The sequence below is a fragment of the Pseudomonas sp. PA15(2017) genome (genome assembly GCF_001945395.1).
In the GTDB taxonomy this organism is placed as follows: domain Bacteria; phylum Pseudomonadota; class Gammaproteobacteria; order Pseudomonadales; family Pseudomonadaceae; genus Aquipseudomonas.
This window is the reverse complement of sequence record NZ_MSXV01000058.1, coordinates 305,239-362,414: the sequence shown is the minus strand read 5'-3', so window position 1 is coordinate 362,414 and position 57,176 is coordinate 305,239. Positions and strand designations below refer to the sequence as shown.

Genomic DNA, 57,176 nt, shown 5'->3' with positions numbered 1-57,176 from the left:
GCTGCCTGGCGCGCGCTGGCTAGACTGTGATGATCGGTAGTCGAGCCATAACGCAATGTGGGCAGGGAGGTCGATGTGGTGCCAGAGCGGCTGGAAATTCTCGTGGTCGATGATCGACAGGACAATCTGGACGATATGCAGGAATTACTCGAGGCCATCGAGCAACCGGTTCACTGCGTGGACTCGGGCGCCAAGGCCCTCGACTACCTGGATCAGGTCGAGGTCGCCCTGGTGCTGCTGGATGTGCAGATGCCGCGCATGGACGGCTTTGAGGTGGCGCGGCGCATGCGCAGCGACCCGCGCACCCGGCTGATACCGATCATCTTCATTTCTGGCATGGCGCAGACCGACGAGATTCTCAACCAGGGATACGGCGCCGGGGCGATGGATTTCATCGCCAAGCCGGTGCAGCCGGCGATGCTGCTGCACAAGGTGCGCGCGCTGCTCGAGCATGAGCGTTATCGCCGTGAGCTTCTTCGTGTGGCGCAGCAGCTGGAGCGCGAGCGGGCCTTCAATGCCTCGATTCTCGACAATACCGCCGAAGGCATTCTGGTAGTCGGTGAGGAGGGGCGTATTCGCTTCGCCAACCCGGCGATCATGCGGATGCTCGACTGCCAGGCGAGCGAGTTGACCGGCAGTGATCTGCTGGACTGGATCGATAGTGCCGGGGCCGTGCAGTGGCAGGCGTCGAACTTCTATCAGCACTGGCAACGCCGCGAGCATCTGCGCCTGCACGACGCCAATCTGCGTACCCGCGAAGGTCGCCTCGTGCCGGTAGCGCTTTCCAGCTCGCCGTTGCCGGATGAAGGACGCGGTATGGTCCTGCTGGCGCTGGACATGTCGGTGGTGCGCGACCTGCACCGGCAGCTCGAGTCATTGGTCATCACCGACGCCCTGACCGGCTTGCTCAACCGCCGTGGCTTCCTGCAGGAGCTGCAGGCGGCGATTTCGCGTCACCAGCGCACGGGCCAGAAGTCCGCCTTGCTGTACCTGGATCTTGATGGTTTCAAGCGCGTCAATGACACCCTGGGCCACGAGCGTGGCGATCAGGTGCTGCGCCAGGTCAGCGGCCAGCTGAAAAGCTGCCTGCGGCCCTACGACCGCCTGGCGCGCATCGGCGGTGACGAGTTCACGGTGATTCTCGACAGCCTGGGCAGCGCTGACGAAGCGGCCTCGGTGGCGCAGAAACTGGTGCAGCAGGTCGCCGAGCAGGCGGGCGAGGGTGAACTGTCTGGCTTGGGCGTCAGCATCGGCATTGCCTGCTTGCCCGCCGACGGCGGCACGGTCGAGGACCTGCTGCGGGCGGCCGATACGGCCATGTATGCGGCCAAGCACGCTGGGCGTGGCCAGTACCGCTTCTACAGGGCTGCAGGAACCTGGTCAAAGGCTTAAGCCGAGGTTCGTCGATTTTGGTCGCTAAGTGGCGGTAGCGGACGCTCGGCCACTTTGCTTTTTGGTGTTTCTCATGCCACAAAATTGGCAGGCGACACCAATCGCCCCTTCAGGAGGCCGAGTGGAATCGTTGTGGAGAGGGTAGAGCGGCATGGACGCCGCGAGAGCCGCGATGGGCCAGGGATGGCCCTTCGCGGCGGGCCCTCGGAACAACGATGAAGCGAGGGAACCCCAGCGAAGCTGGGGCCGGATGTCGGGGCTAGACCTTTTGGTTTCTTTTGGCGGGGCCGGCCATCCGGGCGATGCCAAAAGAAACCCGCTCGACAGAGCGGAACCGGACGTATGAACAAAGCGATAATGCTAGCAAACCACAGCTTACGCACGGCGTGTGAAACGTAAAAAGCTCGGGGCTAAAGCCCCTACGCGTTATGCGAACGGCAGCTTCTGCCTTGTAGCAGCCTCTTTCATGTCGCCTAAAAGATCCTGAGCAGGTGCTAAGGGTGTTGCTGGTGCAGGCGCTCCAGTAACTCATTCTTGGCATCCCACAGCGCGTTGATCCACTGCTGGAAATCCTTGCGATAGGCTTCGTCCTGATCGTAGGCGCGGCCGATGAAACGAGTGGGGATGTCCAGCTGTTCGACGACTACCACCACGTCGTGGAGCTGACCACTGAGCAAGGCCCAGAAACCCGGGCTGCCCTGGGGGTAGTGCAGAGTGACGTTGATCATGCCGTGCAGTTGTTCGCCCATGGCATCGAGCACGAAGGCCAGGCCACCGGCCTTGGGCTTGAGCAGGTAGCGGTGGGGCGATTGCTGCTCCTGATGCTTGGCCGAGGTGAAACGGGTGCCCTCGACGAAGTTGAAGATGCCCACCGGGTTATGGCGAAACCTGGCGCAGGTGCGGCGGGTGGTCTGCAGATCCTTGCCTTTCTTTTCCGGGTGCTTGGCCAAGTATTGCTTCGAATAGCGCTTCATGAACGGAAAGCCCAGCGCCCACCAGCAAAGGCCGATCACCGGCACCCAGATCAGCTCCTGCTTGAGGAAGAATTTCAGCGGACGGATACGTCGGTTGAGCAGGTACTGCAGCACCAGGATGTCCACCCAGCTCTGGTGGTTGCTGGTCACCAGATAGGAGTGTCCGTAGTCGAATTTCTGGTCACCCTCAATGTGCCAGCGAATTTTACCCAGCACCTGCATCCAGATTTTGTTGCAGCTGATCCAGCCTTCCTGAATGAACGTCATCACGCGATCACTGGCGCGCTGCACAACCGGCACTGGCAGCACGATACGCAGCAGCGTGACGGTGAACAGAGGTACGCACCAGAACAGGGTATTGAGCGCCAGTGAGACGCTGCCCAGAAGACCGAGCACCGGGGCAGGCAGAGAGTGCAGCATGGACGTGCAAACCTCAGGCAGGTTGGCGGTCGGCGATAGCGCTGGCCGCAATTGGCGCACAGATTAATGATTGGCGATGGAACTGCAAGTCGATCCGAATGCGGGGTGTATCACCCGCGCTCGGATCGGCCCATTTTCACTGACGCATGTTGGCGGCCTGAATGGCGGTCAGCGCGATGGTGAAGACGATATCGTCCACCAATGCGCCCCGCGACAGGTCGTTGACCGGCTTGCGCAGGCCCTGCAGCATGGGGCCGACGCTGATGCAATCGGCGCTGCGCTGCACCGCCTTGTAGGTGGTGTTACCGGTGTTCAGGTCGGGGAAGATGAATACCGTGGCGCGGCCAGCTACCGGGCTATTGGGGGCCTTTTGCCGGCCGACGCTCTCGATGGCCGCGGCGTCGTACTGCAGCGGGCCGTCGACCAGCAACTGCGGGTTGGCCTGGCGCGCCAGGCGTGTCGCTTCGCGGACCTTTTCCACTTCCTCGCCACTGCCCGAGTCGCCAGTGGAATAGCTGAGCATGGCCACACGCGGCGGAATGCCGAACGCCTGGGCGGAGCTGGCGCTCTGCAGGGCGATTTCCGCCAGTTGCTCGGCGTTGGGGTCTGGATTGACCGCACAGTCGCCATACACCAGCACCTGATCCGGCAGCAGCATGAAGAACACCGACGACACCAGGTTGTAGCCGGGCGCGGTCTTGATCAGCTGCAACGCCGGGCGAATGGTGTTGGCAGTAGTGTGCACGGCGCCGGATACCAGGCCGTCGACTTCGTCCAGGGCCAGCATCATGGTGCCCAGCACCACCGTGTCTTCGAGCTGAGCGCTGGCCATCGGCGCGTTGAGGCCCTTGCCCTTGCGCAGCTCGACCATCGGCTCGACGTAGCGCTCGCGAATCAGGTCCGGATCGAGAATCTCCAGCCCCGGCGGCAGCTCGATGCCCTGAGCCTGCGCGACGCTGCGCACTTCCTCTGGCTTGGCCAGCAGCACGCAGCGGGCGATGCCGCGGGCCTGGCAGATGGCGGCAGCCTGCACGGTGCGCGGCTCGGCGCCTTCGGGCAGAACGATGCGCTTGTTGGCGGCCTTGGCCTGCTGCACCAACTGATAACGGAAGGCCGGCGGTGACAGGCGCAGCTCTCGCGGGCTGCCGCAGCGTGCGGCGAGCCAGTCGTGGTCGAGGTGGCTGGCAACGAAGTCGGCGACCTTCTCGGCGCGCTCCTTGTCGTCGACCGGGATTTCCTTGTTCAGACGATTGAGGTTGGTGGCCGTGTCGTAGGAACCGGTGCTCACCGTCATCACCGGCAGGCCGCTCTGCAACGCGCCGCGGCACAATTCCATGATGCGCGGGTCGGGGGCGAAGTCGCTGCACAGCAGCAGGCCGGCCAACGGCATGCCGTTCATGGCGGCCAGGCTGGCAGCGAGGATGATGTCGTCGCGGTCACCCGGTGTGACCACCAGGGTGCCGGGCTTGAGCAACTGCACGGTGTTGGCCACGGCGCGGGCGCACAGCACGATCTTCAGCATGCGCCGCTGCTCGTAGTCGCCGGCATTGAGGATGCGGGCGCCGAGCAGTTCGGCGATGTCGCGAGTACGCGGCGCATTCAGCTCGTCGAGCCAGGGGATGCAGCCCAGCAGGCGGAATTCCGGGTGGCGCAGCAGCGAGGACTGTTCGCGCAGGCGTGCGGTGAAGGCGTCCAGGCCGTCGTCGCTGCGAATTTTGTTGAGGATCACGCCGAGCACTTTGGGGTCCCTCGGCCCGCCGAATTGTTGGGCCTGGATTTCCACGCGGTCGCACAGCTCGCTGAGGCTCTCCTGTTCGGGGGCGGAGACCAGGATCACGTCGGCATCCAGGCTCTTGGCCAGGTGGAAGTTGACCCGCGCGGCATAGCTGGCCTGGCGTGTCGGCACCATGCCTTCGACGATCACCACGTCCTTGTCTTTGGCGGCCTCCTGGTAAAGACTGATGATTTCTTCCAGTAACTCGTCAAGGTCACCGTCGCCGAGGCGCCGTTCGACATGGGCGAGGGCCAGCGGTTTGGGCGAGTGCAGGCCGTGGGTGCGCGCGACCAGTTCGCTGGAGCGCTCGGGGCCGGCGTCACCCAGGTGCGGCTGGGCGATGGGTTTGAAGAAACCGACCTTGAGGCCGGCACGTTCCAGCGCCCCGACCAGGCCCAGGCTGATGGAGGTGAGGCCGACGCCGAAACCGGTCGGCGAGATGAAAAAGGTATGCATGGGGTTCTCCGATTCAGTCGAGCAGCGCCAGGGTATCGAGGGCAATCTGGCGCTCCTCGTTGGTGGGCACCACCAGCACCCGCGTATGGTCCGCCGCATGGATCGGCCCGCTGACGCCGCGCAGGCAGCGGGCGTTGGCCGCTTCGTCGAGCTTGAGGCCGAGCAGGTTCAGGTGCGCCACCGTCTTGCTGCGGATCAGCGGTGAGTTCTCGCCGATGCCGCCAGTGAAGATCAGGCCGTCCAGGCGCGGTAGGGCGCAGCTCATGGCCGCCAAGGATTTGGCCAGGCGATAGCAGAATACTTCGATGGCCAGCGTGGCGCCGCCATGACCTTCCTCGCGGGCCTGCTCGAGGCTGCGCATGTCGTTGGACAGCCCTGACAAGCCCAGCAGGCCGCTGTCATGGTTGAGCATGCGATCGATCTGCTCCAGGCTCCAGCCCAGGTTGCGCGAGAGGTGGCTATGCAGGTTGGGGTCGACGTCGCCACTGCGCGTGCCCATCACCAGGCCCTCCAACGGCGTCAGGCCCATGCTGGTGTCGCGGCTTTGACCGTTGACCACCGCGCAGGTCGAGCAGCCATTGCCCAGGTGGGCGACCAGCCAGGCGCTGTCGCCCGCCGGCAAGCCGCTGAGTTCGGCCGCGCGCGCACTGACGAAGCGGTGGCTGGTGCCATGAAAGCCATAACGGCGCACGCCGTGGTCGCGATACAGCTGTTCCGGCACCGCGTAGCGAAAGGCGTGCTCAGGCAGGCTCTGGTGGAAGGCGGTGTCGAACACCGCCACCTGGGGCAGCTCGGGGTACAGCGCCAGCGCCGCCTCGATGCCCAGCAGGCCTGCGGGATTGTGCAGCGGTGCCAGGGGCGCGACGGCGCGAATCGCGGCGATTACCGCGTCGTTCAGGCGTTGCGCGCTGGTGAAGTGTTCACCGCCGTGTACCACCCGGTGGCCGATGCCGTGCAACTGGCCGCCAGTGGCCTCCTGCACCCGCTGCAGCAGATGGGCCAACGCGGCGCGATGGTCATCGCCGGGAATAGCCTGGCTGTGTTTGACGCCGCCCAGCTGCCAATGCAACACCGCGTCGGCGCTGCCGAGCCGCTCCGCCAGGCCGCTGATGGCGAACGCCTGCTGATCGGGGTCGACCAGGGCGAACTTGATGGAGGAGCTACCGCAGTTGATCACCAGAATATTACGTGCGGGCATTCAGAAATCCTTAGCTTCCAGAAGCGTTGGAGCTGATGTTGCGACACACCAGCCACAGGTGAAGTTCGTGCCGATTCGCGCCTGACGCTGCGCGGCGTCGAGCACCCAGGGGCGATTTTGCCAGGGTGGTTGATGGCGCAGGTGTTGAGTATGGCCACAAGATAAGACAGCCACCCAATGGCCGTCATGATCTTGCTCAAAACCGACCACGACCACCGCGGATGCGGCCCACCCGTCTGGGCTTGGGTCGCTTTCGCCACCGCCGTTGGTTACACTTACACGTTCATTTTCCTCGAGCAAAAGGTTCGCCCCATGCAGATCGCCGCCAACAAGGCCGTTTCCATCGACTATACCCTGACCAACGATGCCGGTGAGGTGATCGATAGTTCCGCTGGCGGCGCGCCGCTGGTTTACCTGCACGGTGCCGGCAACATCATCGTCGGTCTCGAGAAGGCGCTGGTCGGCAAGCAGGCCGGTGACGAAGTCAAGGTTGCCGTCGAGCCCGAAGAAGCTTATGGCGAATACAGCGCCGAGCTGGTCGCCACCCTGAATCGCTCGATGTTCGAAGGCGTCGACGAGCTGGAAGTCGGCATGCAGTTCCACGCCTCCGGCCCGGACGGCGGCATGCAGATCGTCACCATCCGCGAGCTGGAAGGCGATGACGTGATCGTCGACGGCAACCACCCGCTGGCTGGCCAGCGCCTGAACTTTGCGGTCAAGGTCGTCAACGTGCGTGATGCCAGCCAGGAAGAAATCGCCCATGGTCACATCCATGGCGAAGGTGGTCATCACCACTGATCCGTATGTCGGCAGCCGATTCTTCGCTGCTGGCAGATGGTCATACGTGGCTGCTAAGCTGCAGTCATGAAAAGGCGCCTTTTCAGGCGCTTTTTTGGTTTCTTCTTCGCTGCCTTTCGCGTTGCCCGGAGCACCATCATGAGCGCCTTTCACGACCTGACATTGCACGCACTGGACGGCCAGGAGCTGCCGCTGGCACCGCTCAAGGGCAAGGTGGTGCTGGTGGTCAACGTCGCCTCCAAGTGTGGGCTGACGCCGCAGTATGCAGGCCTCGAACGCCTGCAGCAGGCCTACGGTGATCAGGGTTTCAGCGTGCTGGGCGTGCCCTGCAACCAGTTCGCCGGGCAGGAGCCGGACGCCGAGGCGGCGATCGCCCAGTTCTGCAGCCTGAACTATGGCGTGACCTTTCCGCTGAGCAGCAAGCTCGACGTCAATGGCAGCAGCCGCCACCCGCTGTATCGTCTGCTGGCCGGCGAGGGCGCGGAGTTTCCCGGTGACATCACCTGGAATTTCGAGAAATTTCTGGTGGGTCAGGATGGCCGTGTGCTCGCGCGCTTCTCGCCGCGTACCGCGCCAGATGATCCGGCGCTGATCCAGGCCATCGAGAAGGCCCTGGCCTGATCACAGGGTCGCCGCCTGCGGCCCGTCATCGCTCTATCGCTTCAATTCACGCGTTTGGTTTCGATCACCAGGGCGGGCCCGCGGCCGCCGCTTGGTACGACGCTGTCCAGCCGCGCCGCGTGCAGGTGCTGCTCGAACTGTTCGACGATGCTCGACCAGCTCTGCCTGGCGGCATGTTGACGGGCGTTGAGGCGGACCCGGCGCAAGTTCTCGCTGTTCTCCATCAGCCATGCCGCCGCCACGATGAAGGTGCGCTGATCGTCGGCGCTGGCCAGCATGCCGTTGTGACCATCTTCGACATGCTGAGCCGCGGCGGCCTGGTCGAAGGCGACCACCCCGAGCCCCGATGCCATGGCTTCGAGCAGCACGTTGCCGAAGGTTTCCGAGAGGCTCGGAAACAGAAAGATATCGCCGCTGGCATAGTGCTGCGCGAGGGTTTCGCCGCGCTGGATCCCGCAGAACAGGGCGTCCGGCATTTGCTTGTGCAGGCTCTCGCGCAGCGGGCCGTCACCGACCACCACCAGCCTGAGGTTGAGTCCCGTGGATTGGCGCTGCAGCGCCTGATAAGTGCTGACCAGAAGATCCAGATTCTTCTCGGCGGCCAGCCGGCCAACGTGCAGCACGGCGATATCCCGCTCGGCCAGGCCCCAACTGCGGCGCAGCTCGTCGCTACGCCGAGCCGGGTTGAACAAGTGGGCATCCACGCCACGGGCGAGTAGCTCCAGGCGCTCGAAGCCGCGGCGTTGCAGCTCGCAACGTTGGCTGAGGCTGGGCACCAGGGTCATGCGCGAGGCATTGTGAAACCAGCGCAGGTAGTTGGTCAGCAGGCGGGTCAGCAGGATGATGCCGTAGTGACCGGTGTACTGCTGGAAATTGGTGTGGAAACCGCTGATCACCGGTATACGCAGGCGCCTTGCCACGCGCAGGGCCGACAGGCCCAGCGGGCCTTCGGTGGCGATGTACAGCACATCCGGGCGCTGCCGCCGCCACAGGCGCAGCAGCTTGTGGCGAGCCGACTGGCCCCACTGCAGGCCGCGATAGCCGGGCAACGGCCAGCCGCGAGTCAGCAGCAGGTCGTCGTCATTGGCGGCGGGCGTATCGTGGTGCTGCCGGGGGCGGATCAACTGCAAGCGATGGCCGCGCGCACGCAGCCCGCTGACCAGGTGGCCAAGGGTATTGGCCACCCCGTTGATTTCCGGGCTGTAGGTCTCGCTGACCAGGGCGATGAATAGCGGGGGAGTGCTCATGACAGCAGTCTGGGCCGCCGTCATGTAGTGTTTGTGACATCAGCGTGGCGTTTGTGTGACAGCCCCGGCGCCTGCGCTCACGCCGCCTTCACGTACCCAGAACAGCGTCGCGCCAGCCACCGCGGCGGGCATCATCACGATGTTCACGAAGGGCACCAGCAGCGCCGCGTAGGTGATGCCACCGAAACCCAGGGACTGCCAGCGCTTCTCGCGCAGCCAGGCAAGCATGTCCTGCCAGCTGACCTTGTTGTTGTCGGCGGGGTAGTCGATGTACTGGATGGCCATCATCCATACGCCGAACAGCAGCCACAGCGGCGCTGCGATCAGGTTGACCACCGGGATGAACGACAGGATCAGCAATCCCGCGGCCCGCGGCAGAAAGTACGCCAGCTTGCGGCCTTCGCGCCCCAGGGTACGCGGCACCATGGCAATCAGTTCGCCCCAGCTGAACGGCGGGAAGTTGTCCTGGCCGCGCACTACTACCTCGACCTTCTCGGCGAGAAAACCATTGAACGGGGCGGCGACGATATTGGCCAGCATGGTGAAAGTGAAGAACACCATCAGAACCACCAGCACCACGAACAGCGGCCAGAGAATGTATTGCAGAAAGTTCAGCCAACTGGGCAGCGAGGGCATGAAGGTGTTCACCCAGCCGCTGAACTGCTGCACGGCGAAGCCGATCATCAGGCTGAACAGGATCAGGTTGATCGCCAGCGGCAGCAACACGAACAGCCGCAAGCCGGGGCTCATGACCAGTTTTAGGCCTTCACCGAGGTACTGCGGGCCGGACAGCACGGGAGCGCGCATCGAGGTCTCTCCAACAAGTGAACGTGGCGCGACCTTACCCATTTTGCCGGCCACGTGAAAGCGGGGCAGGGTGATAGCGCACGGCTATGCGGGGGATTGGCAAAGCGCATTTCCATGGGCCGGGCCGCGCAGTCTAGTCTGCTGGCGTCCCTTGTTCAGCCGCCGATGTTCGACCGCTTGCGGCCGGTGGCGGCTTTTTTTGCAGCAATGCGCTGTGAGGAGTCTCTGATGTCGAGTAGCCGACACGCCCGCGTGATCATTCTCGGTTCCGGCCCTGCGGGCTACAGTGCGGCGGTCTACGCCGCCCGTGCCAACCTCAAACCCCTGCTGATCACCGGCCTGCAGGCCGGTGGGCAACTGACCACCACCACCGAAGTGGATAACTGGCCGGGCGATCCCCGCGGCCTGACCGGCCCCGAGCTCATGCAGCGCATGCAGGCCCATGCCGAGCGCTTCGAGACGGAGATCGTCTTCGACCACATTCAGGCCGTGGATCTCGCGGCGCGGCCCTTTACCCTGGTGGGCGACAGCATTTCCTACACCTGCGATGCGCTGATCATCGCCACAGGTGCCAGCGCGCGCTATCTCGGCCTGCCCAGCGAAACGGCGTTCATGGGCAAGGGCGTGTCGGCGTGCGCCACCTGTGACGGTTTCTTCTACCGCAACCGTGAAGTCGCGGTAGTGGGCGGCGGCAACACCGCCGTAGAGGAAGCGTTGTATCTGGCCAACATTGCCAGCCGGGTCACGCTGATCCACCGCCGCGGCGCCTTTCGTGCCGAGAAGATCCTGCAGAACAAGCTGCAAGCCAGGGTGGCCGAAGGGCGCATCGTGCTGGCCCTCAACGCCGAGGTGGACGAAGTGCTGGGCGACGCCTCGGGCGTTACCGGCGTGCGCATCCGCGAGCATGCCGGCGCAACCCGCGACCTGGCCGTGGATGGCTTGTTCGTGGCCATCGGGCACACGCCCAATACGGCATTGTTCGAAGGGCAACTGGCACTCAGCGACGGCTACCTGCAGGTCAACGGCGGGCGCGCCGGTAATGTCACGGCGACCAGCGTGGCGGGTGTGTTCGCCGCAGGCGACGTCGCTGACAGCGTCTACCGCCAGGCGATTACCTCGGCCGGTGCCGGCTGCATGGCGGCGCTGGATGTGGAGCGCTTCCTCGACGGGCTCTGAGCGCCGAACGCACGGCCTGAAACGCAAAATGCCCGTATCCATGCCATGGATACGGGCATTTTTCATTGGGCCTGGCCAATGCGTCGGCTACAGGTCGAAATCGTACTCGGCCAACTGCTTGTGCAGGCGTCGCTCCTCGAGGAAGTTGTCGATGATGCGTCGCTTGGTGAGATTGGTCTTCGCCACTTCCACCGGGGCTTCGCTGCTGTCCGTTTCTTCGCTGACGAAGTCGTCGTCCAGTTCCAGGTCTTCTTTGCCGTTGCTCATGCGCTTCACTCCCGGCTACAGGGGCCATTTGCCGACCTTATAAGGGCAAACGTGAAGCGAGTAAAAAAGATTTTTTCAATCAGCTGATATCAGAAACCTATCAAGCATCAATCGTCCGAGGTCTTTTGCTTGTATTCGCACAGGTCCTCGATTCGGCAACTGCCGCAGCGCGGCTTGCGCGCCTGGCATACGTAGCGCCCGTGCAGGATCAGCCAGTGGTGCGCGTCCAGCAGGAAATCCCTGGGCACGAACTTGAGCAGCTTCTTCTCGACCTCCACCACGTTCTTGCCTGGTGCGATGCCGGTGCGGTTGCTGACTCGGAAGATATGCGTATCCACGGCCATGGTCAGTTGGCGAAAGGCGGTGTTGAGCACCACGTTAGCGGTCTTGCGACCCACGCCTGGCAGCGCCTCGAGGGCCTCGCGGGTTTCCGGTACCTGGCTGCCGTGCTGTTCGACGAGAATGCGGCAGGTCTCGATGACGTTCTTGGCCTTGCTGTTGTACAGGCCGATGGTCTTGATGTATTCGCTCAGGCCGTCGACGCCCAGAGCGAGGATCGCTTCGGGCGTGTTGGCCACTGGATAGAGCTTGGCGGTGGCCTTGTTGACGCCCACGTCGGTGGCTTGGGCGGAGAGAATCACCGCGATCAGCAGTTCGAAGGGCGTGCTGTAGGCCAGTTCGGTCTTGGGCTCGGGGTTGTCTTCGTGCAGACGACGGAAAATTTCAAGGCGTTTGGCGGCGTTCATGGTCGGGCATCAGGTCTGTCGTGGCGCTCTAGCTGGCGCTGGTGTAAGCCTGCAGACGGCTTTCGGCCGCTGCAAGGCGCTCTTGGGCATCGCGTATCTTGGCAGCGTCATCGGGGGCGCTGCGTTGCAACTTGCCGAGCTCGGCGCGAGCGTAGGCCAGGTCGGTCTTCAACTGGCGCATTTGCGCGCTGAGCCCGGCCTTGTCGACCCGCGTGCGAGTGGGCGCTGGCTTGCCGCAGTGCTCTTCTGCCAGGTGCAGAGCCTCTTGGGCAGCGACATAGGCACTGCGCAACGGCGCCAGGGCCTGCTCGTCGAGGCCTCGACGTTCACCGGCCTTGAGGGCCATGCGGTGGCCGGCCAGGTCGATCTTGGCCTGTTTGAGCGCCTGCTCACCTGGGCTGGGCGCGTTTTGTGCGGGCGTCGCCTGCAGCTCGGCAAGGCGCTGTTGATCGCGCTCGGCCGCCTGTTGCATGGCCGTGAGTTGCTGGCGCTGCTCATCATTGAGCGAGTCGCCATAAGCCTTCAGAGTTTTCTGCCATTGAGCGCGGCTCATGGCGGCATCGATCTTCGCCTGCTTCAGGGGGGAGGCGGCAGCAGGCTGCAGGGGCGTGGCGGCGGGCGTCTCCACCTGTGCAGGGCGTATCGGACGAGTCGCGCGGCGGTGGGCATCGTTGCGTGCCAGGCGGGCCTGGCGATGTTGATGGCGCTTGCGGAACTGGTCGGCACGAGCACTTTGCTCTTCGGCTGCACCTGGCGACAAGGTGATCAGGTCGATGCAGTCCACGGGGCAAGGGGCAATGCACAGTTCGCAGCCCGTGCATTCGTCGCCGATTACCGTGTGCATCAGCTTGGCGGCGCCGACGATGGCATCCACAGGGCAGGCCTGGATGCATTTGGTGCAGCCGATGCACTCGGCCTCGCGGATCACCGCCACCTGAGCGGGCGTAGGGGGCAGTGCGAGTGGTAGCTCGGGCACCTGCAGCAGCTCGGCCAGTGCATGGATGGTCGCAGTGCCACCGGGTGGGCATTTGTTGATCGCTTCACCGCCGGCGATGCCTTCGGCGTAGGGCAGGCAACCTGGATGGCCGCACTTGCCGCATTGCGTCTGCGGCAGCAGGGCGTCGATGGCCGCGATACGCAACGCATTGCTCATGGACGCACCCGGGCGCGCCGGCAGGGGCATGACCCGTGGCGAAGCGAGTAGGTGAGGTGGCGAGAGTCGATCATCGGTGTCGCTGGTCTGGCTAAAGCGTGAGCCGGGCATTATCCGGCATGCGCTGCGCCTGGTACAGGGCCATGCCGCCCAGGTGCTTCAGGCGCCGTTGCGCACTCTGTTGGCTTTGCGCCACAGCCAGCGGACCAGCAGGGCGAGCGGGAACAGGATGATGACGAAGGGAATACCATAGCCGAGCAGCCTGATGGCTTCGGTGGCCCCCTCGGTGGCGTTGTCGAGCATGCCGCTGGCGGCGGCACCGATGCGCGCCAGACGCCCGGCCGCCTCACCGTCGGTACTGAAACTCAGGGTCAGCAAATTGGTAGTCAGGCGGCGTTGTTGCTGCGCCGACTGCTGGGTATTGTCTGCCAGTTGCACGTCCACCTCGGCTAGCTCGCGGGCCAGCGCGAGCATGTCGCTGACGCTCAGGTCGGTGCGGGCCTGGTGCTGCAGCAGCGTCTTGCGTTGACGCTCCAGGCGTTGGCGTTGCTGCTCGGTATCGCTGACTGCCTGGGCGAGGTCTTCGGCGCGCGTATGCCGACTTTGCAATTCACCGCCGTCGCCGGCAAAGCCGACCATGGGCTCGACACCGGCTGGCGCGATGCGCACGGTGATGCTGGCGGCCTGGTAGGCGCCCTGGTTCTGCTCGATGGCGAGCAGATCGCACTGGCCGAAACGCTGGCTGCTGCACGCCTCGCGCACGGCGGCCAGGCGCGGCTCGACCTGCCCGGCCGGCAGGCGAATGCCGACGCTGTGTTCGTACGCGAGAAAGGCACCCTGCTGGGCCGTTTCGCCGAGCAGCGCAGCACCGGCCGGTGGCCGACCGTCACCGGAAGGCGAGCAGCCAGTCAGAGTCAGCAGGGCCAGGGCAACGGTAAGAGACCAGGGCTTGATGCTCAGCATCCTTGCTCCAAGTGGGCTACTTGACCCGCTGGCCCGGCTTGGCGCCGCTGTCCGGGCTGAGCAGGTAGATTTCCTCGCCGCCGGGGCCGGCCGCCAAAACCATGCCTTCGGAGACGCCGAACTTCATCTTGCGCGCGGCCAGGTTGGCCACGTACAGGGTGAGGCGGCCTTCGAGCTTGCTCGGGTCCGGGTAGGCACTCTTGATGCCGCTGAACACGTTACGTTTCTCGTCGCCGATATCCAGGGTCAGGCGCAGCAGCTTGTCGGCGCCTTCGACGAACTCGCATTTTTCGATCAGCGCGATGCGCAGGTCGACGGCGGCAAAAGCGTCGAAGGCGATTTCAGCGGCCAGTGGATCCTTCTTCAGTTCGCCGTTGCCCGAGGGCGCTTCGGCGGCTGCCAGGTCTTCCTTGGACGCTTCGACCATGGCTTCGACCTTGGCCGGCTCGATGCGCGCGAGCAGCGGAGTGAAGGGGTTGAGCGGGTGGTCGGCCAGTGGCGTGGTGAGGTCGGCCCAGGTCAGCGGTGCGATGTTGAGGAACGCCTCGGCATCACGCGCCAGGTTCGGCAGCACCGGCTTGAGGAAAATCACCAGCTGGCGGAACAGGTTGACGCCCAGGGCGCAGATCGCCTGCACTTCATCGGCCTTGCCTTCCTGCTTGGCCAGCGACCAGGGCGCCTTGTCGGCGATCCAGGCGTTGGCGCGGTCGGCCAGGGCCATGATCTCGCGCATGGCGCGGGCGAAGTCACGGCTCTCGTAGGCTTCGGCGATGCCTGGCGCGGCGCTCTGGAAGGCATTCCACAGCTCCGGCTCGGGGTTGGCAGCGACCAGCACGCCAGCATTGCCCTTGTGGATGAAGCCGGCGCAGCGGCTGGCGATGTTGACCACTTTGCCGACCAGATCGGAGTTGACCTTCTGGATGAAGTCCTCGAGGTTCAGGTCCAGGTCATCGACGCCGCGGCCCAGCTTGGCGGCGTAGTAGTAACGCAGGTATTCGGGGTTCAGATGATCCAGGTAGGTACGCGCCTTGATGAAGGTGCCGCGCGACTTGGACATCTTCTGGCCGTTGACCGTCAGGTAGCCGTGCACGTTGATGGCGGTCGGCTTGCGGTAGCCGGCGCCTTCGAGCATGGCTGGCCAGAATAGAGCGTGGAAGTTGACGATGTCCTTGCCGATGAAGTGGTACACCTCGGCACTGGAGTCCTTGTTCCAGAACGCGTCGAAGTCCAGTTCCGGACGGCGTGCGCAGAGGTTCTTGAAGCTCGCCATGTAGCCGATCGGCGCATCCAGCCAAACATAGAAGTACTTGCCCGGCTCGTCGGGAATCTCGAAGCCGAAGTAGGGTGCATCACGGCTGATGTCCCATTCGTGCAGGCCGCCGTCCAGCCACTCGGCGAGCTTGTTGGCCACCGACTCCTGCAGGGTGCCGCTGCGCGTCCACTGCTGAAGCATTTCCTGGAACTGCGGCAGCTTGAAGAAAAAGTGCTTGGAGTCCTTGAGTACCGGTACCGCGCCGGAGATCGCCGAGCGCGGATCCTTCAGTTCGGTGGGCTCGTAGGTGGCGCCGCATTTCTCGCAGTTGTCGCCGTATTGGTCCGGCGTTGCGCATTTCGGGCAGGTGCCCTTGATGAAACGGTCGGCCAGGAACATGCCTTTTTCCGGATCGAAATACTGGGTCACCGAACGCGTGGCGATATGGCCATTGTCGCGCAGCGCCTTGTAGATCGACTCCGACAGCTCGCGGTTTTCCGGCGAGTGGGTGGAGTGGAAGTTGTCGAAGTCCACCAGAAAGTCGGCGAAGTCGCTGCTGTGCTCGGCCTTGACGCCATCGATAAGCTGCTCGGGGGTGATGCCTTCCTTCTCCGCACGCAGCATGATCGCCGAGCCGTGGGCGTCGTCGGCGCACACGTAGATGGCCTGATTACCGCGCAGCTTCTGGAACCGCACCCACATGTCGGTCTGGATGTACTCGAGCATATGGCCGAGGTGGATCGAACCGTTGGCATAGGGAAGGGCGCTGGTAACGAGAATCTGGCGAGCTTGGGACATTGTCAGGCGGTCATCGGTTGGCGGGTGGTCAGTCACTATAAAGTAAGCGGGCGCGTTCCGGCCAGCGGGCAAATTTGCTGGATATCGGCTTGAATTTAGCGGGTGGAGCGGGTTCCAATGATGACCTTCCGCTCCCAGCAAGGAGATGAACCATGCCTGCAGTTTTACGTCCGCTCGCCTGCGCCACCGCACTGGCCCTTCTGGTGGGTTGTGCCTCGAACAACCCTTACGACAACGTTGGTGGCGGTGCTGCCAGCGGCGGCGGTCATCGCACCGCGACCTACGGCGGCCTGGCGGCCCTGGCCGGTGCGGCGGTAGGCGCGGCGGTCAATCATGATGATCGCGGCAAGGGCGCCGCCATCGGTGCCGTGCTGGCCGGTGCGGCAGGTGCCGGCTATGGCTACTACGCCGATCGCCAGGAAGCCGAGCTGCGCCGCAGCATGGAAGGCACTGGCGTGGAAGTGCAGCGCCAGGGCGACGACATCAAGCTGATCATGCCGGGCAACATCACTTTCGCCACCGACTCGGCCGATATCGCCCCGAGCTTTTACGCACCGCTGAACAATCTGGCCACTTCGTTCAAGCAGTTCCAGAACAACAGCATCGAGATCGTCGGCTACACCGACAGTACCGGCTCGCGTCAGCACAACATGGCGCTTTCCCAGCGCCGTGCACAGAGCGTGACCGGTTACCTCACCGCCCAGGGCATCGACGGCTCGCGCCTGTCCAGCCGCGGCGCCGGCCCGGACCAGCCGATCGCCGACAACGCCAGCGCCGAGGGGCGTGCGCAGAACCGCCGCGTTGAAGTGAACCTCAAGCCCCTGCCGGGCCAGCCCGTGCAGTGACCCTGGCCGGCTGGCGGCCTGCCGGTCGCCAGCCTGCATCGCGCGTGCGGCTCGGGTAGGATAGGCGTCTTTTCTGCCATCTCCGGAGCCAAGCATGAGCGCTGATATCCGCGCTGCGGTCGAAGCCGTATTGCGTCAGTACACCGATCCCCATCTCGACCAGGATCCGCTCAGCGCCGGCTGCGTGCGTAGCATCGGCGTACAGGATGGGCAGGTCAGCGTACAGCTCGAGCTGGGTTACGCCGCGGCGCAATTCAAGCAGGGCTGGGCGCAGATGCTGCAGCTGGCCATCGAAAGCGTAGAAGGCGTGCGCAGTGCGCGCGTGGAGGTGAACTGCGTGATCGCCGCCCACAAGGCGCAGGCCCAGGTGCCGGCGCTGGCCAACGTCAAGAATGTGATTGCCGTGGCGTCCGGCAAGGGTGGCGTGGGCAAGTCTACCACCGCAGCCAACCTGGCACTGGCGCTGGCCCGTGAGGGCGCTCGGGTGGGCATTCTCGATGCCGATATCTATGGCCCCAGCCAGGGCATCATGTTCGGTATCACCGAAGGCACGCGGCCGCAGGTGCGCGAACAGAAGTGGTTCGTGCCCCTGGAAGCCCATGGCGTGCAGGTGATGTCGATGGCCTTCCTGACCGACGATAATACGCCCGTGGTATGGCGCGGCCCGATGGTTTCCGGGGCGCTGATCCAGCTGGTCACCCAGACGGCCTGGAATGACCTCGACTACCTGATCATCGACATGCCCCCAGGCACCGGTGACATCCACTTGACCCTGGCCCAGAAGGTGCCGGTGGCGGGCGCGGTGATCGTCACCACGCCGCAGGATCTGGCGCTGCTCGACGCCAGGAAGGGCGTGGAGATGTTCCGCAAGGTGAACATCCCCGTGCTCGGTGTGGTGGAGAACATGGCCGTGCACATCTGCTCCAGTTGCGGCCATGCCGAGCATCTGTTCGGCGAGGGCGGCGGCGAGAAGCTGGCGGCGCAATTCGGCGTCGATCTGCTGGCCTCGATGCCCCTGTCGATGGCCATCCGCCTACAGGCCGATGGTGGCAAGCCGACCGCCATTGCCGACCCGGAAAGCCAGATCGCCATGCTCTACCAGCAGATCGCCCGCATGGTCGGGGCGCGCATCGCCACCAGCGCCAGCAGCGCGCAGGGCGTGCCGAACATCGTCATTGCCGACGACTGAGGGTCATCGCAGGTGCGCTACGGCGCGCCTGCTGCATGAAATGCAGGCGTAAAAAATTTCCGGGAGAAATTTTTTACGCCGCTTGCGACGGTCCGAAGGGTATCTGCCAGGAATGGCAGACATAAAAAAACCCCGCCTAGGCGGGGTTCTTTTGCAGAAAGCGCAGGTTAGATAACCTGAACTTCCTCAGCTTGCATGCCTTTCTGACCACGGGTGGCCACGAAGGAAACTTGCTGGCCTTCTTTCAGGCTCTTGAAGCCATCGCTCTGGATAGCTTTGAAGTGTACGAACAGGTCGTCACCGGATTGCGGGGTGATGAAGCCGTAGCCTTTTTCATCGTTGAACCACTTAACGGTGCCAGTCTGACGATTGGACATGTGATGTCTCCTAAGAACTAAATAATTAACAGCCCTGGATAGAACCAGGCCGGGACTGAGTGCAACGAGTACTAGGAGTCGGACGATGTTTGGATCGAAATCTAGGCATCATGTAGCGATTCGCGGTGACACATGCAGCACAGTGGGCTCACCATACCCGCTTTTTTCGCGAAGTGCGAATGGTCTGTCAGTCTTTCTGCGATTTACTTGCATCGGCGCCTGCGCAAGGGCATCGCCGCGGGCCGTCGAGAGGCTTTGAACCCAGCTCTGCAGCCCGGTAAGATGCGTGCACTTTTCACCGTAACGACCTTCAGGACGGCCCCGCCATGAGCATCAAATCGGACAAGTGGATTCGCCGCATGGCCCAGGAACACGGCATGATCGAGCCCTACGTCGAGCGCCAGGTGCGCGGCGCGGACGACAGCCGGGTAATCTCCTACGGGGTTTCCAGCTACGGCTACGACGTGCGCTGCGCGGATGAATTCAAGGTGTTCACCAACATCCATTCGGCCATCGTCGACCCGAAGAATTTCGACGCCAAGAGTTTCGTCGACATCAAGAGCGACGTCTGCGTCATTCCGCCGAACTCCTTCGCCCTGGCGCGCACCGTGGAGTTTTTCCGCATTCCCCGTGACGTACTGACCATCTGCCTGGGCAAGAGCACCTACGCGCGCTGTGGCATCATCGTCAACGTCACGCCGCTTGAGCCGGAGTGGGAAGGCCACGTGACCCTCGAGTTCTCCAACACCACCAACCTGCCGGCGAAGATCTACGCCAACGAAGGCGTGGCGCAGATGCTGTTTCTGCAGTCGGACGAAGCATGCGAAGTGTCCTACAAGGACCGCGGCGGCAAGTACCAGGGCCAGACCGGCGTTACCCTGCCAAAGGCCTGATGGTCGCTGCAGCGTTCAAGGAACCGGGCCTGGCCCGGTTTTTTTTATGCCCGTTTTTCTGCCCGGAAAAACGGGGTGATGCTGGGCGCTGCGGCAAATCGCAGGCAAAAAAATGGGCGCTTCATGCGCCCGGAGAAATCAATCGATGCGTAATTTCTGAGTGGCGTTGGCGGGTGAAGTTCCCAGCGATTTATAGGGCGAACTGTTCATGGGCGGCAGGTCTACATGTGCATAAGGGCATGCGTTGCGTGCCGTCACCTGCTGGAGACTCGCCATGAGCCGATGGATCATCACCTATAGCCGAGACGAAGCTGCCGAAGTCCTCAAGGTGAAAGCCAAGGAGAAACCCAGCCTGGAGCAGGCGGTGACCTGGCTGCTCGAATGGGCTCAAGGGAATCTGGAGCCCCTCGAGCCGAAGGAGCAGCCCCACGAGGAGCAGACCCCCGCGGTGCGCCTCGAGGAACGCTTCGGCATCACCATTACCGGCATCGCCAAGGATTGACGCGCATCGCCCTCAGAACCGTTCATGATCTTTCGCCCAGGTTCGCCGATTCTGGCCGCTAAATGGCGGGGGCGGATGTTCCTCGATCCGCTGTGGGAGTGCGCCATGCGCGCGAGAGATCGCGGATATGGACTGGGCGTCCTCGCCCGCGCCCATAGATATGGCGCCGATGACCGCCTCTGCCTTGTAGTCACCGCCTCAGGCGCATAAAGACCGTGAACAGGTTCTTACGCCCGTGCGCGTTGCTGGTCGGCCGGTTCTTGCGGCGCAGTAGTACGCCGTTGCAGCGGTTCGACCTTGCGCTGCTTTTCATGGAGAAAACTCAGTACCGCATGGCGATAGGCGTTGTAGCGTGGGTCGTCGGCCAGGGCGATGCGATCACGCGGGCGCGGCAGATCGATGCTGAGGATTTCGCCGATGGTTGCCGACGGGCCGTTGGTCATCATCACGATACGGTCTGAGAGCAGCACGGCTTCGTCGACGTCATGGGTGATCATCATCACCGTATTGTGCAGCTCGCTCTGGATGCGCATCACCTCATCCTGCAGGTGCGCGCGGGTCAGGGCGTCCAGCGCGCCGAACGGTTCGTCGAGCAATAGTACCTTGGGCTCCATGGCCAGCGCGCGGGCGATGCCGACGCGCTGTTTCATGCCGCCGGAAATCTCGTTGGGCCGCTTGTGCAGTGCATGACCCATGCTTACCAGCTCCAGATGATGCAGCGTCCAGTCACGGCGTTCGGCCTTGCTCTTGGTGCGCTTGAACACCTTGTCGACGGCCAGGGCGACGTTTTCCTGCACGGTCAGCCAGGGCAGCAGCGAGTGGTTCTGGAACACCAGGCTGCGATCCGGGCCAGGACCACGTACCTCACGCCCATCAAGAATCACCGCTCCGCTGCTGGAATCGGTCAGGCCGGCGACGATGTTGAGCACCGTCGACTTGCCGCAGCCCGAGTGGCCGATGATGGAGATGTATTCGCCGCGCGCGACATTGAGGTTGATCTGGTTCAGGACGTGGGAGGTGACGCCGTCACGCTCGAAGTACTTTTCCACATGCTCGATGCTCAGGTAGTGCTTGCTCATGTCTGTCTCCTCAGGCCGATGTGCCACGGGTGATGCGATTGCCGACGAACAGCACCAGGCGGTCGAGCACGAAGCCGACCACGCCGACGTAGATCAGGGCGAGAATGATGTCGCTGATGCGCGAGGCATTCCACGCATCCCAGATGAAGAAGCCGATACCCACACCGCCGATCAGCATCTCGGCGGCGATGATCGCCAGCCACGACAGGCCCACGCCGATGCGCAGCCCGGAGAAGATGTACGGCGCGGCGGCCGGCAACATGATCTTTTGGAAGTACTCGACGCCGTTCAAGCGCAGCACCTTGGCGACGTTGCGGTAGTCCTCGGGAATATTGCGGATGCCCACCGAGGTATTGATGATGATTGGCCAGATGGCGGTGATGAAGATCACGAACAGTGCCGAAGGATGGCTGTCCCTGAAGCCGGCCAGCGACAGTGGCAGCCAGGCCAGCGGCGGCACGGTACGCAGGATCTGGAACAGCGGATCGAGGCCGCGCATCGCCCAGGTCGACTGGCCGACCAGTACGCCGAGGGCTACGCCGACCACCACCGCCAGGGCATAGCCGTAAGCCACACGCTCCAGGCTGGCGAGCAACTGCCAGGCCATGCCGACATCGGTGCCGCCGTTGTCGTAGAACGGATTGACGATCAGTTCCCAGGTGTCTTCGATGACCTGGCTGGGCGGCGGCAGAGCAGCGTTGGCGCCACTGCACAAGAGTTGCCAGATGAGCATCAGCGCAGCGATGATCACCAGCGGCGGCAGCACCGACTGCATCAGGGTTTTCGACAGGCGCTTCAGCCAACTGGGGGCGACGACGCCGGCCGGCAGGGCCAGGGATTTGACGGGCGCATTCATGGCGTTTCTCCGGTTAGGCCTTGAGGGTCAGGCTGTCGAGATAGGCTTGCGGGTTTTGGGGATCGAAGGTCTTGCCATCGAAGAAGGTCTCGACGCCGCGGGATTTGCCCTGGGGAATCTGCTCGGCGGGCACGCCCAGCTCAGCCGCTGCCTGGCGCCAGATATCCTCGCGGTTGACCTGGTCGATCAGTGCCTGGCTGTCGAAGTCCTTCGGCAGGTAACCCCAGCGCTTGTTCTCGGTCAGGAACCACAGGTCGTGGCTCTGGAACGGATAAGAGGCGAATTCGCTCCAGAAGCGCATCAGGTGCGGGCTGTTTTCCACCACGCGGCCGTTGCCGTAATCGAAGTTGCCCTGCAGGCGCGCCAGCAGGTCCTTGGCGGGGGCGCCGATCCAACGGCGTTTGGCGCAGATTTCCGCGACCTTCTCCTTGTTCGCTGCGGCTTCGCAGAACATCTGCGCTTCCATTACCGCCTTGAGCAGGGCGCGGGTGGCGTTGGGGTTGGCGTTTACGTAATCGGCGCGCAGCGACAGGGCCTTTTCCGGGTGGTTGGCCCACAGCTCGCCGGTGGTCACCGCGCTGTAGCCGATGTTCTGGTTGATCAACTGGGCGTTCCACGGCTCGCCGACGCAGAAGGCATCCATGCTGCCGACCTTCATGTTGGCGACCATCTGTGGTGGCGGGATGACCACGGTCGGCAGGTCCTTGTTCGGCTCGATGCCGCCGGCAGCCATCCAGTAGCGCAGCCACAGGTCGTGGGTGCCGCCGGGGAAGGTCATGGCCGCAGCGATTTTTCGGCCCTTGGCCTGCTTGGCGGCGACCGCCTGTTTGAAGGCGCTGGCGTCGGTACCGAGCTTGAGGTCCTGATACTCCTTACTGATCGAGATGCCCTGGCCGTTGAGGTTCAGGCGCGCCAGCAGGACCATCGGCAGCGGCGTGTTGTTGGTGGTGATCTTGCCCGCCGCCATCAGGTAGGGCATTGGCGTGAGGATGTGAGCACCATCGATGCCGCCTCTGCCGGCACCGAGCACCAGGTTGTCGCGGGTGGTACCCCAGGAGGATTGCTTGAGCACTTCGACGTCGGTCATGCCGTGCTTGGCGAACAGCCCAAGCTCCTCGGCGACGAACAGCGGCGCGGCATCGGTCAGCGCGATAAAGCCGAGCTTGGTCTTGGTGGTTTCCAGGCCATCGGTCCCCGCCGCCCAGACCGCGCTGCTCAGGCCCGCTGGCAGCATGCTCATCAAGGCGCCACCGCCGAGCAGCCCCATGGACTGCTTGAGGAAGGTGCGGCGTGGCAGACCGGTTTTTTCGTCGGCGGCGCGTGGCGTGTCATCCATCTCGTTCTCCCCAAAAGCACGCATAAAAAAACGGCGTCACGCTCATGGCAGCGCTGGGGCTGCATCGAGTGTGGACGCCGTTGTCCAGGAATTCGGATTGTGGAGGAGCAGAGCCTGCCTCCTTGTCAGGGATATAGCAGGTTGCATGCCAGCCACAGTTTTGCCTGAATCGACTGCCGGGGAATGGCTGCACAGCGGCGCGCACCACGTGTTAACTGATTGAACGGGAAGGCTTTTCGGAGCGCTTTGGTTACGTCACGCACAGTCGTGCAGCATGGCAACGAGCGTTGTGATCGCACAGCAGCGGGGCGCGGTGCCTCTTCAGTGCGCGGCGCAGGTGCATGGCAGGGGCGTGCTTGGGCGCCTGTAGTCAGATGGATCGGCGGCGATAAGGCAGAGGCGAACATCGTTGCTTCACCTGTTGGAACGGGCGGGCACGCCCAGTCCATGCCCATGATTTTTCGCGGGCATGGCCCGCTCCCACAGATGCTGTGCTGATGACCGCTCCCGCCACATTGCAGACATTGCCCACGGCATTACGCCGAACAGTGTGAACGGATTCCACGCGGGGCTGGCGAGCGATGCTCAGCAGATAGCCGCCGCTGGCTCAACCGCGCCTGCCCTTGTCCGCTCGCGGGGTTTCCTGGGCCTTGCGTGCTGCGAAGCTGAGCAGGTGCTGCGCCACGTCGACCAGGCGCATGCTGCGCTCCATGGCCGATTGGCGCAGGCGCGCGTAGGCTGCGTCTTCGCTCAAGCCGTAGTCGGTCATCAATAGCTTCTTGGCGCGTTCGATCAGCTTGCGCTCGTTGAGGGTTTCGCGGGTTTCCTGCAGTTCATCGCTGACCTGCTGCAGGCGCTGATTCTGCTCGTGCAGGAGATCCAGTATCGAGCGGGCCAGGTGATTGCCCACGGCGTCCTGGGGTGGGGCATCGAGGGTGCTGCTGTACACGCTGAACAGCAGCGCCTGGTCGCTGCCGGCATCCATCTGCGCCACGCGACCGAGCAGGGCGCGATGGTTGTCCAGGTCGGCATGGGCTTCGGCGATGCTGCGCCGGCAGCGTTCGAGCAGGCACTGAGTCAGGTGGCTTTCCACCTGTTTCATGGCGTCGATGCGCCTGGTATTGAGTTCGAACCACAGCTCGCACAACCCTGAGTCCACCTGGGCGATGGCCGAAGTGCGCTTGGCGATCCCGCGCAGGCTGACCACCTGGGCAACCGTGTCGGTGCCAAGAATCTGCTGCCACAGGGCATTGGCTTCGGTATCGGCGAATTCGCCAAAGATGTCGAAGCAGCGCTCCTGGCCTTCCTGCAGGTGTAGCAGGCGCGCCTGCAATTCATCGTCGAAATGCCCGCGGGAAAACCCTTCGACGCCGACCGCGCGTTCCTGACCGGCGAGTTCCTTGCCCTGCATGAAGTTGAACAGCGCCACCAGCACGCGGGTGATGCCAGGGTCGGCAGCGGTGTCTGCCGCCTCGAAGACCACCGCCAGCAGCCCGCCAATCAGGCGAGTGAAGGCCTGAGTCGCCTGCCGTGAAGACAGCTGCCGTTCGCGGATGCGCCGGCGCAGCCCCGGCAATTCCTCGAGACCATGCAGCACATAGGCGATGCGATTGAACAGGCGGGCGCGGTCGGCGGCATTGGCCTGGGCGGTGTCCATGGACAGAAAGCAGTCGTGCACTTCGCGCTCTAAGGCGGCAGCCCCTGCACTGTGCGCATCAAGTTGGTGCAGGTAGTGATCCGTTTGGTTGCCCAGGTAGACGTTCGAGTAGCCGCGCTCTTTCTGCAACTGGTGCACCAGTTGGCTGATCCGGGTGACCAGCTCGCAGGTGACGGACAGGCTTTCCAGGCCGTGCAGCTCGCAGCGGCGGGCCGCCAGCATGAAACGCAGAGTGGGGGGCATCTTGTGATCAGGCATGGGAACGTCTTGTCGGTCGCAGTGTTGAACCACAACGGTGCAAATAGCAGTCCAGTTTCGCGGCGCTGCAGCCGAACGGGCAGGCAGTGATGCGCCACGACGTGCTCTGGGCCGCCTCGAGGATGCAGGCGTGCCGTCGCCCCACCGATGTCAGGCGCTGTGCACCTGCAGCTGTTCGGCGGCCAGGAGGGCAGCGCCGACCACATCGCCGATCACCAGGATGGCCGGGCTTTTCAGCTCGAAGGCCCGGGCATCGTCGGCCATTGCCAGCAAGGTGCTGCGGCATTCGCGCTGGTCGGGTAGGGAGGCGTTCTCGATCATCGCCACGGCGGTGTGCGCGGCCATGCCGGCATCCAGCAGGTGCTGGCGGGTGTCGGCCAGGGTGGCGATGCCCATGTAGACCACGAGCGTCGTGCCACTGTGGGCCAGCGCCTGCCAGTTGGGCGAGCTGCCGTCCTGGGTATGGGCGGTGACCAAGGTCACCCCGCGGGCCACGCCGCGCAGGGTCAGGGAGATGCCACAGCGCGTCGCGGCGGCGAGACCGGCGGTGATGCCGTTGACGATCTCGCACTGCACGCCGCGGGCGGTCAGCCAATCGGCCTCTTCGCTGCCGCGGCCGAAGATGCACGGGTCGCCGCCCTTGAGGCGCGCCACCACTTTGCCTTGGCGGGCATAGCGCAGCATCAGGCGGTGGATGAAGGCCTGAGGCGTCGAGCGACAGCCGCCGCGCTTGCCGACGCGAATCACCCGGGCGGCGGGGCAGTGCTCCAGGACCTGCGGGTTGACCAAGTCGTCGATCAGCACCACGTCGGCCAGACCGAGGGCGCGCACCGCCTTGAGGGTGAGCAATTCCGGGTCGCCGGGGCCGGCGCCGATCAGCCATACACTTGGGTTCATCACGGTAATCCTCATGGTTCGGGTCGGCCTGATCTCTGTCAGGCTTCGATAGTTTGCAGCGCCAGCAGGCGCTTGATTTCCGGGACGCAGGAGCCGCACTGCGTCCCACAGCCAAGAGTCTGTTTCAGTGCGGGGAGGTCGCAGCCGCGTTCGATGCCTTCGCGGATGGCTGCCTCGCTGACGTTCATGCAGGTGCACAGGGTTTTGCCGGCGCGTGTCGCGGTCCGCCCGGGCGGCGACTCCAGCGGTGCCAGCAGCCAGCGCCGTAGGACGCGACCGGTGTCATCGTCCAGCGAGGTCTGGTTCTGCCAGAGCTCACGCAGCCAGTTGCGCGCTCGGGTTTCGCCGCTCAGGCAATAGCCGGTCAGGCGGCCTTCCTCGATGCGCACCCGTTTGTGAATGGGGATGCAGCCCCGTTCCTCGCGCGGGTCGTCGTAGCGCATCACCGGGCCATCGCTCAGGCCCAGGCACTCGTGCAACTGATCGCGCAATTGCGCCGCGGGGGCGTGATAGTGGGCGGCGCGCAGCACCAGGGCCGGCGTCTCGCGGCCGACCAGGCCGAGGCTGGCATAGGCAAAGCGGTCACACAGCGGGCGCAAGGCCTCCAGGCGCTGCTGCACGTCACCTTCGATCAGCGCCTGCAAGGTCCAGGGCAGGTCGATGGCCTGCACCTCGATGCCGGCGTGCTTCAGCTCGGGTTGCTTGGACAGCGCATCGAACGCCGGCAGGGTCAGGGCGTTGATGCCCAGGCCCTTGAGAAAACGGTCGCCCCAATGCATGGGCAGGAATGCCTGGCCTGGTCGCAGGCTGGCATCGGTCTGCACACGCACGACCAGCGCAGCACGGCGGCTGTGTACCTCGACCAGTGCGCCGTCCTGCAGCTGCCGCTGCGCCATGTCCTGGGGGTGCAGGCCCAATAGCGGTTCCTCGACATGGGCGAACAGTCGTGGTGCAGTGCCGGTGCGGCTCATGCCGTGCCATTGATCGCGCAGCCGACCGGTATTGAGCGTCAGTGGATAGCGCTCATCGCGTGGTTCCCTGGGCGGTTGATAAGCCTCGGCGACAAAGCGCGCACGGCCGCTGGCGCTCGGAAAGCGGCCATCGCCGTAGAGGCGCGGCGTGCCGTGCTCGGCGCCTTCCGGAAACGGCCACTGCTGTGGGCCGTGGGCTTCCAGCAGGCCATAACCGAGCCCGCTGAGGTCCAGGTCACGCTGGCGGGTGAGCACCTTGTACTCCTCGAACAGTTGCTCGGCAGTGTGGAAGGCGAAGTGGCCGGACGCTACGCCAGGCAGTCTGGCTTCCAGGCGCCGGGCGAAGTCGCAGGTGATCGACCAATCCGCCCGCGCTTCGCCAGGCGCCGGCACCGCGCGGCGCACACGGCTGACGCGACGCTCGGAGTTGGTCACTGTGCCTTCCTTCTCGCCCCAGCTCGCAGCGGGCAACAGCAGGTCGGCGAAGCGACAGGTTTCGGTGGTAAAGAACGCCTCCTGCACCACCACGAACGGGCAATCGCGTAGAGCCTGATGAATCTTGTGCTGATCGGGCATCGACTGAGCCGGGTTGGTGCAGGCGATCCACAGCGCCTTGATCCTGCCGCTGCCGACGGCCTCGAACAGCTCCACGGCGCTGAGCCCCGGCGTCTCCGGCAACTGGTCGACGCCCCAGTAGGCTGCTACCTCGGCGCGGTGCTCGGGGTTGGCGACCTCGCGGTGACCGGGCAGCAGGTTGGACAGGCTGCCGGTCTCCCGCCCGCCCATGGCATTGGGTTGGCCGGTCAGCGAGAAGGGGCCGCTGCCGATCTTGCCGATCTGCCCGGTGGCCAGGTGCAGGTTGATGATCGCGGCGTTCTTCGCGGTGCCGGCGGTGGACTGGTTGACGCCCATGCACCACAACGACAGGAGGCGTGGCGAGCGGCCGATCCAGTCGGCGCAGCGGCGCAGTTCCATCTCGCTGATCGCGCACAGCTCGGCCACGCGCGCGGGCTCGTATTCGGCAACCAGGCTTTGCAGCGCGTCGAAGCCTTCGGTATGCGCTTCGATGAAGACGTGGTCGATCCGCCCCTGTTCCAACAAGAGGTGCAATACGCCGTGCAGCAGCGCCACATCGCTACCGGGTGCGATGGCCACGTGCAGGTCGGCCAGTTCGCAGGTATCGGTACGCCGCGGATCGACGACGATGACCTTCATCTGCGGGTTGCCGGCCTTGGCGGCTTCCAGGCGACGAAACAGGATCGGGTGGGCATAGGCCATGTTGCTGCCGATGATCAGCAGGGTGTCGGCTTCTTCGATGTCTTCGTAGGAGCAGGGCGGCGCGTCGGCGCCCAGGCTGCGCTTGTAGCCGACCACGGCCGAGGACATGCACAGGCGCGAATTGCTGTCGATGTTGTTGGTAGCGACCAGGGCGCGTGCCAGCTTGTTGAAGGCGTAGTAGTCCTCGGTCAGCAGCTGCCCGGAAATGTAGAAGGCGACGCTGTCCGGGCCGTGCTCGCGGATGGTGGCGGCGAACACATCGGCAGCGTGATCCAGGGCGCTGTCCCAAGCCGTGCGGGTACGGCCCAGGTTCTTGCCCAGGCGTAGCTCGGGGTACAAGGCGCGGGCGGCGATGTCGCCGGTCAGGTGCAGCGAAGCGCCCTTGCTGCACAGTTTGCCGAAGTTGGCCGGATGAGCCGGATCGCCACTGACACCGAGAATGCGTTCGTCATCGTGCTCGATCAGCACGCCGCAGCCAACGCCGCAGTAGCAGCAGGTCGAGGCGGTGGTCTGTGTGGAGCGATCGTTCATCAGGCTGCTCCCTGCAGAAGCAGCGGTTCGGCAGGCATGGCCACAGCCTCGTCGCCGAACATCAGCAGGTCGCGGATGGCGGCCACGTTGCGGCCTTCGCGGATCAGCTGCAGATACCAGGCGCCATCAGCGGTATCGCCGTACAGGCAGGCACCGACCAGCACATCGTTCTTCAGCACCAGCTTGCGGTAGCTGCCGGTGGTCGGGTCGTCCAGGATGATGCGCTGCGTGCCTGGGCCGCCGGCAAAATCCCCGGCGGAAAACACCTCGATGCCGGTGACCTTGAGCTTGGTGGCGGTCTGCGAACCGAGGTAGCGACGATAGCCCTGCATGGCCAGGTGGCTGGCGCACACGCGGGCCTGCTCGAACAACGGCGCCACCAGGCCGTAGGCGACGCCGCGGTGGCTGACGCATTCGCCCACCGCGTAGATGCGTGGGTCGAAGCTCTGCAGCGTGTCGTCGACCAGGATGCCACGGGCGCAGGGCAGGCCGGCGCGCTGGGCCAGTTCGATATTGGGGCGAATGCCGGCGGCCATCACCACCAGGTCGGCCGGCAGGCTCTCGCCATCGCTGAAGCGCACGGCGCTGACCCGGCCGGCAGCATTGCCGATGAGTTCGCTGGTTTGCTTGCCAAGGGCGAAGTGCAGGCCGCGGCGCTCCAGTGCAGCCTGTAGCAGACGCCCGGCGCGCTCGTCGAGCTGGCGCTCCAGTAGGGTCGCGCCGTTATGCACCACGCTGACGTCCATGCCACGTAGCTTGAGGCCGTGGGCCGCTTCCAGGCCCAGCAGGCCGCCGCCGATCACCACCGCGCGGCGGTGTTGGGTGGCGCTGTCGAGCATGAGGCGGGTGTCGGCGATGTCGCGGTAGCCGATTACACCGTCCAGCGTGTTGCCGGGAATCGGCAGCATGAACGGTCGCGAGCCGGTGGTGATCAGCAGGCGGTCGTACGCGGCGCGGCTGCCGTCATCGGCAATCACCTGGCGGCGGATGCGGTCGATCTCCACCACCTTGCGGCCCAGGCGCAGTTCGATGCCGTGGTCGGCATACCAGGCAAGGTCGTTGAGCACGATGTCGTCGAAGGTCTGCTCACCGGCCAGTACCGGCGAAAGCAGGATGCGGTTGTAGTTGGGGTGCGGTTCGGCGCCGAACACGGTGATGTCGTAGAGGTCGGGGGCAATCTTCAGCAGCTCTTCGAGCGTGCGCACGCCGGCCATGCCGTTGCCGATCATCACCAGTTTCAAGCGTTTCATCCGCAACCTCCGTTGAGCTGACCCGGGCCAACGTGGGGCCGAAAAAAAGGCATCCTGCACCGTGAGTGCAAGGACGCCTTTGTCCGGTCCCGATTCGTTTCGGGGGCCTGCCGTATGCCGACAGGCTCGATGTCTGCGGGTACATCAGCAGGGAGTGTGCCAATCAGCTTCAAAGATGCGCGTTCGGCAGGCGACGCTCGCGCCCGACAAGCGCTACCGGGCGCCGGTACTGGCGCAGGCCTACGCCAGTTTGTCGCTTGCGTTGCAGTTTCACTGCCCCGAGCTGGTGCGCAAGGCACCAGCCTGGTGCCTCAAGGCGTCAGCAACAGGCGTTTGCGCCCGTAGGTCTTCTCCAGGTTCTGTTGCAGCACCGGGAAGCTGACGTACTGCGCGCGCCGCCAGGCGTCGATGCCGTCGGCATAGTGCGGGCTGGCCGGGTTGCCCGACTGTCCGGAGCTGTTGAGGCCGATCATCGGCTCCTCGCGGCCGAAGTCGACGATCATGCGCATGCTCGGGATCAGCCAGGTATCGAAATCCTGGCCCCAGTTGTAGGCCGAAACGTTCAGGGTGCTGTGGTCACCACCGGCAGGGTATGGGCCGCGATCCAGATAACCCTTGAGCGAGGCGATGCTGGCGCGCTGCCCGGCGCTCAGGTAAGGCGCCATCTGCGTGCTGGCGCTGCGCCATTCATGGGTGTGCAGCTTGCCCCACTGCCAGGCATTGTGATCGGCGCCCAGACGCTGTTCGAGCAGCTCGATGCTGGCCGCCAGGCTGCGCGCCAGGATCGTCGGCTTGTCCTCCTGCTGGGCGGTGCGCACGTCGTTCCAGAACGGGCTGTCGTCACGGCCGAGCAGATGATCGGCCTGCGCCGAATAGGACAGGTTGGCGGTATCGACCAGAGCCTTCCAGGCCGGCGAAGTGTCCGGACCCAGTTCATCGAGGAATATCTCCCGGGCGCTCTGGTGCAGGAAGGCGCCGTATACGGCGGCGTCCGCGGAAGTGGCCGCGAGCTTGCCGTCGAAGGCCATCAGCCGGCTCAGGGCCTCGCGAGCCTTGCCGCGTTGTGCTTCGGGCAGGCGGTCGATGGCCTGGCGCAGCGGCGCGGCCATGTTCTGTGCTTCGAACATGCTCTGCAGTTTGGCCACAAAGGGCGAGGTCTGGTCGTACTGCATGGCGATCATGCTTTGCGTGTCGTGGCGGCCGCTGCCGGCCAGCTGCGCGATGCGCTCGTAGCGTTCCGGCGCATACCACGAGTTGGACAACTGCATGCCGTAGCCACGCGGTGCGCTGCGCTGGTTGGCACTGCCCAGCCAGCCCTGCTGCGGGTCCTGGTCATAGGGGTGGAGCATGGGGTCGGCAAAACCGTCCCACTCGTAACGGCTGTTCCAGCCGGGTGACGGCACCAGGCCCAGGCCTTCACGGCGATTGGGGAAGCGTCCGGTGACCTGCCAGCCGATATGCTCGGCATCGGCGAACACCAGGTTCAGCGGCATGGCGCGGATTTCCCGGGTTGCCTCGAAGGCCTGCTCGACCGACTGGGCGCGGGACAGGTCGAAGAAGGCGTCCAGGCTGGCGTCGTTTTCGAACTGCGCGGTCTGTAGCGCCAGGCCGTAGCCGCTCTGGATCTGCAGTGGTTGCATGGGGTGCTTGCGCTCGCCCAGCACGCTATTGAGCAGCGGGCCGTGACGGGTTTCGTAGACGGTCTCGCGGATCGGTTTCTGGCCCTTGATGAAGAAGGTTTCCTGGCGCTGCACGGCCGGCTGCCACTTGCCGTCGGCGAGGTACAGCAGGCGATTGCCCTCGCGCTTGACCTGCTCGAGGAACAGGTCCTGATTATCGCCCATGACCATGGTCATGCCCCACGCGAGCTTGCCGTTGAAGCCGGCAACCACCGCAGGAATGCCTGCGACCGTGACCCCGGAGGCCTGGAATTTCGGGGCCCGAATCTGCACGAAACTCCATACCGAGGGCAGCTCGATCGGCAGGTGCATGTCGTTGGCCAGCAGGCTCTTGCCGCTGCGGCTGCGCGACGGGCCGATAGCCCAGTTGTTCGAGGCGGCCACGCCGAGCATGTGCTGTTCGGACACCTGGGCGGCGGCGCTCTTCACTGCCTGCAGGCCGGGGATGTTGCTGCCCAGGTTCAGGCCCTTGAGCTTGTCGGCCTCCTCGACCGGCAGCGGCTCGTCCGGATAGGTGGGCAGCAGCCAGGCGAGTTTGTCGGCGCCGACCTTCTGGGTCAGGCTCAGGGCGGCGATTTCTTCCTGCAGGTTCACCGACAGACCGAAGTTGAGCAGGCAGAACACCAGTACCGAGTCTTCCGGCTTCCAGTACGGCGGGCGATAGCCGGCTTCGGCCAGGTCCATCGGCAGCTTGTCGCGATAGCGGAACAGGTAGGCGTTGACGCCGCGGGCGTAGACCTCGAAGAACGCCTTCATGCGTGGCGAGGCATTCTTGTAGAGCACCTCGGCGCTCTTTTTCAGGTTCACCGCGCGCATGAAACGGTCCATCTCCAGCACGCCGGGGCCGGCCATCTCGGCCAGGCGGCCCTCGGCCATCAGGCGCAGGCTGACCATCTGGCTGAGACGATCGCTGGCATGCACGTAGCCCAGAGTGAACAGGGCGTCGTGGAAGGTGTGGGTCTCGATCAGCGGCATACCGAGCGGGTTACGGCGCACCGAGGCGGTCTGCGCCAGACCCTGGACGCGAAAGGAGCCCTGATCCGGCGCCACGCTGCTGCGATAACGGCTGTCGAGCAGAGATTGGCAACCGCTCAGCGCGACCATACCGGTGACGAGGCCGGCGAGGCTCAGGGTGGCGAGAGGACGGAAAGCGCGCGGCAGCATGCGGCGGACTCCTGAAGAAAAAGGCTGGTGGGCGGCGCCTGGGCGCGAACGGCGGTAAAGGTAGAGAGCCCCATCACGCCTGGCAAGTGGCGCGAGAGGCGATGCGACGTGGGGTTATGGCCGGGCGGCCAGCCCCTCGTCGAGCAACCAGCGTGCGCCCTGGTGAGCCTGCTTCCGATGGGCCTCGCTCAGCTCGGCGAAACGCGCCTCGTGCTGGCGGCGTTCAACTCGGCTCAGGGCCTGCCAGTCGGCATGGGTCGGTACATGGGCGGTGGCGTCGTACAGACGCTGGAACACTTGGGCCTGGGGCATGAGGCTCAACGCGCTGTCATAATTGTCGAGCAGCACCTTGATGCGGATGGCGCCTTCGATCAGCGGCAGTTGGCCGTCGAGCAGGGAGCTTGCCAGCACCCGCAGATCGTCATGCAAGCGCTGGCGTTGCGCGAGGCGCACTCGCGCCTGCTGATGCTGCCTGGCCCAGACCTGGCGCCAGAGGTAAGCCGCGTAGAAGACGAGCGCGCCGACGATCAGTACCGCGAGCAGGATCAGGAACTGATCAAGCCCCATGGCACTTCTTGAATTTCTTGTCGCTGCCGCATGGGCAGGGGTCGTTGCGGCCAACGTCCTTCAGGGTATTGCGTACCGGCTCCTGAGGCGCATGGTTGCAGTGCGGGCCGTGCACATGACCGTGATCGTGGTGATGATCATGGTCGTGATCGTGGTTGCAGTCTGGGCCATGGACGTGGGGTTGCTGGGTCATGCGGGTCACTCCGGGAGATAATCGCCGGGAATTATCTCGCCATTGCGCGCCATGTGCACGCGGCGGCCGAAGAATAATCCGGTTTTCACTTCACCCCGCAGGCGGTAGCGAATAGGCTGCTCGGGCTCTTCCAGCAGCTTGACCACCTGGCGTACATGGCGCCACAGGTTAGTGCGCACGGGAACGTCGAACTCCAGGTGCCCCTTGGCCGGCACGGTGAACCAGACTTCCGACTCGCCGTCGGCGAGCAGCACGTCGTTCAGGTGCACCACGTATTCGAGGCCGCGTACCGGCAAGCTGACGTCGTTGGGGTTATCGATGCGAAAGCGCAGGATGAAGCGCTGCTCGAGCAGCTTGGCCTTGACCACGTTGACGTCCACCAGGCGTACGTCCGGGTCTTCGAAACTGTCCGAGAACCAGGTCGAGCAGCCGCTGAGCGCCGCGCCCATACCCAGGAATACCATTAGGCTAAGAATTCTTATCGTTTGCGCCTGATAAAACATTTCATACTCCGTTCGAGTCCCCAGTGTACAAGAGTCAGCTTGGCTACCCTAGGCCTGTTGTCATTTCGTTGCGCAATGTGGCTCGCGGGGGAAAATGCCGACTGACGTTCGTGCATGCGCAAAAAGCTGCGTCATACTGGCCCGCATGCATTTAGGTTTTATTGCCGCGGCCGAAATGACGCGGTGAGTCGACGAGAAGGAAGGGATGATGGCGCGATACGAGATCGCATTTTCCGGTGAGCTGGTGCCCGGCGCTCAGTTGCAAGTGGTCCAGGCCAACCTGGCCAAACTGTTCCAGGCCGATGCGCAGCGAATCGCCCAGCTGTTTTCCGGGCGCCGTGTGGTGATCAAGAACAATCTGGATGAAGCCGGTGCCGAGAAGTACCGCAGTACGCTGGAGCGCGCTGGGGCTCGGGTCGAGGTGGTCGACGCCGACGCTCAGGTCGTCGAGGAAATCGAGCTGGCGCCGCCACCGTTGGCCGCACAGGTCAACCAGGCCTCGGCGCAATCCACCGGGCGACTGGTGGTCGCACCGCGGGACGAGTACATGGCCGCGTTCGTCAACGTGGATGCGCCGGATTTCGGTGTCGCCGTATTGGGCGCGGATCTACAGGACGGCAAGGCGCCAGTGGCGGCGCCCGATCTGGATCTGTCTGCGTTCAGCTTGGCGCCGGTAGGCAGCGATATGGGCCAGGCCAAGCCCGCGCCGACAGCGCCGGCGCCGGATACCTCGCACCTCAAGTTGCTTTGAGGTGTACGTTTACAGGTAGCTCGCGCAGCATTTCTTGAATTTCTGGCCGCTGGCGCACGGGCACGGGTCGTTGCGGCCGGCCTGTAAGCCTACGGTCGGGTCGATGAAGTACCAGCGCCCACTGTTCTGCACGAAGGTCGAGCGCTCGCGATGGCTGTGTTCGCCCTCGGCGTCGTGCCAGCGGGCCACGAAGGTCACGCGAGCATGTTCGGGTTGGCCGCCAAGCAATTCCGAGTGCTCGACCTCCAGGCCCAGCCAGGTGCTCTGCAGGCTCCAGGCGCGAATGCCGTCCACATCCAGCTTCGCTTGTTGCGCCGGCAGCGACGTCGCCAGCAGATAATCGACATTGCCCAGCACGTAGGCACTGTAGCGCGAACGCATCAGGCTCTGGGCGCAGGGTGCAGCTGCGCCGTCGTGATAGCGCCCGCAACAGTCGGCGAGCGCGCCGCCGCTACCGCACGGGCAGCCGCTTGGAATCGCGTCAGGTTTCATGCTCACCACCAGTACTTGCCAAAATTCTCCGGGTTGGCCCAGAACTTGGCGTTCAGCCAATCGGGCGCCTGCTTGTATTCCAGCAAATCGTAGGTGAACAGGCTGAGCACCTGTTCGTCACGCGCGAAGCGTTCACTGACTTGCAGCGCGAGGGCGAAGAAATCGGTGTCCTTCCAGCCACAGGCGGGCAGGTCGACCAGCACCGCCATGCGGCTGGCGTTGAGGTTGCGGATGCCGCCGAGCAGTTGCAGGCCGTCCTTGCGTTGCAAGTGCTCCAGGCAATCGACCACCACGGCGAGGTCGAAACGCTGGGCCGCCAGGTCGCCGTCGAGGCTCCCGGGGGCGGCGTGAGCAATCTGGCTATGCGGGTGTGCCTGTTGATAGGCGTTCACCGCCGGCTGTTCGCTGGCGCTCACCATAAGCAGTCGGGACGGCGCATAACGTTGCAGTAGAGCGGCCAGCGATTGTTGGGGCGTGCGGGGGGATGTGATCTGAGTCATCAGAAACCTCGAAACGATCACGAAAGACTACCGCGCATGTTCACATTCAACTAGAACTGTTCGACCTGCAGTAATGTCGGAGTGATGTCTGGCAGATTTAAAAGCGGGCGTCTTTAATCCAGAGTGTCGGTTTTCGCGCCGATTCCTATTAGGAGACTTGCATATGAGTATTACAAGGAAAGCGGTACCCCTGATCATTGCGTCCACCTTTCTGACGGGCTGCGCTGGCGTCCAGAAATCCGACTGGCCGACCTGCGCTGCCGTTGGTGGTGTCAGCGGTGCTGCTCTGGGTGCCATCGAAAGCTCGGCCTGGGCCGGTGGCGGTGCGGTAATTGGTGCCGGCTTCGCCGCTGCCTATTGCTGGGTCCACGGCGCTGACGATCAGCAAGTGGCAGTGGTGGAAGAAACCGTCGTGGTCGAGGAAACCGTCGTTCCAGAGCCGGTTGCCGAAGCCGTACGTGTGGAGTTGGACGTCAAGTTCGACTTTGACAAGTCGCAGGTCAAGCCGGAAAGCATGGGCGATATCCAGAGCCTGGCTGACTTCATGAAGCAATATCCGCAGACCTCCACCGTGGTTGAAGGCCATACCGACTCCGTCGGTACCGATGCCTATAACCAGAAACTGTCCGAGCGCCGTGCAAACGCCGTGCGTGAAGTGCTGGTCAACCAGTATGGTGTGGGTGGTACCCGCGTGAACGCAGTCGGCTATGGTGAAAGCCGTCCGGTTGCTGATAACGCCACCGAAGAAGGCCGTGCGATCAACCGTCGCGTGGAAGCGGAAGTCGAAGCACGGCCATAAGCCTGATTCGCCCTTCGTGAGTATCCTGACCGGCGCGTGCCGGTCAGGAACACGGTGTCACGCAATGGACATCGTTTTCTGTCTAGACCCTCTGTTTCCCAACCCGTAAACGCAGTAATGTGCCGCACATTCATAATGTGGGGTGGGGCGGGCTATGAAAGTTATCGCAGGACTGGGCAAGCTGTTGGCGACACTGTTCTGGTGCGTCGTGCTAGCCAACCTCATCTTCCCGTATGCCCAACCGTTCGCGCAGTTGCTGACGCTCGCCGGTCTTGCCGTGCTGGGCCTGCACCTGGTCGAACTGGTGCTGTTCAATTCGCTGCTTCGGGTGCAGCCCCGCGTGACAATCGAGCGTGCCAAGGTGATGGCCTTTGGCATGTTTCATCTGTGGTCGCTGCCCGCGGCCGAGCGCGTGGCGGTAGCTGCTCCGCTGAATGCCGAGGAGACTGCCCCATGCGCAAGCTGATTCTGCTGGTAGCCTTGTGCTGCCCTCTGCTGACCATGGCGGCGGCCGTTATCAACGTCGACTCCCATAATTTCACACGCCTTTCGGCCCACGGCAGCGTGCTGCAGCTCGACCGCGTGGCGGTCGCCGACAGCGGCACGCTGCTGATTCCTGCCGGTATCAGTGAACTGCATATTGGTGAGCTGCAGCTGGGCCACGATGCGCAGATCGCCATCGCGCCGTCGAGCGAGCGTTTGCTGCTGGATATCGGCACCGGGCGGATTGCCTCCGGGGCGCAGATCAGCGCTCCGGGCGCGCCAGGCACCGCACGGCAGCCTGCGATTGCCGGGCGTACGTTGGTGATTCGCATGCAGTCGGTGACCACCGAGCCATGGCTGCTCGATGCCCGTGGCGGTCGTGGGGCGGCGGGTTATGCCGGCCTGGACGGCGCCAACGGCAAGGCCGGCGGATGTGCCTGGGGCAAGGCCAGCGCTGGCCATGACGGCCAGGACGGCACCGACGGCCATCCTGGTGCAGCGGGTGGGCAGATCCGCCTGGAAGTGCCCAGCGATTTCCCGGTCGAGCATCTGCAAGCACGCCTCGAGGGTGGCGCGGGCGGTGCGGCGGGTTTAGCCGGCAATGCTGGTAGCGGTGGGGCGAGCAAGGGCTGCTGGATCTACAGCACCAGCGCCGGCCTGGATGGCCGCCCTGGCCGCGCAGGGCAACCCGGCGCGGCGGGCCATGCCGGGCAGCTGGATGTGGTGCGCTTCTGAGCGAAAAGGGCCTTCACAGGCCCTTTTTCATTAGAGGCTCGGACGCGCTGCGGCAAGCGCCACCACGGCCACGCCAAGCAGCAGATTGAAGGCCACCAGACGCCGGATTCGTCCCATTACCGCGCCTGCCGCGGGCCAGTCCTGGGCGTCGACGGCGCGGCGCATGCTCGGCAGTTGCAAGGCCTGGATACGCAGGAACAGCGCCAGCATCGCCAGGTAAAGGCCCATCATCACGTGCACATAGCGCGGCGCTCCATCGAAACCGCTGAAGCCCATGTGCAGCAGGCCGATGCCGCTGACCGGCAGGAGCACGACGGCAATCCACACCCACACGAAGAAGCGGCGAAATACCTCCAGCCACAGCGTCAGGCGCTCGGGGGCTTGCAGCGTGCCGGTCGCCGGGCGCAGCACCATCCACGCGAAGAACATGCCGCCGACCCAGATCAGCGCCGCGAGCAGGTGCAGGGTGTAGACGAGAGAGTAGGGGGGCATTCACGCACTCCGGTAGCCAGCGGATCACCTCGACGACGCTACCCGGTCGGCCATTTGGCCGGCCCTGTGGCATCTCGTCGGTCGCTCTCGACCTGCGGTGATCGGTTTCAGAAAGTCGTGCCCGGGCCGATCGGCAGTCGTGCTCTTCATCGGGAGTCGGCAAGCGAGTCAGCACATGGGCGATAGGCGCGTTATGATAGCGACCGATTTCGAATACTGAAAATATATCCAGCCTTTTTGCAGCCAAGATCCTTAATGCTCAGCACCGAACTCAAGACCCAGATCCAAGGCGCCTATACCCGTTTTCTCGAATCCAAGGGCCTCAAGCCTCGCTATGGGCAGCGCCTGATGATCGCCGAGGTGGCCAAGGTGCTGGGCACCATCAAGGCCGACGATGAGGGGCGCCGGCTCGGCGATCCTGCCGTGGTGGCCGTTGAGGCCGGCACCGGTACCGGCAAGACCGTGGCCTATTGCATGGCCGCCATTCCTACCGCCAAGGCCGCGGGCAAGCGCCTGGTGCTGGCGACTGCCACCGTGGCGCTGCAGGAGCAGATCGTGCACAAGGATCTGCCTGACCTGATGCGCAACAGCGGCCTCAGCTTCAGCTTCGCCCTGGCCAAGGGGCGTGGTCGCTACCTGTGTCTGTCCAAGCTCGATGTGTTGCTGCAGGAAGGCCAGGCGCAAAGTTCCACGGCGCAGCTGTTCGAGGAGGAGGGCTTTCGCATCGATGTGGATGAGGAAGGCCAGAAGCTGTTCACCCGCATGATCGAGAAGCTTGCCGGCAATAAATGGGACGGCGACCGTGACAGCTGGCCCCAGGAGCTGGAAGACAGCCGCTGGGCACAGTTGACCACCGATCACAGCCAGTGCACCGGCCGCCACTGCCCGAATTTCGGGCAGTGCACCTTCTACAAGGCCCGCGAAGGCATGGGCAAGGTCGATGTCATCGTCACTAACCACGATATGGTGCTGGCCGATCTCGCCCTGGGTGGCGGGGCGGTGCTGCCCGACCCGCGCGACACCCTGTATGTGTTCGACGAAGGCCACCACCTGCCGGACAAGGCCATCGGCCACTTCGCCCACTTCACCCGGCTGCGCTCCACGGCGGACTGGCTGGAGCAGATCGCCAAGAACCTCACCAAGCTCCTGGCCCAGCACCCGCTGCCGGGTGATCTCGGTCGGCTGATCGAGCAGGTGCCGGAGTTGGCCCGCGAACTGAAGACCCATCAGCAGTTCATGTTCAGCGCCTGCGAGCAGGTGGCCGACTTCAAACCCGGCGAAGACATGGAAGGCCGCGAGCGGCCACGCCACCGGTTCATCGGTGGCGTGGTGCCCGAGCACCTGATCGAGTTGGGCCTGGAACTGAAGAAAGGCTTTTCCAAGCTCAACGATCTGTTCACCGGCGTGACCGAAAAGCTCAAGGAGGCCATGGACGGCGAGACCAGCATCGGCATCGCCAGCCACCAGGCCGAAGAGTGGTACCCGCTGTTCGGCAGCCTGTTGGCGCGGGCGCAGGGTACCTGGGAACTCTGGCTGGCGTTCACCAGTGAAGACCCCGAGAACAGTCCGCCCATGGCGCGCTGGCTGACCCTGGCCGAAAGCGGCGCGTTGTTCGATATCGAGGTCAACGCCAGCCCGATCCTGGCGGCTGAAACCCTCAGGCGTAACCTGTGGAGCGTCGCCTACGGGGCGCTGGTCACTTCGGCGACGCTCACCGCACTGGGTACCTTCGACCGCTACCGCATGCGCGCGGGCTTGCCCAAGGTAGCGGCCACCGCGGTGGTACCGAGCCCGTTCCACCACGCCGACGCCGGCGTGCTGCGCGTGCCGGACCTCAAGGCGGACCCGCGCAATGCTGCCGAGCACACTGCGGCGATCATCCGCGAACTGCCGACGCTGGTGCAGGGCTCGCGCGGCACGCTGGTGCTGTTTTCCTCGCGCCGGCAGATGCAGGACGTGTTCGACGGCCTGGAGCGCGACTGGCGCAAGCGCGTGTTCATCCAGGGCAACCTGTCCAAGCAGGAAACCCTCAACAAGCACAAGGCGCGGGTCGACAGCGGCGAGGAAAGCGTGCTGTTCGGCCTGGCCAGCTTCGCCGAGGGCGTCGACCTGCCGGGCGCCTATTGCGAACATGTGGTGATCGCCAAGATCCCCTTCGCCGTGCCGGACGATCCGGTAGAGGCGGCCCTGGCCGAATGGATCGAGGCGCGTGGCGGCAATCCGTTCATGGAAATCGCCGTGCCCGATGCCTCGCTGCGCTTGGTGCAGGCCTGCGGGCGCCTGCTGCGTACCGAGGAAGATCGCGGCACCATCACCCTGCTGGATCGGCGGGTGGTCACCCAGCGTTACGGGAAAGCGATCCTCAATGCGCTACCGCCGTTCCGGCGGGAAATCAGCTGAGCGCCCGCCAAACCGATGAAAAAGCAGGCAGCCGGCCCGCCATCGGACATGCGGGCTTTGCGGTAGAGCCCCCATCTGTCGCACTATTGCGCCTGCGCGCGTGATACGCGGCAAAAGGCTCGTGACGGGATTGTCGCGGGCACTCATATTCGTCGTCGAGTCGCGGGGAGAAGGGGTCTTGAAGGTCAACACCTGGCTGCTGTCGGCCGATCGTTCGGGGCAGTGCGAAACGCACGCACCCGCCGGTCTGGTTACCAAAGTTCTGTCACTGTGCATCGCTGCAGCCCGTCCTCGACATCCCTTGGCGATGCGGCGCCTGGCGCTGGTCACGCTGCTCGGTCTGCCGGCCCTGGGCATTGCCGCCGATCGCCAGGAGCTGTTCAACTTCGTACGGCCGATGGACGCCGTGCAGGTGTCCGGCGACAACGCCCACCTGCCCAGCGTCACGGCTGAAAGTGCTGCTCAGGGTGAGATCCTGCGCCGGGTGAGCTTCAACCCCAGCGAACGCCCAACCCTGCGCCTGACACCGCAAGCCGGGACCTGGGACTGGTCCGAGGCGAGCGCCATGAGCCTGCGTGTGCAGAACGCCATGGACTGGACGCTGACCCTGGACGTCACCATCGAAAGCGCCGACGGCAAGCGCCTGACCAGCCAGATCGCCCTGCCGGCCGGCCCGGCGCAGACCCTGCTGATGCCGCTGGGCGCTACTTCGCCGCGTGCCCAGGGCATGCGAGCCGGGGCGCCGATGCCCTGGCGCTACGATGGCCGGTTGTTGCTGCTGGCGGAAACCGTGAACGGCGAGATCGACATCAAGAACGTCTCCGCCGTGACCCTGTCGATCCCCAACCCCCAGGCTGCGCAGCACATATTGCTGGGGCGCTTCGGGGTGCGTGGCAGTGGCGATCTGGAACAGGCCTACAAGGGTATCGTCGACGGCTACGGGCAGTTCAGCCGACGCGACTGGCCGGGCAAGATCAAGAACGACGAGCAGTTGCGCCAGGGCGTCGTCCAGGAAGACAAGCAACTGAAGGCCTGGCAGGCCGACCACCCCAGGCAGGACATCTACGGTGGCTGGATCGGCGGCCCGTCGTTCGAGGCCACCGGGTTTTTCCGCACCGAGAAGCGCGGCGAGCGCTGGTTCCTGGTTACCCCGGAGGGCAATCCCTTCTATTCGCTGGGTGTCAACACGGTAACCGGTACCCAGAGCCAGACCTACATCGAGGGGCGCGAGAAGATGTTCAGCGCGCTGCCGGCCGAGGGCGAGCCGCTGGCCGCGTTCTACGGCAGCAGCGACAGCCAGTCCGATACCGGTGCCAACCGCGGTCGCGATTTCGCCAGCGGTCGCTGGTATGACTTCTACAGGGCCAACCTGCAGCGCACCTATGCCGAGCAGAAGCCGGAGGCGTGGCGCGAGCGGGCACAGAATCGCCTGCAGGCCTGGGGCTTCAACACACTGGGTAACTGGAGCGACAACGATTTCGCCCTCGACAAACGCATGCCCTACAGCATTCCGCTGTCGATCCATGGCGACTACGCGACCATCAGCACTGGTATCGACTGGTGGGGCGGCATGCCTGATCCGTTCGACCCGCGCTTCGCCATGGCCGCCGAGCGGGCCATCGCCATCGCCACCCGGGATCACCGTGACGACCCCTGGGTGATGGGCTATTACGCCGACAACGAACTGGCCTGGGCCGGTCGGGCGGAGGATCCGCTGTCGCGCTATGCGTTGGCCTACGCCACACTGCGCCTGACCACCGACGTGCCGGCCAAGCGAGCCTTTCTCAAGCAATTGCGCGACAAGTATCGCAATCAGGAAGGGCTGTCCAAGGCCTGGGGCATCGATCTCAAGGCCTGGGAGCTGATGGAGGACCCGGGCTTCGAAGCGCCACCGGTCAACCCGGCTTACCCGGCTATCGAAAGCGACATGAAGCGCTTCCTGCGCCTGTTCGCCGATACCTACTTCAAGACCATTGCCGACTCGCTGGACTGGCACACGCCCAACCACCTGCTGCTGGGCGGGCGTTTCTCCGCGAGCATTCCCGAGGCGGTAGAAGCCTGCGCCGAGTATTGCGACGTGCTGAGCTTCAACTTTTACACCCGCGAGCCGCAGCATGGTTACGACTTCGAGGCCCTGCGCAAACTGGACAAGCCGCTGCTGGTTACCGAATTTCATTTCGGCTCCCGTGATCGCGGCCCGTTCTGGGGTGGCGTCGCCGAGGTATACAAGGAAGAGGAGCGTGGCCCGGCCTATGCCAACTTCCTGAAGAAGGCCCTGGAGGAGCCGCAGATCGTCGGCGTGCACTGGTTCCAGTACCTCGATCAGCCGGTTACCGGGCGACTGCTCGACGGCGAGAATGGCCACCTGGGCTTGGTGGCCATCACCGATCGGCCATGGGACGGCTTTGTCGGTGCCGTGCGCAAGGCCAACCTGAGCGTACCTCCGCTGGTGCTCGAGCAGGCCGCCAAGGAGCCCGCGCCGAAACCGGATGCGGCACCCGCGGAGGGTGCGGCACCGACCGTCGAGCCGGCTAGCGGGGACGCCGTGCCAGCCGCCGAGCCCAAGCCGTAATCAGCCTGCGCCAGCTGGCCTGGCGCCTTTCCCATGCAGGAGCAGTCTGTGCAGATTCAGGGTTACTTCGACCTCAAGTTCGAAGCGGTAAAAGATGCCTTCGCGGCGCTGTTCGACGATCCCCAGGAGCGCGGCGCCGCGCTGTGCGTGCAGGTGGGCGGCGAAACCGTGGTGGACATCTGGGCCGGGGGCGCCGACAAGGACGGCCAGCAGGCGTGGCACAGCGATACCATCCTCAATCTGTTTTCCTGCACCAAACCCTTTACCGCGGTCACCGCGCTACAACTGGTGGCCGAAGGCAAGTTGGAACTGGATGCGCCGGTGGCTCGCTATTGGCCGGAGTTCGCCGCGGCCGGCAAGGAGCGCATCACCTTGCGTCACCTGCTCAGCCACCAGGCCGGGCTGCCGGCGATTCGCCAGAGCCTGCCAGCCGAAGCCCTCTACGACTGGCAAACCATGACCGACGCGCTGGCCGCCGAGGCGCCCTGGTGGGCCTTGGGCGAGGGCCATGGCTACGCGCCGATCACCTTTGGCTGGCTGGTCGGGGAGCTGCTGCGGCGCGTCGAGGGGCGCGGGCCCGGCGAGTCGATCGTCGCCCGTACCGCCAAGCCGCTGGGCCTGGATTTCCATGTCGGCCTGGCCGACGAGGAATTCCATCGTGTGGCGACCATCAGCCGTGGCAAGGGCAACCTGGGCGATGCGGCGGCGCAGCGCATGCTCAAGACCATGATGAGCGACGCCCAGGCGATGACCACCCGGGCCTTCGCCAACCCGCCGTCGATCATGACCAGCACCAACAAACCCGAGTGGCGACGCATGCAGCAACCTGCCGCCAATGGCCATGGCAACGCGCGCAGCCTCGCCGGTTTCTATAGCGGTCTGCTCGATGGCAGCTTGCTCGACAGCGAATTGCTTGCTGAACTCACCCGCGAACACAGTGCCGGTGAGGACAGAACATTGCTGACGCCGACCCGCTTCGGCCTCGGCTGCATGCTCGACCAGCCCGCCGTGGCCAATGCCACCTATGGCATGGGCCCAAGTGCCTTCGGTCACCCTGGCGCAGGCGGCACCACCGGCTTCGCCGACCCTGAGCGCGACGTGGCCGTGGGTTTCGTTACGAATAACTTGGGGCCGTTCGTCTTAATGGACCCGCGGGCACAGAAACTTGCGGTTATCTTATGTGAGTGTTTTTAAGAACCGCGCTTAAACTATTGCGCAGTAACGTTTTTAGCTGACTCCGGGTTAACCGGGTGACTTCGACCGAATAGATGGATGAACCGATGCTTTCCTACAAGACTTGCGCGCTGGCGCTTTGCGTACTGCTGACAGGTTGCTCCCTGTTCGAGAAAAAGGAAGATCCCAAGCCGGTTCCCATGCCGCCGCCGGAAGTCACCCAGGCCTGGCTCGACGAGTACGAGCCGTTGGTGCGCGAAGCCATCAAGGACAGCAACTTCGAAATGGAGCGTCGCGAGAACCTGCTGGTGGTCACCGCGCCGGTCAAGGGCTCGTTCAACCCGGATCGTCCAGGCATGCTGCTACCGGTCACACTGGGCCCGATCACCCGCGTGGCCAAGGTGATGGAGAAAGACAGCAAGGTCGGCGTGCTGGTGCTCGGCCATGCCGACAGCAGCGGTGCCCTGGAGACCAACCGCGAGCTGAGCCTCGAGCGCGCGCGCGCGTTCACCGCCATCTTCCGCCTCAGTGGCCTCAAGCAGGATCGTCTGATGGTCAAGGGCATGGGCCCGGACATGCCGCGCGCCGCCAATGACAGCGCCAACGGCCGTGAGCTCAATCGTCGTGTGGAGATCCTGCTGACCCGCCAGGACACCCTGCAGGCCCTGATCGCCAAATACAGCACGCCGGATCCGGCACCGGCTGCCGCCACTGCCATTGCCGCCGCCGACAAGCCTGCCGAGAAAGCCGCTGCCAAGGCCGACGCCAAACCGGCAGCCAAAACCGTGGCCAAAGCGTCTGCCAAGCCAAAGGCCGCGGCCAAGCCAGCCGCCAAACCGGCGACCAAGGCAGTAGCCAAAGCTGCTGACAAGCCGGCTGCCAAGAGCACCACCAAGCTGGCCGATGCCAAGAAAGTGGTTGCCGCAGATCAAGCCAAATAAGGCTTGTCCCGTTAAGCTAGGGTCTTTGTCGCTTTCGAGAGTACGCTCATGACTCAGACCCTGGCCGACATGCGCCGTGATTACACCCGTGACGGGTTGAGCGAGGATCAGGCGCCGCTGGAGCCCCTCGCGCTGTTCAGAAGCTGGTTCGCCGACGCGGTGAAAACCGAGCAACCACCCGTAGAACCCAACGCCATGACCCTGGCGACCGTCGACGCCGATGGTCGGCCACACTGCCGTGTGCTGCTGCTCAAAGGGCTGGACGAGCAGGGTTTTACCTTCTTCAGCAACTACCAGAGCGCCAAGGGCGAGCAGTTGCAGGCCAATCCCTTTGCTGCGCTGACCTTCTTCTGGCCGACCCTGGAGCGCCAGGTGCGCATCGAGGGCCGCGTCGAGCGGGTGACGCCTGCCGAATCCGATGCCTACTTCCAGGTGCGCCCACTGGGCAGCCGTCTCGGTGCCTGGGCCTCGCCGCAGAGCCGGGTGATTCACGACCGCGGTGAACTTGAAGGTCTGCTCGCGCAAACCGAACGGCGCTTCGCCGACCATGCGCCGGAGTGTCCGCCGCACTGGGGCGGTTACCGCCTGCTGCCCGAGCGCATCGAGTTCTGGCAGGGGCGTGCCAGCCGTCTGCATGACCGTCTCGACTACCGCCGCGACGGCGAAGCCTGGTTGCGCCAACGTCTGGCGCCCTGACGGCCCTGGGCCGGTATTGCCAGCCCATATCGCGCAGACCCTATCATGCTCGAACTCGATTCCACCCTGGCCCAGCACATCGTCGATCGCGCCATGGCCATCCTGCCTTACAACATCAACGTGATGGATGCCCAGGGCATGATCATCGGCAGCGGCGACCAATCGCGGCTGCACACCCGCCATGAGGGCGCCCAATTGGTGCTGGCCAACCGCCGGGTGGTGGAGATCGACGAGCAGGCCGCGACTTGCCTTCGCGGCGTGCGCCCGGGCGTGAACCTGCCGCTGCTGCATGCCGACGAGCTGATCGGCGTGCTCGGCATCACCGGTGATCCCGAGGTGGTACGGCCCTATGCCGAGCTGGTGCGCATGGCCGCGGAGATGTTGGTCGAGCAGCGTCAGGTGCAGGCCGAGCGCCATTGGCAGCGGCACCAACTGGATGCCTGGCTGCGCCAACTGTTCGATCCTGAGATCAGTGTCGCGGCACTGGCCGCCGATGCCGAACGGCAGCGGCTGGTACTGAGTTGGCCGCGTCAGGTATGTCTGCTTGAACTGCAAGAGCAGGGCGAGCCCCTGGCGCAGCAGGCGCGTCTGCTTGGCGCCCTGGCTGGCAAGAAGGAGCACTTGTGCGCACCTTTGAGCGTGCGCGAGCTGCTCTGGTGCCGGCCGCTCATGGCTGGCCAGGATGATCGGCACTGGCTGGAGGCGGCGGACCAGCGAGGCTGGGGTGTAGCGCGCCTGCTGGTCAGCGATCCGCTGCATTCTCTCGAGCAGTTGCGCCAGGCCTGCCTGGCACTGCGTGATCTGCAAGCCTTCGCTACGGCGCGACACCCAGCATGGCGGCTGCTGGCGCTGGAGGAACATCGCCTGGCGACCCTGCTATATGCCCAGCGCCACAGCTGGTTGCTACAGGGCTGGCTGGCGCCATTGCGACAAGTGTTGGCCCAGGATGCCAACGGCGTGCTGCGCGCCACCCTCGAAGCTTGGTGTGCCCATGACGGCCAGGTGCAGAGCTGCGCCGACGCCCTGGGCATCCACCGTAATACCTTGCGCTATCGCCTGGAGCGGATCGGCGAGCTCAGCGGCGTCGAACTGACACGCCTCGATCAACGCCTGCAACTGTCGCTCGGTCTGGGGCTGATCGAGCCCGGATAAGTCTTGGCTCTTAGAGCCTGTTCACAATCTTTAAGCCCAGGTTCGGCGACTTTGGCGGATAATTGGCGGAAGCGGCCATCCACCTATTCTGTGGGAACGGGCCATGCCCGTGATTTTTCGCGGGCATGGCCCGCTCCCACAATGGATCAGTCATCACCGCTATTGCCTCGTAGTTGCCGCTTCATGCGCAGACAAGACCTTAAACAGGTTCTTAGAACCTGTTCATAATCTTTGGCCCAGATTCGCCGATTTTGGTCGCAAAGTGGCGGGGCGGCGGTTCATTGATCCACTGTGGGAGCGCGCCATGCGCGCGAAAAATCGCGGGCATGGACTGGGCGTCACCGCCCGTTCCCACAGATACTCCGCCGATGACCGCTTCAGATAGGAAGCCGATGAGAAACATTCTGCTCATGCGATTGCCCTGGGTGCAGTAGCTAACGCTTGGGCAGCACGGCCATCTCTGGGCAGTTCTCGCCGTCCTTGACCACGCTACCGGGAGCCTTGTCGTCGGCGGGCAGGGGCGTAACAGGGACACCGGCACCCCTCCGAAAAGGGGCGAAGGACATCAGGCGAGAAGCGGGGCCAGCAAGTCGATCACCCGATCGATCTGGCCCTCGTCATTGAGCAGGCTGGGGCCCAGGCGGACCACGGGGCCGACGTCGCGTTCGACGGCGTCGCAGATCACCCGGCGCTTCATCAGGTAGCGGGCCACGTCGTTGCAGGCGCGGCCGTCCACGCGGAAAAAGGTGAAGCCGGAGGACAGTGCCGGGCTCCGGGGCGTGACCAGTTGCACCCGGGGGTATTGCGCCAGGCGCGTTTTCAGGTAGTCGTTGAGCGCATGGATACGCGCCTGGACGCGGGCCTTGCCCAACTGCAGGTGCAGCTCGAAGGCCTTGTCCAGCGCCAGCCGGTGTTCGAAGGCGTGGTAGCCACCCGGCGTCATCATGGTGCCGAAGCTGTCGGCGCGGGTGAAGGTTGGCACGCTCGGGATCAGGTGCGGTTGCAGTTCTTCGCGCGCGGCGATGATCACCCCGGTGCCGCGAGGGCCGAACAGCCACTTGTGGGTGCCAGCAATGAAATAGTCGCAGCCGAAATCGGCGAAATTGGCATCCTCCACGCCGAAGCCATGAACGCCGTCCACCACATAGAGGATGCGATCCTCCTCGGCACGACCTTGGTTGGTATCGCGGATCACCTGAGCGATCTCGTGGATCGGTAACTTGACCCCGCTGCCGGACTGCACCCAGGTCAGCCCCAAGACACGGGTCTCCGGGCGGATGGCGCGGGCAACGTTGTCCACCATCTCCGCCACCGAAACCTGGGTCGGATCGCGGAACAGCTCTATCTTACGCACCCGCGTTCCCATCAACTGTTCGCGATAGTCCAGGCGGGTGTAGGTGGCGTAATGCTCGTGGACACTGGTGAGGATCTCCTTGCCCGCCGGCACCACCAGGCCACCATAGATCGCCGCGAGACCTTCGCTGGTGCTGCCGGTGAGCGCCACCTGGCCCGGGCGGACGCCGAAGTACTGGCCAGCCCGTTCGCGGATTCGGTCCTCGTAGGCCCAGATTTCTTCGCGATCCCAGTCCACTGCTTCACCCGGATTGGCGTTGAAGCGGCGTTTCAGTGCTTCGATGGCGCCCTGAACCGAGCGGGGGTGGGAGGCGAGCAGGAAGGTGGCGAAATGCAGGTAGCTCGGATCCAGCTCGAATTGCCTTTGCAGATCCGTCCAGGACCCCGTGCCATCTTGGATCGCCAAGGTGTCGCGAGCCGCCAGCGCCAGCAACGGCAGACCGGCCGCCAGCAGGCCGCCCCGCTTGAGAAAGCTGCGTCTGTCACTCATGGCCGGTGTACTCCAAGGCGGTGTGCTGTCATGCAGAGACGAGACGTCTGACCTGGAATTTAGCGGGCCGTTACGTTTGCCGGGCGGCGCTACGTTTTAGCGGCCTGTCATTTCTGGAATCTGTAGCAGGACAGTGGGGGCCGCTAGCATCTATCGGGCGCTTTGGCGGTCACCGGCACAGCCGTTCTGCCGGCGTGCGGCTTGCATAGGGGGCGTAATGGCTTCCTGTTCATGCATCGGTACATTCGGTCGATGCACGGCTTGCCGTCCTGGCCGTGGCTGCCGCGTACCGCACCCGCGTTGCAGTAGGATCGGCTGACCTTCCAGGCACTACTATTCAAAAGATCTTGAACAGCCTCTTGTGGTGCAGCTGCACAATAACGGCTTTTCGTTGTGCTCTGTTGTTGTGCGGCTGAACAGGGTGTCGCCCCTCGTTGCTGAGTGACAATGCCGGGCACCTGGCAACTCACATAACAACAAGAGGAAACCGGCATGGTCCTGGTTCTGATCCTGGTCGCCCTGATCGCCTTTATCGTGGTGTCGACGACGCGTCTCAAGCTGCATCCCTTTCTTGCCCTGCTGATTGCTGCGATCGTCGCGGGCTTCGCCTATGGTCTGCCTCACCAGGATATTCTCAAGACTGTCGCCACAGGCTTCGGCGGCATTCTGGGCAACATCGGCGTGGTGATCGTGCTGGGCACCATCATCGGCGTGATTCTCGAGCGCAGCGGTGCAGCCATTACGCTGGCCGAGACGGTGATCAAGTTGCTGGGAGAGCGCTTCCCGACGCTGACCATGTCGATCATCGGCTACATCGTGTCGATTCCGGTGTTCTGCGATTCCGGCTACATCATTCTCAACTCCCTGAAGAACGCCCTGGCCGCGCGCATGAAGGTGTCGATGATCGCCATGAGCGTTGCCCTGGCGACCGGATTGTATGCCACTCACACCTTCGTGCCGCCGACTCCGGGGCCGATCGCTGCGGCCGGTAACCTCGGTCTCGAGTCGAGCCTGGGCCTGGTGATCGCCGTCGGCCTGTTCGTGGCCATGGTTTCCGCGCTGGCCGGCTTGCTTTGGGCCAATCGTTTCATCGGCAAGGAAATCGCTCTGGAAGATGACGGCACGCCGATGCCCGGCGCCGAGGATTTCGAGGCGCTGAAAGCACAGTACGGCGTGCTGCCTAGCGCGCCCCAGGCCTTTGCGCCGATCCTGGTGCCCATCGTATTGATCTGCCTGGGCTCGATCTCGGTGTTCCCCAGCCGCCCGCTGGGCGACGGCACGCTGCAGGCGGTACTGAGCTTCCTCGGTCAGCCGGTGGTGGCCCTGCTGGTCGGCCTGGTGCTGGCCTGCACGCTGCTGCGCGGTAACGGCAAGCGTCAGCAGCTGCATGACCGGGTGACCGACGGCATCCTGTCTGCCGCGCCGATCATCCTGATCACCGGTGCGGGTGGGGCCTTTGGCGCGGTGCTCAGCGCCTCGCCGCTGGGCGCCTATCTGGGCAGCACGCTGTCCGCCCTGGGTATCGGTTTGTTCATGCCGTTCCTGGTCGCTGCTGCGCTGAAGACCGCCCAGGGCTCCACCACCGTGGCCATGGTCACCACCTCGGCGATGGTCGCGCCACTGCTCGGGCAGATCGGCCTGGACAGCGAAATGGGCCGCGTGCTTACTGTCCTGGCCATCGGCGCCGGCGGCATGACCGTGTCGCACGCCAACGATAGCTATTTCTGGGTGGTCACCCAGTTCAGCCGCATGCCGGTGGCTGTCGCCTACCGCGCGCAAACCATGGCTACGCTGATTCAGGGCCTCGTGGGTATCACCACGGTATGGCTGCTGAGCCTGGTTCTCCTGTAAGCCTGTCCAATCGAGGCGCTCGAGGGCGCCTCGCTGTTTTCGAGGTCGTCTGCATGAAAATCGTCATCGCTCCGGATTCGTTCAAGGAGAGCCTGAGTGCGCCCGAGGTGGCTCAGGCCATCGCCCGTGGCTGGCTGGCCGTCTACCCGGACGCCGAGATCGCTCTGTGCCCCATGGCCGATGGCGGCGAGGGCACCGTGGATGCGGTTCTTGCGGCCACAGGGGGCGAGCGCCGCGAGTTGTCCGTGATGGGGCCGCTGGCCACCCCGGTTAAGGCTCATTGGGGCTGGCTGGGCGATGGCACTGCAGTGATCGAGATGGCGGCTGCCAGCGGTCTGCACTGGGTGCCGAGTGCCCAGCGCGATGCTCGGGTGACCAGCAGTTACGGGACGGGCGAACTGATCACTGCCGCGCTGGATGCGGGGGCTACTCGGATCATCCTCGGCCTTGGTGGCAGCGCTACCAACGATGGTGGTAGCGGGCTGCTGCGCGCGCTGGGCGTGCGTTTTCTCGACGCGGGCGGCAATGAGTTGCGTCCTGGTGGCGCGGCGCTGGCTTCGCTGCAACGCGTTGACCTCAGCGAGTTGGACGAGCGACTACAAGGCGTGCAGGTCGACGTCGCAGCGGATGTGGACAATCCACTGTGCGGGCCCAAAGGCGCATCGGCGGTGTTCGGCCCGCAAAAGGGCGCCAGCCCGGAGCAGGTGAAGGAGCTCGATGCAGCCCTGGCGCGCCTGGCCGAGGTGGTCGGCGAAGCGTTGGGCGAGGACTTCAGTACTTTTCCCGGCGTCGGCGCTGCCGGCGGCCTGGGCTTCGCGGCCAGGGCATTTCTCGGCGCACGCTTTCGCCCCGGCATCGAACTGGTCGCCGAGCTTTCCGGCCTGGCCGATGCCATACGTGGCGCCGACCTGGTCATCACCGGAGAAGGGCGCCTCGATGCGCAGAGCCTGCACGGCAAGACGCCGGTTGGCGTAGCCCGCGTGGCGAAAGCCCAGGGCGTGCCGGTGATCGCCCTGGCCGGCAGCCTGGGCGAGGGTTATCAACACGTACGCGAAGCCGGTATCGAAGCCTGTTTCAGTCTCGCGCCGGGGCCGGTCACCCTTGAGCATGCTTGTGCCAATGCCGGGCCCGAGCTCGAAGCCCGTACAGCCGATCTTGCCAGGTTCTGGCGCCTGGCTCAGGGCACGCGTAGCTAGCGGTCGACCTGGCGCCTGCGCGTTGGTTGTGACGATTACCGGACCTGGCTGTCTATACTGCTGTCGGGTTGGCGCACTGGCCATCCTGTACTGCTGCTGAACAGATGCAATTTGTCAGCAATCACAGTGACCGTCCTGGCGGCCAAGCTGTCATAGTGTTATCAGTCCAGTCTGGAGAATCGTTATGTTTAAACCTGGTCTTTTCGCTGTCCTGTTTGCTGCTGCGACGCTCACCCTCGGCGGCTGCGCATCTAGCCTGACCGGTGACAGCTACTCGCGCGATGAAGCGCGCGCCGTACAGACCGTGCGCATGGGTACCATCGAGTCCCTGCGTCCTGTGAAGATCGAAGGCACCAAGACGCCCATCGGCGGCGGCGCAGGTGCGGTAATCGGCGGCGTGGCCGGCAGTGGCGTCGGCGGTGGCCGTGGCTCGGCTGTAGCAGCTGTAGTCGGTGCGGTGGCGGGTGGCCTGCTGGGTGCTGCTGCTGAAGAAGGTATCACTCGCACTCAAGGGGTGGAGATCACCGTCCGTGAAGATGACGGCAGCATGCGCGCCTATGTGCAGGCCGTCGAGGAGAACCAGATCTTCCGCGTTGGTGAGCGTGTGCGCATCATGACCGTCAATGGCACCAGTCGCGTAACCCATTAACGGGTCCTTCGCAGGGTGCGCTATCAAGGCCGGATCAGTTCGCTGATCCGGCCTTTTCGTTTGTGCGCCGCGAAGCCCGGATTAGAGGGGCTGGTAGCCGGTGACGAGATCGATCCGCAAGCAAAATGGAGATAGTTTTAGTAATAATTCTATCCATGACGTCGAGTCGATAGCTAAGCATAATCGAAGACGTTTCTTGGTTGGATTTCAAGGGCTTCGTCCGCAAAAACAAGTCGAACGCTCAGGGTAATTCGCCAGTCAGTTACAGCGGGTCGCGCGATGTGCGGACACCAGATCGTAACCGGCTTGGCAATGCTCCGAGCCGGACTGCCGCAAGTGGTTTCTCCGCTTGCCGGGTTGGCATCACGCACACCATTGCAGGGATCGGCCGGACGCCAGGCGACCGGTATTCTGGCACACACTAACTGGCCGTCAGGCTACATGGCGGGGTTGTAGAAGGGGCTTAGTGTATGGCGCTTGCGCTGATAATCGCCTTACCATTTTTGGGCATTTTTCTTCCGCTGCTGGCTGACCGCATGGGGCGGTCGCTCTGCGCACTCGCCGCTGCGCTCGGCCCAGCCGCCGCTCTGGTGTTGCTGTGGCTGCAGCAGCCGGCGGTATTCGCTGGCGACGTGAGGGTGGTCAGCATTCCGTGGCTGCCCGACCTGGGGCTCAACCTGAGCTTGCGCCTCGATGGCCTGGGCTTTCTGTTCGCCCTGATGATTCTCGGCATCGGTCTGCTGGTGATTCTGTATGCCCGTTATTACCTGAGCAAGCAGGAACCCATGGGGCGTTTCTTCGCCTACCTGCTTCTGTTCATGGGCGCCATGCTGGGCGTGGTGCTGTCGGAAAACATGCTGCTGATGCTGGTGTTCTGGGAGCTGACCAGCCTTTCGTCGTTCCTGCTGATCGGTTTCTGGAGTGGCAGCTCGGACGCCCGTCGTGGCTCGCGCATGGCGCTGACTGTCACTGGTGGCGGGGGGCTGGCGCTCCTGGCCGGCATTCTGCTGCTGGGCAACATCGTCGGCAGCTTCGAGCTGAGCGAAGTACTGGCGGCGGGCGATGTCATTCGCAGCCACGGCCTGTATCCGATCACCCTGATTCTGATCCTGCTCGGTGTATTCACCAAGTCAGCGCAGTTCCCGTTCCACTTCTGGCTGCCCCAGGCCATGGCCGCGCCCACGCCGGTTTCCGCCTACCTGCACTCGGCAACGATGGTCAAGGCGGGGGTATTCCTGCTGGCACGTTTCTACCCGGCCCTGGCAGGTACGGAATGGTGGTTCTATCTGGTCAGCATGACTGGTATGGCGACTCTGCTGTTCGGCGCGATCATGGCGTTGTTCCAGCACGACCTCAAAGGGCTGCTGGCCTACTCGACGATCAGCCATCTGGGTCTTATTACCCTGTTGTTCGGCTTCAATACCGACCTGTCCTCGGTCGCCGCGGTATTCCACATCATCAATCACGCGACCTTCAAGGCCTCGCTGTTCATGGCGGCCGGTATCATCGACCACGAGACCGGCAGCCGCGACATGCGCCGTATCGCCGGGTTGTGGAAGTACATGCCGCACACCGCCGTGCTGGCCATGGTGGCCGCCTCGGCGATGGCCGGGGTGCCGCTGCTCAACGGCTTCCTGAGCAAGGAGATGTTCTTCACCGAGACGCTCAATCAGGATCTGCTGGGCATCTTCAACTGGATGATTCCCACTGTGGCGACCTTGGCCGGGGTGTTCTCGGTCGCTTATTCGCTGCGTTTCATCCACGACGTGTTCTTCAATGGCGAGCCCAAGGATCTGCCCAAGTATCCGCCCCACGAGCCGCCGCGCTACATGAAGATTCCGGTAGAGATTCTGGTGTTCCTGTGCCTGCTGGTGGGCATGTTGCCGGCCTACACCGTGGCGCCGTTGCTGGCGTCGGCAGCCAGCGCCACCCTGGGTGGGGAAGTGCCGTACTACAGCCTGGCGATCTGGCACGGCTTCAACGTGCCGTTGGGCATGAGCGTAGTCGCACTGATCGGCGGCATCATCGTCTATGCCTGCCGCGAGCCGCTGTTTCGCTGGTACAACGGCATGCCGGAAATGGACGCCAAGGAAATTTTCGAGTTGCTCAACGCGCGCCTGGTCAAGAGCGCCCGTTGGGTGACCAAACTGCTGGAAAGCGGCTCCCAGCAGCGTTACGTGGCCTTCCTGCTGCTCTGCGCGCTGATCCTGATCATCACCGCCCTGTCGCCGATGGAATCGCTCAGTGGTGATGTGCCGTTGACGCCGCTTGATGGCCTCACCGTGCTCGGCATGGCCGTGCTGTGCGTGATGGCCCTGCTGACCGTGGTGTTTCACCGCAATCGCCTCAAGGCGCTGATGACCCTGAGCTGCGCCGGCCTCATGGTGGCGCTGGCGTTCGCTCGCTATTCGGCGCCGGATCTGGCGTTGACCCAGTTGTCGGTAGAGGTGGTGACCATCATCCTGCTGGTGCTGGCATTGTTCTTCATGCCCGATCGCACGCCCGTGGAGTCGAGCAGCCTACGTGGCCTGCGCGACGTACTGCTGGCCGGTGGCACCGGCATCGCCGTGGCGCTGTTGGCCTATGCGGTGATGACCCGGCCGTACGACAGCATCTCGTCGTTCTTCATCGAGAATAGCGTCAGCGGTGGTGGCGGCACCAACGTCGTCAACGTGATTCTGGTCGACTTCCGCGGCTTCGATACCCTGGGCGAGATCAGCGTGCTGGCCATCGCCGCGATCGGTATCTACGGCCTGCTGGCTGGACTGCACCTGCCGCATCCGCTGACCGACCCGAACGGCAAGCCCTGGTCGCGGGACAGTCACCCGATGATTCTCGACAGCATCGCACGCATTCTGTTGCCGATGGCACTGCTGGTGTCGGCATTCATCTTCCTGCGCGGGCATAACTTGCCCGGCGGCGGCTTCATCGCCGGCTTGATCACCGCCATCGCGCTGATCCTGCAGTACGTGGCCCACGGCGTGGAATGGACCCAACGGCGCATGCCCTGGAGCTACCACAGCATCGCTGGTCTAGGCGTGCTGATCGCCGCGCTGACCGGCCTGGGCAGTCTGGCTTTCGGGGCACCGTTCCTGACTTCGGCGTTCGACTATTTCCACCTGCCGCTGATAGGCAAGTTCGAACTGGCCACCGCGCTGCTCTTCGACCTGGGCGTCTACCTGGCGGTGGTCGGTTCCACGCTGCTGATCCTCTCCAACATCGGCCACGTCAGCCAGGATGAAACCAGCAAGGAGGTACTCTGATGGAAGCGCTATTCGCCATCACTCTTGGCGTGCTGGCCGCCAGCGGTGTTTACCTGCTGATGCGCGCACGCATCTACCCGGTGGTCATGGGCCTGACCCTGATCTCGTACGCAGTCAACCTGTTCCTGTTCGCCATGGGCCGCTTGAGCACCGGCGTGCCCGCGGTGATCGGCAAGAGTGCCGAGTACGGCGACCCGATTCCCCAGGCACTGGTGCTTACCGCCATCGTTATCGGCTTCGCCATGACCGCCTTCGTGGTCGTGCTGTCGCTGCGCGCCCTCGGTGAACTGCGCACCGACCACGTCGACGGCGAGGAGTCGCGCTGATGAATCATGCGTTGATCCTGCCGATCCTGATTCCGCTGTTCACTGGCAGCCTGTTACTGATTCGCTCGCAACTGTCGATTACCGCCAAGCGTTGGGTGTCGCTCCTGGCCACTTGGTCGTTGCTGCCGCTGAGCGTCTGGCTGGTAATGCAGGCAGACGCCGGTGCGCTGCAGGTCTACGCCCTGGGCAACTGGCAGGCGCCGTTCGGCATCGTCCTGCTGCTCGATCGCCTGGCAGCGTTGATGCTGCTGGTGACCGCGGCGCTGGCCAGTTTCGCCGTGCTTTACGCGGTCCGTGGCGACGACGAGCGGGGCCCCAACTTTCACGCGCTGATGCAGTTCCAACTGGTCGGCATCAACGGCGCTTTCCTGACCGGCGATCTGTTCAACCTGTTCGTATTCTTCGAGATCCTGTTGATCGCCTCCTACTCGCTGCTGGTCTACGGCGGTGGGCCGAGGCGCATCAAGGCAGGTATGCATTACGTGGTGCTCAACCTGGTGGCATCGTCGTTCTTTCTGATTGGCATTGGCATCCTCTACGGCCTGCTCGGAACGCTGAACATCGCCGACCTGGCATTGAAGGTGACCGAAGCCGATCCAGACCGCCAGCATCTGCTCGCCGCTGCCGGCTATCTGCTGTTGATCGTGTTCGGCCTCAAGGGCGCCATCCTGCCGCTGTATTTCTGGCTGCCCAATGCCTATGCAGCGGCCACGGCGCCGGTTGCGGCGTTGTTCGCGGTGATGACCAAGGTCGGACTGTACGCGATCATCCGTGTGTTCACCCTGGTGTTCGGCA

50 protein-coding genes and 1 pseudogene (1 of these 51 running past the window's edge) are annotated in these 57,176 nt (G+C 64.1%); 24 read left to right on the top strand and 27 right to left on the bottom strand.

Annotated elements, in window-relative coordinates; genetic code table 11:
* Positions 1-78: 78 nt before the first annotated feature.
* Positions 79-1,392, top strand: a complete 1,314-nt coding sequence (locus BVH03_RS23420; protein WP_256574797.1) for a diguanylate cyclase domain-containing protein — start codon at positions 79-81, stop codon at positions 1,390-1,392.
* A 494-nt stretch (positions 1,393-1,886) separates the two neighbouring features.
* Here BVH03_RS23420 and BVH03_RS23415 read toward each other — a convergent pair whose 3' ends face one another.
* The 4 genes from BVH03_RS23415 to BVH03_RS27350 form a co-directional block, all read right to left on the bottom strand.
* Positions 1,887-2,786: an acyltransferase gene (locus BVH03_RS23415; protein ID WP_075963418.1), complete on the bottom strand. Its 900-nt coding sequence runs from the start codon at positions 2,784-2,786 to the stop codon at positions 1,887-1,889.
* A 136-nt stretch (positions 2,787-2,922) separates the two neighbouring features.
* Entirely contained in the window at positions 2,923-5,016 is a 2,094-nt protein-coding gene (gene pta, locus BVH03_RS23410; RefSeq protein WP_075963417.1) for a phosphate acetyltransferase, read from the bottom strand.
* Positions 5,017-5,029: 13 nt separating this feature from the next.
* Complete coding sequence (locus BVH03_RS23405; protein WP_075963416.1) at positions 5,030-6,214, bottom strand: acetate kinase; 1,185 nt, start codon at positions 6,212-6,214, stop codon at positions 5,030-5,032.
* The gene (locus BVH03_RS27350) at positions 6,215-6,388 is read right to left on the bottom strand and encodes a DUF3565 domain-containing protein (protein WP_371915389.1); all 174 of its coding nucleotides are present in this window, start codon (positions 6,386-6,388) and stop codon (positions 6,215-6,217) included.
* Between the two features lie 138 nt (positions 6,389-6,526).
* On the opposite strand from BVH03_RS27350, the gene BVH03_RS23395 reads away from it, so the two are divergent.
* Together BVH03_RS23395 and BVH03_RS23390 are read left to right on the top strand one after the other, a co-directional pair.
* Entirely contained in the window at positions 6,527-7,012 is a 486-nt protein-coding gene (locus tag BVH03_RS23395; RefSeq protein WP_070887949.1) for a peptidylprolyl isomerase, read from the top strand.
* A 138-nt stretch (positions 7,013-7,150) separates the two neighbouring features.
* Positions 7,151-7,633, top strand: a complete 483-nt coding sequence (locus BVH03_RS23390; protein ID WP_075963414.1) for a glutathione peroxidase — start codon at positions 7,151-7,153, stop codon at positions 7,631-7,633.
* A gap of 41 nt (positions 7,634-7,674) precedes the next feature.
* Here BVH03_RS23390 and BVH03_RS23385 read toward each other — a convergent pair whose 3' ends face one another.
* Both BVH03_RS23385 and cysZ read right to left on the bottom strand, forming a co-directional pair.
* Entirely contained in the window at positions 7,675-8,880 is a 1,206-nt protein-coding gene (locus tag BVH03_RS23385) for a glycosyltransferase family 1 protein (protein WP_075963564.1), read from the bottom strand.
* Between the two features lie 39 nt (positions 8,881-8,919).
* Positions 8,920-9,687: a sulfate transporter CysZ gene (gene cysZ, locus BVH03_RS23380; RefSeq protein WP_075963413.1), complete on the bottom strand. Its 768-nt coding sequence runs from the start codon at positions 9,685-9,687 to the stop codon at positions 8,920-8,922.
* Between the two features lie 228 nt (positions 9,688-9,915).
* On the opposite strand from cysZ, the gene trxB reads away from it, so the two are divergent.
* A complete protein-coding gene (trxB, locus tag BVH03_RS23375; protein WP_075963412.1) occupies positions 9,916-10,863 on the top strand; it encodes a thioredoxin-disulfide reductase in 948 nt (315 codons plus the stop codon).
* 87 nt (positions 10,864-10,950) lie between these two features.
* Here trxB and BVH03_RS23370 read toward each other — a convergent pair whose 3' ends face one another.
* The 5 genes from BVH03_RS23370 to metG all read right to left on the bottom strand — a co-directional run bounded on the left by BVH03_RS23370 (position 10,951) and on the right by metG (position 16,042).
* On the bottom strand, positions 10,951-11,130 hold the full coding sequence (locus BVH03_RS23370) for a PA3496 family putative envelope integrity protein (RefSeq protein ID WP_075929647.1): 180 nt from the start codon (positions 11,128-11,130) through the stop codon (positions 10,951-10,953).
* A gap of 107 nt (positions 11,131-11,237) precedes the next feature.
* A complete protein-coding gene (gene nth / locus BVH03_RS23365; RefSeq protein WP_075963411.1) occupies positions 11,238-11,876 on the bottom strand; it encodes an endonuclease III in 639 nt (212 codons plus the stop codon).
* A 28-nt stretch (positions 11,877-11,904) separates the two neighbouring features.
* Positions 11,905-13,029: an RnfABCDGE type electron transport complex subunit B gene (locus BVH03_RS23360; protein ID WP_075963410.1), complete on the bottom strand. Its 1,125-nt coding sequence runs from the start codon at positions 13,027-13,029 to the stop codon at positions 11,905-11,907.
* A 159-nt stretch (positions 13,030-13,188) separates the two neighbouring features.
* Complete coding sequence (locus BVH03_RS23355) at positions 13,189-13,992, bottom strand: DUF4349 domain-containing protein (protein ID WP_083640148.1); 804 nt, start codon at positions 13,990-13,992, stop codon at positions 13,189-13,191.
* A 16-nt stretch (positions 13,993-14,008) separates the two neighbouring features.
* On the bottom strand, positions 14,009-16,042 hold the full coding sequence (metG, locus tag BVH03_RS23350; RefSeq protein WP_075963409.1) for a methionine--tRNA ligase: 2,034 nt from the start codon (positions 16,040-16,042) through the stop codon (positions 14,009-14,011).
* A gap of 152 nt (positions 16,043-16,194) precedes the next feature.
* Between metG and BVH03_RS23345 the strand changes: the two genes are divergently transcribed.
* A complete protein-coding gene (locus BVH03_RS23345; protein WP_075963408.1) occupies positions 16,195-16,887 on the top strand; it encodes an OmpA family protein in 693 nt (230 codons plus the stop codon).
* Between the two features lie 94 nt (positions 16,888-16,981).
* Entirely contained in the window at positions 16,982-18,076 is a 1,095-nt protein-coding gene (gene apbC, locus BVH03_RS23340) for an iron-sulfur cluster carrier protein ApbC (RefSeq protein ID WP_075963407.1), read from the top strand.
* 167 nt (positions 18,077-18,243) lie between these two features.
* Here apbC and BVH03_RS23335 read toward each other — a convergent pair whose 3' ends face one another.
* Entirely contained in the window at positions 18,244-18,453 is a 210-nt protein-coding gene (locus BVH03_RS23335; RefSeq protein WP_003245585.1) for a cold-shock protein, read from the bottom strand.
* A 326-nt stretch (positions 18,454-18,779) separates the two neighbouring features.
* On the opposite strand from BVH03_RS23335, the gene dcd reads away from it, so the two are divergent.
* Positions 18,780-19,346 carry a dCTP deaminase gene (gene dcd / locus BVH03_RS23330; RefSeq protein ID WP_075963406.1) on the top strand — a complete coding sequence of 189 codons (567 nt, stop codon included), beginning with the start codon at positions 18,780-18,782 and terminating at the stop codon, positions 19,344-19,346.
* Positions 19,347-19,620: 274 nt separating this feature from the next.
* Positions 19,621-19,848 carry a hypothetical protein gene (locus tag BVH03_RS23325; protein WP_075963405.1) on the top strand — a complete coding sequence of 76 codons (228 nt, stop codon included), beginning with the start codon at positions 19,621-19,623 and terminating at the stop codon, positions 19,846-19,848.
* 227 nt (positions 19,849-20,075) lie between these two features.
* On the opposite strand, the gene BVH03_RS23320 is transcribed toward BVH03_RS23325, so the two are convergent.
* The 11 genes from BVH03_RS23320 to BVH03_RS23270 all read right to left on the bottom strand — a co-directional run bounded on the left by BVH03_RS23320 (position 20,076) and on the right by BVH03_RS23270 (position 34,067).
* Complete coding sequence (locus BVH03_RS23320) at positions 20,076-20,927, bottom strand: ABC transporter ATP-binding protein (RefSeq protein WP_075963404.1); 852 nt, start codon at positions 20,925-20,927, stop codon at positions 20,076-20,078.
* Positions 20,928-20,937: 10 nt separating this feature from the next.
* The gene (gene ntrB / locus BVH03_RS23315; RefSeq protein ID WP_075963403.1) at positions 20,938-21,783 is read right to left on the bottom strand and encodes a nitrate ABC transporter permease; all 846 of its coding nucleotides are present in this window, start codon (positions 21,781-21,783) and stop codon (positions 20,938-20,940) included.
* Between the two features lie 13 nt (positions 21,784-21,796).
* Positions 21,797-23,119 carry a CmpA/NrtA family ABC transporter substrate-binding protein gene (locus tag BVH03_RS23310; protein ID WP_075963402.1) on the bottom strand — a complete coding sequence of 441 codons (1,323 nt, stop codon included), beginning with the start codon at positions 23,117-23,119 and terminating at the stop codon, positions 21,797-21,799.
* 607 nt (positions 23,120-23,726) lie between these two features.
* On the bottom strand, positions 23,727-25,034 hold the full coding sequence (locus BVH03_RS23305) for a nitrate regulatory protein (protein ID WP_075963401.1): 1,308 nt from the start codon (positions 25,032-25,034) through the stop codon (positions 23,727-23,729).
* A 150-nt stretch (positions 25,035-25,184) separates the two neighbouring features.
* Positions 25,185-25,931, bottom strand: coding sequence for a uroporphyrinogen-III C-methyltransferase (cobA, locus tag BVH03_RS23300; protein ID WP_075963400.1), 747 nt, complete (start codon positions 25,929-25,931; stop codon positions 25,185-25,187).
* 38 nt (positions 25,932-25,969) lie between these two features.
* Positions 25,970-28,711, bottom strand: coding sequence for a nitrate reductase (locus tag BVH03_RS23295; RefSeq protein WP_075963399.1), 2,742 nt, complete (start codon positions 28,709-28,711; stop codon positions 25,970-25,972).
* Positions 28,711-29,961 carry an NAD(P)/FAD-dependent oxidoreductase gene (locus tag BVH03_RS23290; RefSeq protein WP_075963398.1) on the bottom strand — a complete coding sequence of 417 codons (1,251 nt, stop codon included), beginning with the start codon at positions 29,959-29,961 and terminating at the stop codon, positions 28,711-28,713. Before BVH03_RS23290 ends, BVH03_RS23295 begins: the two co-directional genes overlap by 1 nt.
* A 311-nt stretch (positions 29,962-30,272) precedes the next feature.
* Positions 30,273-32,744: a penicillin acylase family protein gene (locus BVH03_RS23285; protein ID WP_256574803.1), complete on the bottom strand. Its 2,472-nt coding sequence runs from the start codon at positions 32,742-32,744 to the stop codon at positions 30,273-30,275.
* A 174-nt stretch (positions 32,745-32,918) separates the two neighbouring features.
* Positions 32,919-33,371: a DUF2489 domain-containing protein gene (locus tag BVH03_RS23280; RefSeq protein ID WP_075963396.1), complete on the bottom strand. Its 453-nt coding sequence runs from the start codon at positions 33,369-33,371 to the stop codon at positions 32,919-32,921.
* Complete coding sequence (locus BVH03_RS23275) at positions 33,361-33,564, bottom strand: SEC-C metal-binding domain-containing protein (protein WP_075963395.1); 204 nt, start codon at positions 33,562-33,564, stop codon at positions 33,361-33,363. The genes BVH03_RS23280 and BVH03_RS23275 overlap by 11 nt, the downstream gene beginning before the upstream one ends.
* Before the next feature lie 5 nt (positions 33,565-33,569).
* The gene (locus tag BVH03_RS23270; RefSeq protein ID WP_075963394.1) at positions 33,570-34,067 is read right to left on the bottom strand and encodes an LEA type 2 family protein; all 498 of its coding nucleotides are present in this window, start codon (positions 34,065-34,067) and stop codon (positions 33,570-33,572) included.
* A 208-nt stretch (positions 34,068-34,275) separates the two neighbouring features.
* Between BVH03_RS23270 and BVH03_RS23265 the strand changes: the two genes are divergently transcribed.
* On the top strand, positions 34,276-34,818 hold the full coding sequence (locus tag BVH03_RS23265; protein WP_075963393.1) for a hypothetical protein: 543 nt from the start codon (positions 34,276-34,278) through the stop codon (positions 34,816-34,818).
* A 9-nt stretch (positions 34,819-34,827) separates the two neighbouring features.
* On the opposite strand, the gene BVH03_RS23260 is transcribed toward BVH03_RS23265, so the two are convergent.
* Positions 34,828-35,310, bottom strand: a complete 483-nt coding sequence (locus BVH03_RS23260) for a YchJ family protein (protein WP_075963392.1) — start codon at positions 35,308-35,310, stop codon at positions 34,828-34,830.
* Positions 35,311-35,312: 2 nt separating this feature from the next.
* The gene (locus BVH03_RS23255) at positions 35,313-35,810 is read right to left on the bottom strand and encodes a DUF6231 family protein (RefSeq protein WP_075963391.1); all 498 of its coding nucleotides are present in this window, start codon (positions 35,808-35,810) and stop codon (positions 35,313-35,315) included.
* A 442-nt stretch (positions 35,811-36,252) separates the two neighbouring features.
* Between BVH03_RS23255 and BVH03_RS27050 the strand changes: the two are divergent.
* The 3 genes and pseudogenes from BVH03_RS27050 to BVH03_RS23240 all read left to right on the top strand — a co-directional run.
* Positions 36,253-36,609: pseudogene (locus BVH03_RS27050) on the top strand (OmpA family protein); the annotation flags it as partial.
* Between the two features lie 154 nt (positions 36,610-36,763).
* Positions 36,764-37,075 (top strand): DUF1145 domain-containing protein, encoded by a 312-nt coding sequence (locus BVH03_RS23245; RefSeq protein WP_075963389.1) that lies wholly within the window; start codon positions 36,764-36,766, stop codon positions 37,073-37,075.
* On the top strand, positions 37,063-37,827 hold the full coding sequence (locus tag BVH03_RS23240) for a collagen-like triple helix repeat-containing protein (RefSeq protein ID WP_075963388.1): 765 nt from the start codon (positions 37,063-37,065) through the stop codon (positions 37,825-37,827). The genes BVH03_RS23245 and BVH03_RS23240 overlap by 13 nt, the downstream gene beginning before the upstream one ends.
* A 30-nt stretch (positions 37,828-37,857) precedes the next feature.
* Here BVH03_RS23240 and BVH03_RS23235 read toward each other — a convergent pair whose 3' ends face one another.
* Entirely contained in the window at positions 37,858-38,319 is a 462-nt protein-coding gene (locus tag BVH03_RS23235; RefSeq protein WP_075963387.1) for a CopD family protein, read from the bottom strand.
* Between the two features lie 255 nt (positions 38,320-38,574).
* Here BVH03_RS23235 and dinG point away from each other — a divergent pair, with 255 nt between their 5' ends.
* The 6 genes from dinG to BVH03_RS23205 all read left to right on the top strand — a co-directional run bounded on the left by dinG (position 38,575) and on the right by BVH03_RS23205 (position 47,253).
* Positions 38,575-40,719, top strand: coding sequence for an ATP-dependent DNA helicase DinG (dinG, locus tag BVH03_RS23230; protein WP_075963386.1), 2,145 nt, complete (start codon positions 38,575-38,577; stop codon positions 40,717-40,719).
* A gap of 307 nt (positions 40,720-41,026) precedes the next feature.
* Complete coding sequence (locus BVH03_RS23225; RefSeq protein WP_075963562.1) at positions 41,027-43,291, top strand: beta-agarase; 2,265 nt, start codon at positions 41,027-41,029, stop codon at positions 43,289-43,291.
* 48 nt (positions 43,292-43,339) lie between these two features.
* Positions 43,340-44,485 (top strand): serine hydrolase domain-containing protein, encoded by a 1,146-nt coding sequence (locus tag BVH03_RS23220; RefSeq protein ID WP_075963385.1) that lies wholly within the window; start codon positions 43,340-43,342, stop codon positions 44,483-44,485.
* A gap of 86 nt (positions 44,486-44,571) precedes the next feature.
* Positions 44,572-45,405 (top strand): OmpA family protein, encoded by an 834-nt coding sequence (locus tag BVH03_RS23215; protein WP_075963384.1) that lies wholly within the window; start codon positions 44,572-44,574, stop codon positions 45,403-45,405.
* A gap of 48 nt (positions 45,406-45,453) precedes the next feature.
* Positions 45,454-46,101, top strand: coding sequence for a pyridoxamine 5'-phosphate oxidase (pdxH, locus tag BVH03_RS23210; RefSeq protein ID WP_075963383.1), 648 nt, complete (start codon positions 45,454-45,456; stop codon positions 46,099-46,101).
* A 45-nt stretch (positions 46,102-46,146) separates the two neighbouring features.
* Positions 46,147-47,253: a sugar diacid recognition domain-containing protein gene (locus BVH03_RS23205; protein ID WP_075963382.1), complete on the top strand. Its 1,107-nt coding sequence runs from the start codon at positions 46,147-46,149 to the stop codon at positions 47,251-47,253.
* Positions 47,254-47,818: 565 nt separating this feature from the next.
* On the opposite strand, the gene pvdN is transcribed toward BVH03_RS23205, so the two are convergent.
* A complete protein-coding gene (gene pvdN, locus BVH03_RS23195; protein ID WP_075963380.1) occupies positions 47,819-49,096 on the bottom strand; it encodes a pyoverdine-tailoring periplasmic protein PvdN in 1,278 nt (425 codons plus the stop codon).
* 492 nt (positions 49,097-49,588) lie between these two features.
* Here pvdN and BVH03_RS23190 point away from each other — a divergent pair, with 492 nt between their 5' ends.
* The 6 genes from BVH03_RS23190 to BVH03_RS23165 all read left to right on the top strand — a co-directional run.
* Complete coding sequence (locus tag BVH03_RS23190; protein ID WP_075963379.1) at positions 49,589-50,947, top strand: GntP family permease; 1,359 nt, start codon at positions 49,589-49,591, stop codon at positions 50,945-50,947.
* Positions 50,948-51,000: 53 nt separating this feature from the next.
* A complete protein-coding gene (locus BVH03_RS23185) occupies positions 51,001-52,143 on the top strand; it encodes a glycerate kinase (RefSeq protein WP_075963378.1) in 1,143 nt (380 codons plus the stop codon).
* A 184-nt stretch (positions 52,144-52,327) separates the two neighbouring features.
* Entirely contained in the window at positions 52,328-52,792 is a 465-nt protein-coding gene (locus BVH03_RS23180; protein ID WP_075963377.1) for a hypothetical protein, read from the top strand.
* Between the two features lie 470 nt (positions 52,793-53,262).
* Complete coding sequence (locus BVH03_RS23175; protein ID WP_075963376.1) at positions 53,263-56,055, top strand: monovalent cation/H+ antiporter subunit A; 2,793 nt, start codon at positions 53,263-53,265, stop codon at positions 56,053-56,055.
* Complete coding sequence (locus BVH03_RS23170; protein WP_075931343.1) at positions 56,055-56,381, top strand: Na+/H+ antiporter subunit C; 327 nt, start codon at positions 56,055-56,057, stop codon at positions 56,379-56,381. Before BVH03_RS23175 ends, BVH03_RS23170 begins: the two co-directional genes overlap by 1 nt.
* Positions 56,381-57,176, top strand: the 5' portion of a protein-coding gene (locus BVH03_RS23165; RefSeq protein WP_075963375.1) for a monovalent cation/H+ antiporter subunit D. It continues 707 nt past the right edge of the window; 796 of the gene's 1,503 nt are visible here — the first part of the coding sequence; its start codon is at positions 56,381-56,383; the stop codon falls past the right edge of the window. Before BVH03_RS23170 ends, BVH03_RS23165 begins: the two co-directional genes overlap by 1 nt.

Coding starts and splice junctions, on each gene's coding strand:
- BVH03_RS23270 (WP_075963394.1), bottom strand. CDS start 34,067: ATGTTTTATCAGGCGCAAACGATAAGAATTCTTAGCCTAATGGTATTC.
- BVH03_RS23265 (WP_075963393.1), top strand. CDS start 34,276: ATGGCGCGATACGAGATCGCATTTTCCGGTGAGCTGGTGCCCGGCGCT.
- BVH03_RS23360 (WP_075963410.1), bottom strand. CDS start 13,029: ATGAGCAATGCGTTGCGTATCGCGGCCATCGACGCCCTGCTGCCGCAG.
- BVH03_RS23185 (WP_075963378.1), top strand. CDS start 51,001: ATGAAAATCGTCATCGCTCCGGATTCGTTCAAGGAGAGCCTGAGTGCG.
- BVH03_RS23320 (WP_075963404.1), bottom strand. CDS start 20,927: ATGAGCAAGCACTACCTGAGCATCGAGCATGTGGAAAAGTACTTCGAG.
- BVH03_RS23205 (WP_075963382.1), top strand. CDS start 46,147: ATGCTCGAACTCGATTCCACCCTGGCCCAGCACATCGTCGATCGCGCC.
- BVH03_RS23295 (WP_075963399.1), bottom strand. CDS start 28,711: ATGAACGATCGCTCCACACAGACCACCGCCTCGACCTGCTGCTACTGC.
- BVH03_RS23290 (WP_075963398.1), bottom strand. CDS start 29,961: ATGAAACGCTTGAAACTGGTGATGATCGGCAACGGCATGGCCGGCGTG.
- cysZ (WP_075963413.1), bottom strand. CDS start 9,687: ATGCGCGCTCCCGTGCTGTCCGGCCCGCAGTACCTCGGTGAAGGCCTA.
- ntrB (WP_075963403.1), bottom strand. CDS start 21,783: ATGAATGCGCCCGTCAAATCCCTGGCCCTGCCGGCCGGCGTCGTCGCC.
- BVH03_RS23310 (WP_075963402.1), bottom strand. CDS start 23,119: ATGGATGACACGCCACGCGCCGCCGACGAAAAAACCGGTCTGCCACGC.
- dinG (WP_075963386.1), top strand. CDS start 38,575: ATGCTCAGCACCGAACTCAAGACCCAGATCCAAGGCGCCTATACCCGT.
- BVH03_RS23325 (WP_075963405.1), top strand. CDS start 19,621: ATGAGCCGATGGATCATCACCTATAGCCGAGACGAAGCTGCCGAAGTC.
- BVH03_RS23285 (WP_256574803.1), bottom strand. CDS start 32,744: ATGGTCGCGCTGAGCGGTTGCCAATCTCTGCTCGACAGCCGTTATCGC.
- pvdN (WP_075963380.1), bottom strand. CDS start 49,096: ATGAGTGACAGACGCAGCTTTCTCAAGCGGGGCGGCCTGCTGGCGGCC.
- BVH03_RS23335 (WP_003245585.1), bottom strand. CDS start 18,453: ATGTCCAATCGTCAGACTGGCACCGTTAAGTGGTTCAACGATGAAAAA.
- BVH03_RS23260 (WP_075963392.1), bottom strand. CDS start 35,310: ATGAAACCTGACGCGATTCCAAGCGGCTGCCCGTGCGGTAGCGGCGGC.
- BVH03_RS23385 (WP_075963564.1), bottom strand. CDS start 8,880: ATGAGCACTCCCCCGCTATTCATCGCCCTGGTCAGCGAGACCTACAGC.
- pta (WP_075963417.1), bottom strand. CDS start 5,016: ATGCATACCTTTTTCATCTCGCCGACCGGTTTCGGCGTCGGCCTCACC.
- metG (WP_075963409.1), bottom strand. CDS start 16,042: ATGTCCCAAGCTCGCCAGATTCTCGTTACCAGCGCCCTTCCCTATGCC.
- BVH03_RS23240 (WP_075963388.1), top strand. CDS start 37,063: ATGCGCAAGCTGATTCTGCTGGTAGCCTTGTGCTGCCCTCTGCTGACC.
- BVH03_RS23245 (WP_075963389.1), top strand. CDS start 36,764: ATGAAAGTTATCGCAGGACTGGGCAAGCTGTTGGCGACACTGTTCTGG.
- nth (WP_075963411.1), bottom strand. CDS start 11,876: ATGAACGCCGCCAAACGCCTTGAAATTTTCCGTCGTCTGCACGAAGAC.
- BVH03_RS23405 (WP_075963416.1), bottom strand. CDS start 6,214: ATGCCCGCACGTAATATTCTGGTGATCAACTGCGGTAGCTCCTCCATC.
- BVH03_RS23345 (WP_075963408.1), top strand. CDS start 16,195: ATGCCTGCAGTTTTACGTCCGCTCGCCTGCGCCACCGCACTGGCCCTT.
- apbC (WP_075963407.1), top strand. CDS start 16,982: ATGAGCGCTGATATCCGCGCTGCGGTCGAAGCCGTATTGCGTCAGTAC.
- BVH03_RS23280 (WP_075963396.1), bottom strand. CDS start 33,371: ATGGGGCTTGATCAGTTCCTGATCCTGCTCGCGGTACTGATCGTCGGC.
- BVH03_RS23175 (WP_075963376.1), top strand. CDS start 53,263: ATGGCGCTTGCGCTGATAATCGCCTTACCATTTTTGGGCATTTTTCTT.
- BVH03_RS23235 (WP_075963387.1), bottom strand. CDS start 38,319: ATGCCCCCCTACTCTCTCGTCTACACCCTGCACCTGCTCGCGGCGCTG.
- BVH03_RS23415 (WP_075963418.1), bottom strand. CDS start 2,786: ATGCTGCACTCTCTGCCTGCCCCGGTGCTCGGTCTTCTGGGCAGCGTC.
- trxB (WP_075963412.1), top strand. CDS start 9,916: ATGTCGAGTAGCCGACACGCCCGCGTGATCATTCTCGGTTCCGGCCCT.
- BVH03_RS23390 (WP_075963414.1), top strand. CDS start 7,151: ATGAGCGCCTTTCACGACCTGACATTGCACGCACTGGACGGCCAGGAG.
- cobA (WP_075963400.1), bottom strand. CDS start 25,931: ATGAACCCAAGTGTATGGCTGATCGGCGCCGGCCCCGGCGACCCGGAA.
- BVH03_RS23170 (WP_075931343.1), top strand. CDS start 56,055: ATGGAAGCGCTATTCGCCATCACTCTTGGCGTGCTGGCCGCCAGCGGT.
- BVH03_RS23395 (WP_070887949.1), top strand. CDS start 6,527: ATGCAGATCGCCGCCAACAAGGCCGTTTCCATCGACTATACCCTGACC.
- BVH03_RS23180 (WP_075963377.1), top strand. CDS start 52,328: ATGTTTAAACCTGGTCTTTTCGCTGTCCTGTTTGCTGCTGCGACGCTC.
- BVH03_RS23225 (WP_075963562.1), top strand. CDS start 41,027: ATGCGGCGCCTGGCGCTGGTCACGCTGCTCGGTCTGCCGGCCCTGGGC.
- BVH03_RS23190 (WP_075963379.1), top strand. CDS start 49,589: ATGGTCCTGGTTCTGATCCTGGTCGCCCTGATCGCCTTTATCGTGGTG.
- BVH03_RS23275 (WP_075963395.1), bottom strand. CDS start 33,564: ATGACCCAGCAACCCCACGTCCATGGCCCAGACTGCAACCACGATCAC.
- dcd (WP_075963406.1), top strand. CDS start 18,780: ATGAGCATCAAATCGGACAAGTGGATTCGCCGCATGGCCCAGGAACAC.
- BVH03_RS23370 (WP_075929647.1), bottom strand. CDS start 11,130: ATGAGCAACGGCAAAGAAGACCTGGAACTGGACGACGACTTCGTCAGC.
- BVH03_RS23355 (WP_083640148.1), bottom strand. CDS start 13,992: ATGCTGAGCATCAAGCCCTGGTCTCTTACCGTTGCCCTGGCCCTGCTG.
- BVH03_RS23305 (WP_075963401.1), bottom strand. CDS start 25,034: ATGCCTGATCACAAGATGCCCCCCACTCTGCGTTTCATGCTGGCGGCC.
- BVH03_RS23255 (WP_075963391.1), bottom strand. CDS start 35,810: ATGACTCAGATCACATCCCCCCGCACGCCCCAACAATCGCTGGCCGCT.
- pdxH (WP_075963383.1), top strand. CDS start 45,454: ATGACTCAGACCCTGGCCGACATGCGCCGTGATTACACCCGTGACGGG.
- BVH03_RS23215 (WP_075963384.1), top strand. CDS start 44,572: ATGCTTTCCTACAAGACTTGCGCGCTGGCGCTTTGCGTACTGCTGACA.